The organism is Variovorax sp. OV084, from assembly GCF_900111625.1.
Lineage (GTDB): Bacteria > Pseudomonadota > Gammaproteobacteria > Burkholderiales > Burkholderiaceae_C > Variovorax.
On record NZ_FOII01000005.1, the window covers coordinates 228,279 to 281,681 of the forward strand.

61 protein-coding genes (2 of these 61 running past the window's edge) are annotated in these 53,403 nt (G+C 66.7%); 23 read left to right on the forward strand and 38 right to left on the reverse strand.

Translation table 11 applies throughout. The features are described 5' to 3' along the window. Positions 1 to 60 carry the 5' end (the start) of a diaminopropionate ammonia-lyase gene (locus BMW87_RS16160; RefSeq protein ID WP_093077405.1) on the reverse strand. The gene continues 1,185 nt to the left of window position 1, outside the view, so the window shows 60 of its 1,245 coding nt (coding positions 1-60); its start codon is at positions 58 to 60; its stop codon lies beyond the left edge, outside the window. A gap of 5 nt (positions 61 to 65) precedes the next feature. After that, complete coding sequence (locus tag BMW87_RS16165; protein WP_093077406.1) at positions 66 to 1,253, reverse strand: M20 aminoacylase family protein; 1,188 nt, start codon at positions 1,251 to 1,253, stop codon at positions 66 to 68. 84 nt (positions 1,254 to 1,337) lie between these two features. Here BMW87_RS16165 and BMW87_RS16170 point away from each other — a divergent pair, with 84 nt between their 5' ends. Then, positions 1,338 to 1,808, forward strand: coding sequence for an Lrp/AsnC family transcriptional regulator (locus BMW87_RS16170; RefSeq protein ID WP_093077408.1), 471 nt, complete (start codon positions 1,338 to 1,340; stop codon positions 1,806 to 1,808). Here BMW87_RS16170 and BMW87_RS16175 read toward each other — a convergent pair. The 6 genes from BMW87_RS16175 to BMW87_RS16200 all read right to left on the reverse strand — a co-directional run bounded on the left by BMW87_RS16175 (position 1,777) and on the right by BMW87_RS16200 (position 6,058). Then, complete coding sequence (locus BMW87_RS16175) at positions 1,777 to 2,280, reverse strand: hypothetical protein (protein ID WP_093077409.1); 504 nt, start codon at positions 2,278 to 2,280, stop codon at positions 1,777 to 1,779. The two genes, BMW87_RS16170 and BMW87_RS16175, sit on opposite strands and share 32 nt — an antisense overlap. Before the next feature lie 87 nt (positions 2,281 to 2,367). Beyond that, complete coding sequence (locus tag BMW87_RS16180) at positions 2,368 to 3,045, reverse strand: YceH family protein (RefSeq protein ID WP_093077411.1); 678 nt, start codon at positions 3,043 to 3,045, stop codon at positions 2,368 to 2,370. A gap of 47 nt (positions 3,046 to 3,092) precedes the next feature. Continuing rightward, positions 3,093 to 3,791 (reverse strand): phosphodiester glycosidase family protein, encoded by a 699-nt coding sequence (locus BMW87_RS16185; RefSeq protein WP_093077412.1) that lies wholly within the window; start codon positions 3,789 to 3,791, stop codon positions 3,093 to 3,095. A gap of 25 nt (positions 3,792 to 3,816) precedes the next feature. Then, entirely contained in the window at positions 3,817 to 4,851 is a 1,035-nt protein-coding gene (locus BMW87_RS16190) for an isocitrate/isopropylmalate dehydrogenase family protein (protein ID WP_093077414.1), read from the reverse strand. A gap of 74 nt (positions 4,852 to 4,925) precedes the next feature. Further along, on the reverse strand, positions 4,926 to 5,348 hold the full coding sequence (locus BMW87_RS16195; protein ID WP_093077415.1) for a hypothetical protein: 423 nt from the start codon (positions 5,346 to 5,348) through the stop codon (positions 4,926 to 4,928). A 32-nt stretch (positions 5,349 to 5,380) separates the two neighbouring features. Further along, on the reverse strand, positions 5,381 to 6,058 hold the full coding sequence (locus BMW87_RS16200) for an LbetaH domain-containing protein (RefSeq protein WP_256216797.1): 678 nt from the start codon (positions 6,056 to 6,058) through the stop codon (positions 5,381 to 5,383). Positions 6,059 to 6,118: 60 nt separating this feature from the next. Here BMW87_RS16200 and metG point away from each other — a divergent pair, with 60 nt between their 5' ends. Next, positions 6,119 to 8,209, forward strand: a complete 2,091-nt coding sequence (metG, locus tag BMW87_RS16205; RefSeq protein ID WP_093077417.1) for a methionine--tRNA ligase — start codon at positions 6,119 to 6,121, stop codon at positions 8,207 to 8,209. A 48-nt stretch (positions 8,210 to 8,257) separates the two neighbouring features. Here the strand turns inward: metG and BMW87_RS16210 are convergent, their stop codons facing one another. After that, complete coding sequence (locus tag BMW87_RS16210) at positions 8,258 to 8,929, reverse strand: GntR family transcriptional regulator (protein WP_093077418.1); 672 nt, start codon at positions 8,927 to 8,929, stop codon at positions 8,258 to 8,260. Positions 8,930 to 8,987: 58 nt separating this feature from the next. On the opposite strand from BMW87_RS16210, the gene BMW87_RS16215 reads away from it, so the two are divergent. Genes BMW87_RS16215 through BMW87_RS16225 form a run of 3 tightly spaced genes read left to right on the forward strand, consistent with a single transcriptional unit; the run spans position 8,988 to position 11,957 of the window. Beyond that, positions 8,988 to 9,743 carry an enoyl-CoA hydratase/isomerase family protein gene (locus BMW87_RS16215; protein WP_093077420.1) on the forward strand — a complete coding sequence of 252 codons (756 nt, stop codon included), beginning with the start codon at positions 8,988 to 8,990 and terminating at the stop codon, positions 9,741 to 9,743. Between the two features lie 49 nt (positions 9,744 to 9,792). Further along, entirely contained in the window at positions 9,793 to 10,767 is a 975-nt protein-coding gene (locus BMW87_RS16220; RefSeq protein WP_093058033.1) for a Bug family tripartite tricarboxylate transporter substrate binding protein, read from the forward strand. Further along, positions 10,764 to 11,957: a CaiB/BaiF CoA transferase family protein gene (locus BMW87_RS16225; protein WP_256216799.1), complete on the forward strand. Its 1,194-nt coding sequence runs from the start codon at positions 10,764 to 10,766 to the stop codon at positions 11,955 to 11,957. The genes BMW87_RS16220 and BMW87_RS16225 overlap by 4 nt, the downstream gene beginning before the upstream one ends. A 27-nt stretch (positions 11,958 to 11,984) precedes the next feature. Here BMW87_RS16225 and BMW87_RS16230 read toward each other — a convergent pair whose 3' ends face one another. Then, positions 11,985 to 13,703, reverse strand: a complete 1,719-nt coding sequence (locus BMW87_RS16230) for an enoyl-CoA hydratase-related protein (RefSeq protein WP_093077421.1) — start codon at positions 13,701 to 13,703, stop codon at positions 11,985 to 11,987. Positions 13,704 to 13,861: 158 nt separating this feature from the next. Here BMW87_RS16230 and BMW87_RS16235 point away from each other — a divergent pair, with 158 nt between their 5' ends. Next, a complete protein-coding gene (locus tag BMW87_RS16235) occupies positions 13,862 to 15,541 on the forward strand; it encodes a SulP family inorganic anion transporter (RefSeq protein ID WP_093058035.1) in 1,680 nt (559 codons plus the stop codon). 12 nt (positions 15,542 to 15,553) lie between these two features. On the opposite strand, the gene BMW87_RS16240 is transcribed toward BMW87_RS16235, so the two are convergent. Then, the gene (locus tag BMW87_RS16240; protein WP_093077423.1) at positions 15,554 to 16,030 is read right to left on the reverse strand and encodes an outer membrane protein assembly factor BamE; all 477 of its coding nucleotides are present in this window, start codon (positions 16,028 to 16,030) and stop codon (positions 15,554 to 15,556) included. Between the two features lie 69 nt (positions 16,031 to 16,099). Here BMW87_RS16240 and BMW87_RS16245 point away from each other — a divergent pair, with 69 nt between their 5' ends. The 7 genes from BMW87_RS16245 to BMW87_RS16275 all read left to right on the forward strand — a co-directional run bounded on the left by BMW87_RS16245 (position 16,100) and on the right by BMW87_RS16275 (position 21,694). Further along, positions 16,100 to 16,306 (forward strand): DUF3460 family protein, encoded by a 207-nt coding sequence (locus tag BMW87_RS16245; RefSeq protein WP_093058036.1) that lies wholly within the window; start codon positions 16,100 to 16,102, stop codon positions 16,304 to 16,306. An 89-nt stretch (positions 16,307 to 16,395) separates the two neighbouring features. Further along, positions 16,396 to 17,232: a segregation and condensation protein A gene (locus BMW87_RS16250; RefSeq protein ID WP_093058037.1), complete on the forward strand. Its 837-nt coding sequence runs from the start codon at positions 16,396 to 16,398 to the stop codon at positions 17,230 to 17,232. A gap of 33 nt (positions 17,233 to 17,265) precedes the next feature. After that, on the forward strand, positions 17,266 to 18,840 hold the full coding sequence (nadB, locus tag BMW87_RS16255; RefSeq protein ID WP_177192796.1) for an L-aspartate oxidase: 1,575 nt from the start codon (positions 17,266 to 17,268) through the stop codon (positions 18,838 to 18,840). Positions 18,841 to 18,908: 68 nt separating this feature from the next. After that, on the forward strand, positions 18,909 to 19,805 hold the full coding sequence (gene panB / locus BMW87_RS16260) for a 3-methyl-2-oxobutanoate hydroxymethyltransferase (protein ID WP_093077426.1): 897 nt from the start codon (positions 18,909 to 18,911) through the stop codon (positions 19,803 to 19,805). Positions 19,806 to 19,819: 14 nt separating this feature from the next. Further along, the gene (panC, locus tag BMW87_RS16265) at positions 19,820 to 20,659 is read left to right on the forward strand and encodes a pantoate--beta-alanine ligase (protein WP_093077427.1); all 840 of its coding nucleotides are present in this window, start codon (positions 19,820 to 19,822) and stop codon (positions 20,657 to 20,659) included. Beyond that, on the forward strand, positions 20,656 to 21,294 hold the full coding sequence (queE, locus tag BMW87_RS16270; protein WP_093058041.1) for a 7-carboxy-7-deazaguanine synthase: 639 nt from the start codon (positions 20,656 to 20,658) through the stop codon (positions 21,292 to 21,294). Before panC ends, queE begins: the two co-directional genes overlap by 4 nt. Before the next feature lie 37 nt (positions 21,295 to 21,331). Next, positions 21,332 to 21,694 (forward strand): 6-carboxytetrahydropterin synthase, encoded by a 363-nt coding sequence (locus BMW87_RS16275; protein WP_093077429.1) that lies wholly within the window; start codon positions 21,332 to 21,334, stop codon positions 21,692 to 21,694. A 33-nt stretch (positions 21,695 to 21,727) separates the two neighbouring features. Here BMW87_RS16275 and nadA read toward each other — a convergent pair whose 3' ends face one another. The 6 genes from nadA to BMW87_RS16305 all read right to left on the reverse strand — a co-directional run bounded on the left by nadA (position 21,728) and on the right by BMW87_RS16305 (position 26,090). Further along, positions 21,728 to 22,846: a quinolinate synthase NadA gene (gene nadA / locus BMW87_RS16280; RefSeq protein WP_093058043.1), complete on the reverse strand. Its 1,119-nt coding sequence runs from the start codon at positions 22,844 to 22,846 to the stop codon at positions 21,728 to 21,730. Positions 22,847 to 22,853: 7 nt separating this feature from the next. Then, on the reverse strand, positions 22,854 to 23,732 hold the full coding sequence (gene nadC, locus BMW87_RS16285) for a carboxylating nicotinate-nucleotide diphosphorylase (protein ID WP_093077430.1): 879 nt from the start codon (positions 23,730 to 23,732) through the stop codon (positions 22,854 to 22,856). 25 nt (positions 23,733 to 23,757) lie between these two features. Next, on the reverse strand, positions 23,758 to 24,798 hold the full coding sequence (locus tag BMW87_RS16290) for an NAD(P)H-dependent glycerol-3-phosphate dehydrogenase (RefSeq protein ID WP_093058045.1): 1,041 nt from the start codon (positions 24,796 to 24,798) through the stop codon (positions 23,758 to 23,760). A gap of 34 nt (positions 24,799 to 24,832) precedes the next feature. Beyond that, positions 24,833 to 25,297 (reverse strand): protein-export chaperone SecB, encoded by a 465-nt coding sequence (gene secB, locus BMW87_RS16295; protein ID WP_093058046.1) that lies wholly within the window; start codon positions 25,295 to 25,297, stop codon positions 24,833 to 24,835. Between the two features lie 127 nt (positions 25,298 to 25,424). After that, positions 25,425 to 25,685 carry a glutaredoxin 3 gene (gene grxC, locus BMW87_RS16300; RefSeq protein WP_093058047.1) on the reverse strand — a complete coding sequence of 87 codons (261 nt, stop codon included), beginning with the start codon at positions 25,683 to 25,685 and terminating at the stop codon, positions 25,425 to 25,427. A gap of 21 nt (positions 25,686 to 25,706) precedes the next feature. Then, on the reverse strand, positions 25,707 to 26,090 hold the full coding sequence (locus tag BMW87_RS16305; protein ID WP_371127403.1) for a rhodanese-like domain-containing protein: 384 nt from the start codon (positions 26,088 to 26,090) through the stop codon (positions 25,707 to 25,709). A 105-nt stretch (positions 26,091 to 26,195) separates the two neighbouring features. Here BMW87_RS16305 and gpmA point away from each other — a divergent pair, with 105 nt between their 5' ends. From gpmA to BMW87_RS16320, 3 genes are all read left to right on the forward strand, one after another. Further along, positions 26,196 to 26,939 (forward strand): 2,3-diphosphoglycerate-dependent phosphoglycerate mutase, encoded by a 744-nt coding sequence (gpmA, locus tag BMW87_RS16310; RefSeq protein ID WP_093058049.1) that lies wholly within the window; start codon positions 26,196 to 26,198, stop codon positions 26,937 to 26,939. Between the two features lie 125 nt (positions 26,940 to 27,064). After that, complete coding sequence (locus BMW87_RS16315) at positions 27,065 to 28,507, forward strand: S41 family peptidase (protein ID WP_093058069.1); 1,443 nt, start codon at positions 27,065 to 27,067, stop codon at positions 28,505 to 28,507. 13 nt (positions 28,508 to 28,520) lie between these two features. Continuing rightward, positions 28,521 to 29,285, forward strand: a complete 765-nt coding sequence (locus BMW87_RS16320) for a HesA/MoeB/ThiF family protein (RefSeq protein WP_093077432.1) — start codon at positions 28,521 to 28,523, stop codon at positions 29,283 to 29,285. Here BMW87_RS16320 and BMW87_RS16325 read toward each other — a convergent pair. Further along, positions 29,282 to 31,300: an AsmA family protein gene (locus BMW87_RS16325; RefSeq protein WP_093077433.1), complete on the reverse strand. Its 2,019-nt coding sequence runs from the start codon at positions 31,298 to 31,300 to the stop codon at positions 29,282 to 29,284. The genes BMW87_RS16320 and BMW87_RS16325 overlap by 4 nt on opposite strands. A gap of 247 nt (positions 31,301 to 31,547) precedes the next feature. Between BMW87_RS16325 and BMW87_RS16330 the strand changes: the two genes are divergently transcribed. Next, positions 31,548 to 31,961 carry a response regulator gene (locus BMW87_RS16330; RefSeq protein WP_093077435.1) on the forward strand — a complete coding sequence of 138 codons (414 nt, stop codon included), beginning with the start codon at positions 31,548 to 31,550 and terminating at the stop codon, positions 31,959 to 31,961. 52 nt (positions 31,962 to 32,013) lie between these two features. Here BMW87_RS16330 and BMW87_RS16335 read toward each other — a convergent pair whose 3' ends face one another. Next, positions 32,014 to 32,646, reverse strand: a complete 633-nt coding sequence (locus BMW87_RS16335; protein WP_007837167.1) for a response regulator — start codon at positions 32,644 to 32,646, stop codon at positions 32,014 to 32,016. 131 nt (positions 32,647 to 32,777) lie between these two features. Between BMW87_RS16335 and BMW87_RS16340 the strand changes: the two genes are divergently transcribed. From BMW87_RS16340 to BMW87_RS16365, 6 genes are all read left to right on the forward strand, one after another. After that, positions 32,778 to 34,097, forward strand: a complete 1,320-nt coding sequence (locus BMW87_RS16340) for a CHASE3 domain-containing protein (protein WP_093077436.1) — start codon at positions 32,778 to 32,780, stop codon at positions 34,095 to 34,097. Positions 34,098 to 34,296: 199 nt separating this feature from the next. Further along, positions 34,297 to 34,461 carry a DUF1328 domain-containing protein gene (locus BMW87_RS16345; RefSeq protein ID WP_007837165.1) on the forward strand — a complete coding sequence of 55 codons (165 nt, stop codon included), beginning with the start codon at positions 34,297 to 34,299 and terminating at the stop codon, positions 34,459 to 34,461. Positions 34,462 to 34,514: 53 nt separating this feature from the next. Further along, entirely contained in the window at positions 34,515 to 34,892 is a 378-nt protein-coding gene (locus BMW87_RS16350) for a hypothetical protein (RefSeq protein ID WP_093058053.1), read from the forward strand. A 41-nt stretch (positions 34,893 to 34,933) separates the two neighbouring features. Further along, positions 34,934 to 35,317, forward strand: coding sequence for a phage holin family protein (locus tag BMW87_RS16355; RefSeq protein ID WP_093058054.1), 384 nt, complete (start codon positions 34,934 to 34,936; stop codon positions 35,315 to 35,317). Continuing rightward, the gene (locus BMW87_RS16360; protein ID WP_093077438.1) at positions 35,304 to 35,810 is read left to right on the forward strand and encodes a hypothetical protein; all 507 of its coding nucleotides are present in this window, start codon (positions 35,304 to 35,306) and stop codon (positions 35,808 to 35,810) included. Before BMW87_RS16355 ends, BMW87_RS16360 begins: the two co-directional genes overlap by 14 nt. Further along, the gene (locus BMW87_RS16365; protein WP_093058056.1) at positions 35,807 to 36,361 is read left to right on the forward strand and encodes a ferritin-like domain-containing protein; all 555 of its coding nucleotides are present in this window, start codon (positions 35,807 to 35,809) and stop codon (positions 36,359 to 36,361) included. Before BMW87_RS16360 ends, BMW87_RS16365 begins: the two co-directional genes overlap by 4 nt. 98 nt (positions 36,362 to 36,459) lie before the next feature. Here BMW87_RS16365 and BMW87_RS16370 read toward each other — a convergent pair whose 3' ends face one another. The 19 genes from BMW87_RS16370 to BMW87_RS16460 form a co-directional block, all read right to left on the reverse strand. Continuing rightward, positions 36,460 to 36,978, reverse strand: a complete 519-nt coding sequence (locus BMW87_RS16370) for a BON domain-containing protein (protein ID WP_093057488.1) — start codon at positions 36,976 to 36,978, stop codon at positions 36,460 to 36,462. Between the two features lie 65 nt (positions 36,979 to 37,043). After that, positions 37,044 to 37,241 (reverse strand): CsbD family protein, encoded by a 198-nt coding sequence (locus BMW87_RS16375; protein WP_093057487.1) that lies wholly within the window; start codon positions 37,239 to 37,241, stop codon positions 37,044 to 37,046. Between the two features lie 125 nt (positions 37,242 to 37,366). Next, complete coding sequence (locus BMW87_RS16380) at positions 37,367 to 38,191, reverse strand: DUF429 domain-containing protein (protein ID WP_093077439.1); 825 nt, start codon at positions 38,189 to 38,191, stop codon at positions 37,367 to 37,369. Positions 38,192 to 38,195: 4 nt separating this feature from the next. After that, entirely contained in the window at positions 38,196 to 39,077 is an 882-nt protein-coding gene (locus BMW87_RS16385) for an EamA family transporter (protein ID WP_093077441.1), read from the reverse strand. Between the two features lie 10 nt (positions 39,078 to 39,087). After that, positions 39,088 to 39,510, reverse strand: coding sequence for a BLUF domain-containing protein (locus BMW87_RS16390; protein ID WP_093057484.1), 423 nt, complete (start codon positions 39,508 to 39,510; stop codon positions 39,088 to 39,090). Between the two features lie 3 nt (positions 39,511 to 39,513). Further along, on the reverse strand, positions 39,514 to 40,245 hold the full coding sequence (gene folE, locus BMW87_RS16395) for a GTP cyclohydrolase I (protein ID WP_093077442.1): 732 nt from the start codon (positions 40,243 to 40,245) through the stop codon (positions 39,514 to 39,516). Between the two features lie 73 nt (positions 40,246 to 40,318). After that, the gene (locus BMW87_RS16400; RefSeq protein WP_093077444.1) at positions 40,319 to 41,083 is read right to left on the reverse strand and encodes an endonuclease/exonuclease/phosphatase family protein; all 765 of its coding nucleotides are present in this window, start codon (positions 41,081 to 41,083) and stop codon (positions 40,319 to 40,321) included. Beyond that, positions 41,080 to 41,556 (reverse strand): dihydroneopterin triphosphate diphosphatase, encoded by a 477-nt coding sequence (gene nudB / locus BMW87_RS16405; protein ID WP_093077445.1) that lies wholly within the window; start codon positions 41,554 to 41,556, stop codon positions 41,080 to 41,082. Before nudB ends, BMW87_RS16400 begins: the two co-directional genes overlap by 4 nt. 15 nt (positions 41,557 to 41,571) lie before the next feature. Then, positions 41,572 to 43,377, reverse strand: coding sequence for an aspartate--tRNA ligase (gene aspS / locus BMW87_RS16410; protein WP_093057480.1), 1,806 nt, complete (start codon positions 43,375 to 43,377; stop codon positions 41,572 to 41,574). A gap of 38 nt (positions 43,378 to 43,415) precedes the next feature. After that, a complete protein-coding gene (locus BMW87_RS16415) occupies positions 43,416 to 44,048 on the reverse strand; it encodes a DUF502 domain-containing protein (RefSeq protein ID WP_093057479.1) in 633 nt (210 codons plus the stop codon). Positions 44,049 to 44,057: 9 nt separating this feature from the next. Further along, on the reverse strand, positions 44,058 to 44,393 hold the full coding sequence (locus tag BMW87_RS16420) for an FmdB family zinc ribbon protein (RefSeq protein ID WP_093077447.1): 336 nt from the start codon (positions 44,391 to 44,393) through the stop codon (positions 44,058 to 44,060). A 102-nt stretch (positions 44,394 to 44,495) separates the two neighbouring features. Continuing rightward, on the reverse strand, positions 44,496 to 45,944 hold the full coding sequence (locus BMW87_RS16425; RefSeq protein ID WP_093077449.1) for a high affinity choline transporter 1: 1,449 nt from the start codon (positions 45,942 to 45,944) through the stop codon (positions 44,496 to 44,498). Between the two features lie 13 nt (positions 45,945 to 45,957). Then, complete coding sequence (gene ubiB / locus BMW87_RS16430) at positions 45,958 to 47,523, reverse strand: ubiquinone biosynthesis regulatory protein kinase UbiB (protein ID WP_093077450.1); 1,566 nt, start codon at positions 47,521 to 47,523, stop codon at positions 45,958 to 45,960. Beyond that, complete coding sequence (locus tag BMW87_RS16435) at positions 47,520 to 48,089, reverse strand: ubiquinone biosynthesis accessory factor UbiJ (RefSeq protein ID WP_093057475.1); 570 nt, start codon at positions 48,087 to 48,089, stop codon at positions 47,520 to 47,522. The genes ubiB and BMW87_RS16435 overlap by 4 nt, the downstream gene beginning before the upstream one ends. A gap of 160 nt (positions 48,090 to 48,249) precedes the next feature. Continuing rightward, positions 48,250 to 49,272 (reverse strand): Tim44 domain-containing protein, encoded by a 1,023-nt coding sequence (locus tag BMW87_RS16440; protein ID WP_093057474.1) that lies wholly within the window; start codon positions 49,270 to 49,272, stop codon positions 48,250 to 48,252. 32 nt (positions 49,273 to 49,304) lie between these two features. Next, entirely contained in the window at positions 49,305 to 50,036 is a 732-nt protein-coding gene (gene ubiE, locus BMW87_RS16445; RefSeq protein WP_093057473.1) for a bifunctional demethylmenaquinone methyltransferase/2-methoxy-6-polyprenyl-1,4-benzoquinol methylase UbiE, read from the reverse strand. Positions 50,037 to 50,184: 148 nt separating this feature from the next. Continuing rightward, positions 50,185 to 50,598, reverse strand: a complete 414-nt coding sequence (locus BMW87_RS16450; protein WP_093077452.1) for a gamma-butyrobetaine hydroxylase family protein — start codon at positions 50,596 to 50,598, stop codon at positions 50,185 to 50,187. Further along, positions 50,598 to 51,038, reverse strand: a complete 441-nt coding sequence (locus BMW87_RS16455) for an HIT family protein (protein WP_093077454.1) — start codon at positions 51,036 to 51,038, stop codon at positions 50,598 to 50,600. Before BMW87_RS16455 ends, BMW87_RS16450 begins: the two co-directional genes overlap by 1 nt. Further along, positions 51,035 to 53,403 carry the 3' portion of a DUF3683 domain-containing protein gene (locus BMW87_RS16460; protein WP_093077613.1) on the reverse strand. It continues 1,510 nt past the right edge of the window, so the window shows 2,369 of its 3,879 coding nt (coding positions 1,511-3,879); its start codon lies beyond the right edge, outside the window; it ends in the stop codon at positions 51,035 to 51,037. The genes BMW87_RS16455 and BMW87_RS16460 overlap by 4 nt, the downstream gene beginning before the upstream one ends.

Below are 53,403 nucleotides of genomic sequence, written 5' to 3' on the forward strand. Positions count from 1 at the left end.
CATCTCGCTCAACGATTCGTCATAAGCGCTACGCCGCGCCTGGGGGTTGGTGAACAGCATGCCGGTCAGTCTCTTGTTTCGTTGTGCCGGGGAAGGCGCAGGCGGACGATCTCAGCGAAATAGCGGGCGCCCGTTGCGAGTACCTCGTCGTTGAAGTCGTAGCTTCCGTTGTGCAGCGGCGTGCCGCCCGGCTCGCCTTCGGCGCCGTTGCCCAGGAACACGAAGGCGCCGGGCACGACTTTCAGGAACGCGCCGAAGTCTTCCGAAATCATCATCGGCGCCACGTTGGCATCGACGTTCCCGGCGCCCACGATGGCCGTGGCGGCGGCAACCGCCGTGGGCACGCATTCGGCCCAGTTCACGGTGGGCGCGAACTCGTGCGTGTAGCTGAAATCGCATTCGGCACCATGCATGCGGCAGATGCCCTCGCTGATCTCGCGCATGCGCTTGGCCAGCATCTGCTGCACCGCCGGGTCGTAGCTGCGCGTGTCGCCCTTGATAACGACGTTCGACGGAATTGCATTGCGGATGCCGTCGGTGATGAACTCGGTGCACGAAACCACCGCCTGCGCGCCCGGGTCGAGCGTGCGCGAAACGATGCTCTGCAGCGCCAGCACGATCTGCGCACCGATGACGATCGGGTCAATGCCCATGTGCGGCCGCGCGGCATGCGTGCCGCGGCCCTTCACGTGGATCACGAAGTTGTCTTCGCTCGCCATGAGGCCGCCCGTGCGCGTGGCGATGGTGCCGGCGCGCATGCCGGGCATGTTGTGCAGGCCGTAGATCTCGTCGACCGGAAAGCGATCGAACAGGCCGTCGTCCATCATCGCCTTCGCGCCGCGGCCGTGCTCCTCTGCCGGCTGGAAGATGAAGCGCACGGTGCCGTCGAAGTCCTGCCGTTCGCGCAGCAACTGCGCCGCGCCGAGGATGATCGACATGTGGCCGTCGTGGCCGCAGGCGTGCATCTTGCCGGGCGTGCCGGATGCGTACGCGCGGTCGGTGGGCAGCTCGGTGATGTTGAGCGCGTCCATCTCGGCGCGCAGGCCGATCACGCCCTTGCCGCTGCCCACCTTCAGGTTGGCCACGAGGCCGGTGCCGCCGATGCCGGTATGCACCTCGAGGCCCAGCGCCCTCAGCACCCGAGTGACGAAGGCCGAGGTTTTCGCTTCCTCGAAGCCGGTTTCGGGAATGGCGTGCAGTTGCCGCCGCCAGCCGGTGAGCGTTTCGCGCAGGGGTGCATCGGTGAGGTTCATGGCGAGATGCTATTGACAATGCGGCGGTATGGGCGCGCAAAATCATCGCCTTCGACGCAACGTTTTTGCGTCACTTCCCATTTCATGACGCCGCTCGACACCCTCGACCTTCGCCTGCTGGAGCTGATCCAGGCGGACAGCCGCATGCCGCAGAGCGAACTGGGCGAGCGCGTGCACCTGTCGACCGCAGCCGTCAACCGGCGGCTCAAGCGCATGCGCGACGAGGGCGTGATCCAGCGCTACGGCGCGGTGCTGTCGCCCGCCGCGCTGGGCCACCCGCTGACCATCGTGGCGGAGGTGGAAACGGAGAGCGAGCAGATCGAACTGCTCGACGCAATGAAGCAGAGCTTCAGGGACTGCCCGCAGGTACAGCAGTGCTACTACGTAACGGGCGAGTGGGACTTCATCCTCGTCTTCGTGGTGCGCGACATGGCGCAATACACGGCGCTGACGCGGCAGCTTTTCTTCCAGAGCAACAACGTGAAGCGCTTTCGCACGCTGGTCACGATGGATGCGGTGAAGCTCAGCCTTGATGTGCCTGTTGCCTCGGGCTGATCGCAATCCTTGCCGGCATCAGCATCGACCGCAACAGCAGCGCCATCACGCAGACGATGGGGCCCAGCGCCAGCAGCCGGCCCGGCTCGAACGCCAGCCCAGCCGCCGCGCCGACCGCGCAGCCGATCTTGATCCAGCGCGAGACCGCATCCCAACCACGCCGATGCGTCACGGCAAACCCGATCAGCGCGGCCCAGCCGAACAGCCCGCCGAACACAGAGAAGACCCAGCTGAGCAGGTAATACGCCGTGTCCATGTCCCGGAACGCGAGTGCCGTGCCCAGGCCCTCCCAGGTATGGCGATAGCCCTCGAAAAAGAAGAAGCCGGTGGTTGACGCGGCCCACCAGAAAAACGCGTAGAGGCTCGCGACGCCCGCCAGGAGGGCAAGACACGCAAGCGCGCGCCGGGTGATGTCGTCGAAGGGCATGTGGTCGCGCCACGCTGCGGTGTGTCCGATGGGTCCGTTGTCCATGGCCGGTGCTCCATTGATGTGTGCAATGGGGGCCGAAGTTAGACACCGAATGTGCGGGCCGCGTGAAGCCCGCGTGAAGTGGTGCGATCATCCCTCTTCGGAAATTCCCAGCTCCGAACACACGCGCCCCAGCAGCGCCTTCAACGACGCTACCTCGGCTTCGAGCCGCGCCACATTGGCCTTCAGCGCCGCGACCTCGCCCAGCGACACATCGTGCGCGGCATAAGGCACATCGGAGGGCCCAGCCACCTCTTCCGCCGGCGCACCGCTCAGCAGATGCGCCCAGCGGCTCTCGCGCGCACCGGGCAAGCGCGCCAGCTTCGCCACCAGCGCACCGGCCGGTCGTTCCGCGAGCTCATTCAAAAAGCCTTCGACCGACGAGATGTCGGCGAAGTTGTGCATGCGGTCGCAGGCGATGCGCAATTCGCCCGCCGTCTGCGGCCCGCGCAGCATCAGCACGGTGAGCAGGATGACCGACTGCGACGGGATGCGCAGCACGCGGTCGATGTTGTGCTCGTAGCGGAAGGCGCGCCCGCCGCTGGTTTCCGCGACAAGGCTGTAGCCCTTCAGGCTGTCGATGGCGGCCTGCACCTGCGACTCGGCGAGTTCGAGCACGGGGTTTCGGCTGGTCTTCTGGTTGCAGCCCGACACCAGCGAATTGAGCGTGAGCGGGTAGCTGTCGGGCACGGTGCGCTGCTTTTCGGCCAGCACGCCGAGGACACGGGTTTCGAGAAGGGACAGAACGGGCAGCGGTGTGGTGGACATGGCTCGGGGATCGATGATGAAACGCAGAAGGCAGGCAGGCGCCGCACTCAGGGCGACGCGACGCCAAGGATAGGCCCCAGCTCCCGCACGAAGTCGCTTCTGTGCAGCGCCGTCGAATGCAGTGCCGAAACCGTGCCGTCGAGATACAGCGCGTCCCGGCAGTGGAGCACATCGCGGAAGTAGAGCGCGAACTCGTAGAAATTCACCGGCGTCTCGCTGATGACGAAGATCGCCGTGTGACCGATCACACCGACGCCGTTGCGGATCTTGCGCGAATCGGAATGGGGAATGAAAGCGGGGTGCACAACGCCGCGGCGCAGCAGCAGCGGGCCCGACTGCGTGGCGAGGCGTACGCCCTGCGCCAGCGCCGGGTATTCCGACGACTCGACCACGCGCGGCCCCATGTCCGACACGAGGAACACACCGTTGGGCTTGAGGAAGAAATTGCCGGCACCGTCGGCCAGGTTGAGCGGTGCCTCTTCGCGGCCATTGCGCACCAGCAAACCGACCGGGGAAAAGTCCTCGTGATACATGCCGGCGTTCACCGCGAAGCCCAGTTGGCGGTGACGCTCCTTCAGCCAGGCATCGAGCCGGTCGAAACGCTTGAACGGCACGCCCGCGTCGTCGCGCAGGAACAGTTCGAGCCGCTCGGTACGCAGGTCGACCTTCACCACGGTGAAGCGCGGGTCGGCCGCAGCGAAGCCTGCGAACAGCAGAGCCCCCAGGAGCAGCAGAAGCCTTCTCATGCAGCGCCCGCGAGCCCCGCTCCGGTCAACCGCCGTTGATGCGGCTGACCAGCGCCTTCGTGAACGCCACCGTGCCCGCCGTGCCGCCGAGGTCGCCCGTGCGCACCTTGTCGATGTTCAGCGTCTCGTCGATGGCCGTGCGCAGGCGCGTGGCCAGTTCGGGCAGCTTCACATGGTCGAGCATCAGCGCGGCCGCCAGCAGCAGTGCGGTGGGGTTGGCGATGCCCTTGCCGGCGATGTCGGGCGCGGAGCCGTGCACCGCCTCGAAGATCGCGGCGTCGGCGCCGATGTTGGCGCCGGGCGCCATGCCCAGGCCGCCGACCAGGCCGGCCACGAGGTCGGACAGGATGTCGCCGAACAGGTTGGTGGTGACCAGCATGTCGAACTGCCAGGGGTTGAGCACCAGCTTCATCGCGCAGGCGTCGATGATGACCGTGTCGAGTTCGAACTTGCCCTTGTACTTCTTCTCGTAGAGGTCCAGGCCGGTCTCCAGGAAGATGCCCGTGAGCGCCTTCATGATGTTGGCCTTGTGCACGATCGTGACCTTCTTGCGGCCCGTGGCCACTGCCGTCTCGAAGGCGTATTCGAGCAGGCGGCGGCTGCCCTGGCGGGTGTTGATGCCGGTGGCCATGGCCACGGCATGCGGGTCTCCGTCGATAGGCACGTAGTGCTCGTGGCCGATGTAGAGGCCTTCGAGGTTCTCGCGCACGACGACCAGGTCGATCTTGTCGAAGCGGCCGCCGGGGATGATGGTGCGCGCGGGGCGCAGGTTGGCGTACAGCTGGAATTCCTCGCGCAGCCGCACGTTCGACGAGCGGTAGCCACCGCCCGAAGGGGTTTCGAGCGGGCCCTTCAGGGCTAGGCGGGTGCGGCGGATGCTGTCCAGCGTGGCTTGCGGCAGCGGATCGCCCGACGCCTTGACGCCGCCCAGGCCGGCGATCTGCGTGTCCCAGGTGAAGGGTGCCTTCAGCGCATCGAGCGCGGCCAGCGTGGCGTCGACGATTTCGGGGCCGATGCCGTCGCCGGGGATCAGGGTTGCGGGAATGGAGGGGGTGGTCATCGGCTGCGTCTCGCTTTCTGTATCGGGGGCTGGAGCATACGTCGCGCGCGAGACAGTGCCGAGCGCCCCCACGCTCAAGGCACCTTCTGCTTGAGGTGTTTGTGGTACGCGAAGGTGCCGATGACGCCCTGTACGTAGAAATAGAGGAAGAGCAGCGAAGTGAACACGTTGCCACCGCTGATACCGCCGATGCGCATCATCAGGAACTTGGAATAGATGAAGTAGAGCAGCATCAGTACCGCGCAAACACGGCTCTTCCTGTAGATCCCGAAGGACAGCCCCAGGATCACCGCGACGTCCAGCAGTTGCGCGAGACCGAAGCCGAGCAGGCTCGTCCCCGAAACCGCGATCAGGACGAAGATGAGCGTCACCGCCGCCGAAACCAGGCCGGCGCCCCAGGCAAGACGGATCTTCTTGCGTATGGCATCTGGCACTTGCGGCGCGACGACAGGCATCAGCACTTCCGCGGTCGGTGGGGCAAAGCGATCGTCAGACATGGTCTTCTTCCTCCCTGTTTGTCGCCTCGACTTTATCGGCCGGGCAATTCCTCGTCCACCAGCGTCATGCGGTCCACGACGCGGCCCGGCACAAGCAGGGCACCGGGCGCGATCACCGCATTGGCGCCGATGCGCGCCCCATCTCCGACGAGCGCACCGAACTTGTCGCAGCCCGTGCCTTGCAGCGAGCCGCCCTCGCCGCTTCGCACGAGGATCTGCTTGTCGGCACGCTCGTTGCGGTGGTTGCAGATGATGCTGCCGGCTTCCATGTTGACGCCCGCGCCGATCACCGAGTCGCCGACGAAGTTGAAGTGCGCGAGCGCCGTGCCCTCGAACACGAAGGACGATTTCAGCTCCACGCCCGGCCCGATGGTGCAGCGGGCGTCGACCCAGTTGCCGCCCCGCAGGTAGGCGCCGGCGGCCACGAAGCAGTCCGCCCCGAGGATCAGCGGGCCCTTGAGCACCGCGCCCGGCTCGACCCGGGCGCTGCGGTGAACGGCGACTTCGCCCTCGACGACGTAGTCGCCGGCGGGTAGCCCGGCCAGTAACCGGCGCACGATTTCAGGAGTGCGCGGCGGCAGTTCCCAGGGCAGCGAGGCTGCCCATGGCGCCAGGGGCGAACCGGCGAATCCGGCGATATAGGCGGCGAGATCGATGGCATGCGTCATGGGGTCGATGCTGCCATCGAACACCTCCCGGGACGCCGCCACCTAAAATGCCCGGTTCCCGTCAGTCAGTCCAGTCAGCCACTCCCGAAAGCGCCCTTCCCGATGTCCGCCCCGCGCAAGCTCTTCGTCACCACCGCCCTGCCGTATGCCAACGGCAAGTTCCATATCGGCCACATGATGGAGTACATCCAGGCCGACATCTGGGTGCGGAACCAGCGAATGAATGGCGCCGACGTCAACTTCGTCTGCGCCGACGACGCGCACGGCGCGGCCATCACCATCGCGGCCGACAAGGCCGGCGTGACGCCGCAGGCCTTCGTGGCCGAGATCGCCGCGGGCCGCAAGCCGTATCTCGACGGCTACTACATCTCCTTCGACAACTGGCACTCGACCGATGCGCCCGAGAACCACCAGCTGGCGCAGGACATCTACCGCGACCTGCGCGCCAACGGCCTGATTGCCACCAAGAGCGTCGAGCAGTTCTACGACCCCGCAAAGGGCATGTTCCTGGCCGACCGCTTCATCAAGGGCGAGTGCCCCAACTGCCATTCGAAGGACCAGTACGGCGACAACTGCGAGGTGTGCGGCGCCGTGTACGCGCCCACCGAGCTGATCAACCCCTACTCGGCCCTGTCGGGTGCAAAGCCCGAACTGCGCAGCTCGGAGCACTTCTTCTTCAAGCTCTCCGACCCACGCTGCGAGGCCTACCTGAAGGAATGGACCGCCGCCGCGGGCCACGTGCAGCCCGAGGTGCAGAACAAGATCCGCGAATGGCTCTACAAGGACGACGAAGGCAAGGGCGGCCTCGGCGACTGGGACATCAGCCGCGACGCGCCCTACTTCGGCATCGAGATTCCCGATGCGCCGGGCAAGTACTTCTACGTGTGGCTCGATGCGCCCGTGGGCTACCTGGCTTCGCTGAAGAACCTGCTCGACAAGCGCTGCATCGAACTCGGCGGCGACGGCATCTCGTACACCGAGTACATGGCCGACCCCGACCTGGAGCAGGTGCACTTCATCGGCAAGGACATCATCACCTTCCACACGTTGTTCTGGCCCGCGATGCTGCACTTCAGCGGCCGCAAGGCGCCCGACGCCGTCTACGTGCACGGCCACCTCACGGTGAGCGGCGAGAAGATGAGCAAGAGCCGCGGCACCGGCATCGACCCGCTCAAGTACCTGTCGATCGGACTCGATCCCGAATGGCTGCGCTACTACATCGCCGCCAAGCTCAACGGCCGCAACGAGGACATCGACTTCAATCCCGAGGACTTCGTCGCGCGCGTCAACAGCGACCTCGTGGGCAAGTACATCAACATCGCGAGCCGCGCCGCTGGCTTCATCGGCAAGCGCTTCGGCGGCAAGCTGGGCGAGGTGTCGGCCGACGGCGACGCACTGCTGTTCGCGCTGCGCGATGCAGCGCCGCAGCTGCACTCTCTGTACGACGGCCGCGACTACGCCCGCGCGCTGCGCGAGGTGATGGCGCTGGCCGACAAGGTGAACGAATACGTCGACCAGAACAAGCCCTGGGAACTGGCCAAGAAGGAAGGCGCCGAGGCGCGGCTGCACGACGTGTGCACCGTGTGCATCGAGGCCTTCCGCCTGCTCACGCTGTACCTGAAGCCGGTGCTGCCGGCGCTGGCTGTGAACGTCGAAGCCTTCCTGAAGATTTCGCCGCTGGTCTGGGCGGACGCGGCGCAGTCACTGCCCGCGGGCCACGCCATCGGCGAGTACAAGCACCTGATGCAGCGTGCCGATGCCAAGCTGGTCGACAAGCTGTTCGACGCGCCCGAGCCCGCACCGGCCGTCGCCGTGGCAGAAGAATCGCTGCCGGGCGGCGAAGCCATCGCGCCCACCATCACCATCGACGACTTCGCGAAGATCGACCTGCGCATCGCGAAGATCGTGGCCTGCGAGAAGGTCGAGGGCTCGACCAAGCTGCTGCGCCTGACGCTCGACGCGGGCGAGGGAAAGACCCGCAACGTGTTCAGCGGCATCGCATCGGCCTACCAGCCCGAGCAACTCGTGGGCAAGCTCACGGTGCTGGTCGCCAACCTCGCGCCGCGCAAGATGAAGTTCGGCGTCAGCGAAGGCATGGTTCTGGCTGCGAGCCATGGCGACGAAAAGGCCCACCCGGGCATCCATGTGCTCGAGCCGTGGCCGGGCGCGACGCCGGGCATGCGCGTTCGCTGAAAGAGAAGAAGAAAAAGAAAAACAGGTCCGGCCGGGCGACTGGCCGGGCTAGCCGAACTTGTTGTTCAGCACGAGGTCGGCAAACACCTTGCCGCCCACCGAGATGTGGTCGCGCATCGCCTCCGCGGCGTTGTCCGCGTGGCCCTTCAGGATCCACTCCACCACCCGTTCGTGCTCCCGCTGTGAAGCGGCCAGGCGCCCGGGTTTCTCGAACATCCGCCCCCTGTAAGCCGCGATGCGCAGGCGCACCGTCTGCGCCTGCTCGACGATGAACGGATTGCCGCTGGCACGGTAGATCACGTCGTGCAGCACGGCGTTGGCCTGCTGGTAGGCCAACGCGTCGTTCGCCTCCGCCTGCGCGGCGGTGCCGGCCAGCGCGCGCAGCAACTCGTCGCGCAACGCCGGGCCGATGCGCAACGCCGCCAGCCGCGCCAGCACGCCTTCAAGCTCGCCCAGCGCTTCCATCATCGCGACCAGTTCGTTCGCCCGCAGCTGGCGCACGTAGATGCCGGTGCGCGGAACGATGTCGACCAGGCCGCGCGCACTCAGCAGCAGCAGCGCCTCGCGCACCGGCGTGCGCGAGGTGTTGAAGCTCAGCGCCAGCGCCTTTTCGTCGATGGGCGTGCCGGGCGACAGCGTGCCTTGCTGGATGTCTTTTTCGAGCCGGCCACGGATCTGGTCCTGCAGGCTGGGGGGGTCGAGGGTTTTCGCGGGTTGCATGGGAATCGCGATATTAGCTAACCTTGCAGATATATCAATTCAGTCATTTGGTACATCAATGCTCCCAACACTCCACATCGAAGGCCCGGTCGCCTTCCTGACGCTGCGCCGCCCGCAGGCCGCGAACAAGCTCGTGCCGGAGGACCTGCCCGAGCTGGTTCGCCTCGTGGAGACGGTGAATCGCTCACCTGAAGTGCTGGTGCTGGTCCTCCGGTCCGAGGGCAAGTATTTTTGCAGCGGCTACGATATATCAGAGGTGGCCTCCAGCAGCCAGACCGAGGGGCGCAGCTTCGGGGACATGGTCGATGCGCTCGAAAACTGCCGCGCCGTCACCATCGCGGCGGTGCATGGCGGCGTCTTCGGCGGCGCCACCGACCTGGTGCTGGCCTGCGACTTCCGCGTGGGCGTGCGCGGCGCCGAGATGTTCATGCCCGCCGCCCGGCTCGGCCTGCACTACTACCAGAGCGGCATGGAGCGCTATGTGTCGCGGCTCGGGCTGGACACGGCCAAGCGGCTCTTTTTGACCGCCGAAAAGCTCGACGGCCCCGCCATGCGCGACTGCGGCTTTCTCACGCAACTGGTCGACGACGCACAGGCGCTCGGCGCCGAAGTACTGCGCCTGCGCACCACGCTCGCCGGCATGGCGCCGCTGGCGCTGCTCGGCATGAAGAAGCACCTGAACCAGATTGCGCGCGGCAGTGCCGACGCCGCTTCGATCCAGCGCGAAGTGCAGCGCACCGTCGCTTCCGAAGACCTGGCCGAGGGCGGCCGTGCCTGGCGCGAGAAGCGCCTGCCGGTCTTCAAGGGCCGCTGACCGGGCGCCGCCCTCCCCATCGATACGACAAGAAACCGGAGACAAAGACATGAAGCAACAACTTCGCGCCATTTCATTCGCCGCCGCGGCGCTGCTGGCTTCGGCCGGCGCCCTGGCGGACAGCTACCCCACGCGGCCGATCACGCTGGTGGTGGGCTTTCCCGCCGGCGGCGGGGCCGACACGGTGGCACGCATCGTCAGCGACAAGATGGCCAAGCTGCTGGGGCAGCCGGTGATCATCGACAACAAGCCCGGCGCGGGCACCACCATCGCGTCGGACCAGGTGGCGCGCGCGGCGCCCGACGGCTACACGCTGCTGCTGGGCAGCGCCAACCTATACGGCAGCGACAAGCTGCTCTACAAAGCCGTGAAGTACGACGGCGCGAAGAGCTTCGTGCCCATCTCGCGCTGGAGCTCGGCCCCGATGCTGCTCGCCGTCAACAAGGACGTGAGCGCAAAGACCGTGCAGGCACTGATTGCCGAAGCGCGGCAGAACCCGGGCAAGCTGGCCTATTCGTCGTCGGGCACCGGCGTGGTGACCCACCTTGCGGGCCTGTCGTTCGAAAAGGCGGCCGGCGTGACGATGCTGCATGTGCCCTACAAGGGCGGCGCCCCGTCGATCCAGGCAGTTGCCGCGGGTGATGTGCAACTGACCTTCGGCACGCCGCCATCGGTATTGCCGATGGCCCAGGGCCAGAAGCTGCGCGTGCTGGCCGTGACCTCAGGCCAGCGCTCGCCGCTCTTTCCCGATGTGCCGAGCATTGCCGAGGCCGGCGTGAAGGGCTACGACTACACCTTCTGGTTCGGCCTGTTCGCACCGGCCGGCCTGCCGCCTGAAATGGCGCAGAAGCTGTTCGACGCCAGCGTGGCGGCACTGAACGACCCCGACGTGAAGGCGCGGATGGAAAAGTCGGGCAACGAATCGGCGCCATCGAAATCGCTCGCCGAGTTCCGCAGTTGGGCCACGGCCGAAGGCGCGAAATCGAAGGAACTCACCGAGCGCTCGGGCGCGACCGTCGAATGATGCCGGGCACTTCTTCCAACGCGTCCGCAGCCACAGCCGCAGCCACGGCGGGCCCGCTGCACGGCTTTACCGTCATCGACCTGACGCGCGTGCTCGCGGGCCCGTACTGCACGCTGCTGCTTGCCGACCTGGGCGCGCGCGTCATCAAGGTGGAGCAGCCGGGGCTGGGCGACGATGCCCGCCAGATCGGCCCGTTCGTCGAGGGCGACTCGGCCTACTTCATGTCGGTCAACCGCAACAAGGAGTCGATTGCGCTGGACCTGAAGGCGCCGGCCGACCGGGCGGTTTTCGAGTCGTTGCTGGCCACGGCCGACGTGCTGGTCGAAAACTTCCGACCCGGCACGATGGAAAAGCTGGGCTACGACTGGCCGACGCTGCATGCGCGCTTTCCGAAACTGGTGTTCACCTCGGTCTCGGGCTTCGGACAGACGGGGCCTTACAGCAGGCGCCCCGCCTACGACATGGTGGTGCAGGCGATGGGCGGAATCATGAGCCTGACCGGCCACCCCGGCGCGCCGCCGACGCGCGTGGGCGTCTCGATCGGCGACCTGGGCGCGGGCCTGTATGCGGCCATCGGCACGCAGGCCGCATTGCTGCAGCGCGGGCGCACCGGCCTGGGAGACAGGGTCGACGTGGCGATGCTCGACTGCCAGGTCGCGCTGCTCGAGAACGCGATCTCGCGCATGGAGGCCGATGGCCGCGCGCCGGGGCCCATCGGCTCGCGGCACCCGTCGATCACGCCCTTCGACGTGTTCCGTGCTTCCGACGGCTGGTTCGTGATCGCGGCGGGCAACGACGCGCTGTTCCAGCGCCTGTGCACGGTGCTGGAATTGCCGGCACTGCGGGACGACGAGCGCTTTGCCACCAACCCCGGGCGCTGCCAGCACCACGAGGTGCTGAAGCAGTTGCTCGAAGAGCGCCTGGCGTCGGCGACTTGCGCGCACTGGCAGGCGCTGCTGATGCAGCACAACATTCCCACGGGCGGCTACAACGACGTGGCCGCGGTGGTGAACGACCCGCAGGTGCAGGCGCGCGAGATGCTGGTGCAGGTGCGCACGCAGAGCGGCCGGCCGCTCACGGTGGCGGGCAACCCGGTGCACGTGGGTGGCCACCGCACGCAGGTGCTGCGGCAGCCGCCACGGCTGGACCAGGACCGCGAAGCGATTCTTGCGGAGCTGGCGCAACCCTGACGACGGAAGGCCGCGGCCTGCGCCCGCTCAGTCCGCGGCGAGCCCCAATCGGGCGACATGCGGCGGCGTGTGCAGCGCCTTCTCCTTGCGCACGAACGCGGACCGCAATGCGCGGTGCGGCTCGCTGGCATCGAAGAAATTGCGGCGCATGTGCGCCAGTTCTTCATCGCGGTACTGCTGCAGCAGCTTTGCGGCTTCGTCTTGCGCGCGCGCCGCCTGCTTCTTCGCGATGCGCGCGGCCAGGTCCGGCGAGGCGGCCAGTTGCGCGGCCAGCCGCGTCACTTCATCGCCCAACTCTTCCGGCGCGGCCTGCAGCACGCGCTCGGCCATGCCGAGTTCGACGGCGCGCCTGGCGCTCACGGGCAGGGCCGATTGGGTCAAACGCTGCGCCTCGGCGGCGCCGACGCGGCGCGGCAGGGTGTAAGTCCAGTATTCGGAGCCGTGCAGGCCCATCAGCGTGTAGTGCGGGTTGAGCACGGCGCCGTCGCGGCACCACACTTCGTCGGCCGCCAGCGCGAGCATCACGCCGCCAGCCGCCGCATTGCCGCCGAGTGCCGACACGGTGAGTCGGTCGGTGGTGCTCAGCACCGCCTCGACCAGGTCGTTCATCGCGTGGATGTTGGCCCACGACTCCTCGGCCGGGTCGTCGGCCGCCTCGATCACGTTGAGGTGGATGCCGTTGGAGAAAAAATCGCGCAGGCCGCCGAGCAGCAGCACCGAGGTCGGACGGGTGCAGGCGAAGCGATAGGCCTGCAGCAGCCGGCGGCACTGCACGGTGCTCATCGCGCCGCCTGGGAATGAAAAGTTCAGCACGCCGACCGCGCCATGCTCGCTGTAGCGGATGTCGGACCAGGTGCGGCGTCCGGCCGGCAACTGCAGCGGTGCTGGCACCTCCGGCACTTCGAAGGGCAGCAGCTCGCCGAGCGCCTGCACGGCCGGAAGCTTGTAGCTGGGCAGCCGTGAGCCGGGCTCGCGCCAGGGGCGCAGTTGCGCGATCCATACCGCACCGTCGACAGTGGCTCGGCAGACGGCACCGGCGCGGGTGGCGATCAGCTCGCCGGGCGTGTTGCCGCGCAGCTCGTCTTCGGGATGGCCGCCGTGCAGGTACCACTGCGCGCCCAGCAGTTCATCGAGCACGCCGGGCTGCGAATCGGCCGCTCGCAACTGGCGCAGCACAAACTCGGTCGTGTCGGTCGCCCAGTCGATGCGGCGCTGCGCCTGCTTCATGAAGGGCCGCCAGCCGGCGGCAAGGGCTGCGGTCTTCTGCTTCTGGGGCTTGTACTTGCCCGAGGCGAAGCGCTCCACCGCCAGCAGCACCGCATCGAGCGCGGCGTCGGCCACCTCGCCGCGGTAGAGGTCGCTCTTGCCGGCCAGCGGCGGCACCTTCAGCGGCGACCATGCCCAGACATCGCCCGCATCCATTTCGGCCACGGCCTCGAGCACGGTGACGCCCCAGCTTTCGACGCCGCCCTGCAGCGTCCAGTCGAGCGACGAGGGCCCCCGGTCGCCCGGCGGGCCGGGATGCACGATCAGGCAGGTGTGGGCGGTCCAGATGTCCTGGGGAATGGCGGTGGTCAGCATCGGCGCCACGATGAGCTGGGGCGAATGCAACCGCACGGCTTCGCGCAGGGCCTCGTCATTGCCGAGGGCCAGCTCCACCCCGACGGTGTGGCCGCGATCCTGGAGTTCGGCGAGAACCCGTTGCGTCAGGCTGTTGAACGCGCTTGCGACAAGCAGGATGTGCATCGGACGAACCTCGGTAATTTCGGTGACCAAATGTCAATGAATGTCAAAAATGTATCGGGATCCTTTGTTCCGGATAAGTTGAGCGAAAGTTCGCATCGGCATGACTCACCCGTCTGCGGCCTGCCGCACGGCAGGGGGCAGTCCACAATGAGCGACTCATGCATTCCCCGCTGAACCTCACCCGCTTCCGCCCACGCCTGATGGACGCGCTCGCGGGATACGACCGCGAGCGCTTCTTCAAGGACCTGGGCGCGGGCGCCACGGTCGGCATCGTCGCGCTGCCGCTGGCCATGGCCTTTGCCATCGCCTCGGGGCTCAAGCCCGAGGCGGGCATCTGGACGGCGATCATCGCGGGCTTCCTGATCTCGCTGCTGGGCGGCTCGGCGGTGCAGATCGGCGGGCCGGCGGGGGCGTTCATCGTGATCGTCTACGGCATCGTCGAGCGCTACGGCGTGGCGAACCTGCTGATTGCCACCGCGTGCGCGGGCGTGCTGCTGTTCATGGCGGGGCTGTTCGGGCTGGGGCGGCTGGTGCGCTTCGTGCCGCTGTCGATCGTGGTGGGCTTCACCAATGGCATCGCGGTGCTGATCCTGCTGTCGCAGTTGAAAGATCTGCTCGGGCTGACGGTGGCGAAGATGCCGGCCGACGTGTTCTCGCAGCTGCATGCAATGGCATTGCAGATCGGCACCTTCAACCCCTATGCGTTCGCGCTCGGCATTGCCTGCGTGGCGGGGCTGCTGCTGTGGCCGCTATTGCTGAGCAGTGACTCGAAGGTGGGCACCGCGGTGCTGCGCGTCGCTGGCCGGGTGGCGCGCACGCGCGCCGTGCAGGTGGGCGCGCGCATGCCGGGGCCCATCGTGGCGCTGGTCACGCTCACGCTGGTGTCATGGGGCTTCGAGCTGCCGGTGGAAACCATCGGCACGCGCTTCGGCGGCATTCCCGAAGGCGTGCCGGCCTTCGCGCTGCCCGATTTTTCGTGGGAGACGGTGAAGCAGCTCGTGACGCCCACGCTGACCATCGCGCTGCTCGGCGCCATCGAATCGCTGCTGTGCGCGCGCGTGTCCGATCAGCTCAGCGGCCAGCCGCGCCACGACCCCAACCAGGAGCTGATGGCACAGGGCATCGCGAACATCGTCACGCCCTTCTTCGGCGGCATGCCGGCCACCGGCACCATCGCGCGCACGGTCACCAACATCCGCTCGGGCGGCACCTCGCCGATCGCGGGCATCGTGCATGCGATCACGCTGCTGGCGGTGGTGCTGCTGGCGGCGCCGCTGGCGCGCCACGTGCCGCTCGCGGTGCTGGCAGGCATCCTGGTGTTCGTGGGCCTGAACATGGGCGAATGGCGCGAGTTCACGCCCACGCAGCTGCGGCATTTCAGCCGGCACTACCGGCTGCTGATGCTGGGCACCTTCTTCCTCACGGTGGTATTCGACCTGACGGTGGCGGTGCAGGTGGGCATCGTGCTGGCCTGCGCCCTCTTCATCCGGCGCATGAACGGGCTGTTCAGCGTCGAACTGGTCACGCTGCAGCCGCCGGTGCTTACTTACAGCCTGTACGGCGCGCTGTTCTTCGGCGCGGCGGCCAAGCTCGACGAGGCGGTGAATGCCGCCGAGCGCGCGCCGCGCGGCATGACGGTGGTGCTGGACGCCACGCACCTGATCTACATCGACGCCACCGGTGTCGATGCGCTGCGGCAGCTGCACCGGGCGGTGCTGGCGCGCGACGGATTGTTGCGCATCGAGTCGTTGCAGCCGCAACCGCTCGAGGTGCTGGTGCGTTCGGGCTTTGCCGAGGAATTGACGACGGGCCAGCCCGGCGCGTCGCATGGCGCATAGCCGCCATGGAGACTACGGGGCTTCGGTACCCCGGTCAGGCGAAGAGCCGCTGCGCACCACGCGCTGGTCGTCGTTCAGCGTGGCGATGAAGACCATGGCCGAGTTCGGCGGCTGCACCCAGCGCCATTCCCATTCGGTCTCGCGCTTGAGCGCATAGGGCGTGACCTTGGCGGGCTTGCCCAGCATCTTGCGCAGGTCTTCCATCATCATGCCGGGCTGCACCTTGGCGAAGTTCTCGGGCGTGAGCACCTGGCGCAGCGCGCTCATCTTGCCGTCGGCACCGATGGTGATCATGTAGTTCTTCTGGCCCGCCGGCTGGCGGTTGTACTCGAACACCCGGCCACCGCCTGGGGCGTCCCAGACGTTCTCGGGTTGGCCGAAACGGGCGCGTACGTCGGCCTCGGTGGACACGCCCTCTTCAAGCTCGGAGATGTTCTTCGAGTCGCATCCCACGAGAGCCATCACCGCCGCCAGAAACCCTGTTGCCATGCCGATCTGCCATCCTCGCCGTTGCTTCATGCCGTCCCCGGTAAAATTCGCGTTATAAAGGTCCAGTCTATGTCCATCTTCCGCCGCCCCCACTACACCTCCGAGATCACGAACTTCATCGAGGAGATGAAGGAAAAGAAGCCAACGCTGGAAGCCGAACAGCGCGCCGGCCGCGCCCTCCTCTGGGACAAGCACCTCGACCGCAGCCTGCTGGAGGAGTACAGCGAAGCCCGCGTTCCGATGCAGCCGTACGTCTACCAGACCCAGGCCAAGTAATTCCCCGATGCCGATTTCCCGATGCCGAATTGGCAGCACGCTCCCGTCCGCATTGCGCTGGTCGCTATTGAAACGATAGCAATGACCCGATGAAGAGCGACGAGGACAACGGCACGCTGGTGGTCGACATGCCCGACGTGGTCGACCAGGTCGCGCTCGCGAGGCTCTATGGCGAGCCGCTGTTCGCGATGCCGAAGGACCTGTACATCCCGCCCGAGGCGCTGCAGGTGTTCCTGGAGGCCTTCGAAGGCCCGCTGGACTTGCTGCTCTACCTGATCCGCAAGCAGAACTTCAACATCCTCGACATCCCGATGGCGGGGCTCACGCGGCAGTACCTGAGCTACGTCGACGAGATTCGCCAGACCAACCTCGAACTCGCGGCCGAGTACCTGCTGATGGCCGCGATGCTGATCGAGATCAAGTCGCGCATGCTGCTGCCGCCCAAGAAGGTGGCCGACGGCGAAGAGGCCGAAGATCCGCGCGCCGAGCTCGTGCGCCGCCTGCTCGAATACGAGCAGACCAAGCTGCAGGCCGCCGCCCTCAGCGCCACGCCCACGTACGGACGCGACTTCTGGAAGGCGCAGGTCTACATCGAGCAGTCGCTGAAGCCGCGCTTCCCCGACGTGGACGTGGTCGAGCTGCGCGATGCGTGGGCCGACATCATGAAGCGCGCCAAGCTCGTGCAGCACCACAAGATCTCGCGCGAAGAGCTCAACGTGCGCGAGCACATGAGCATCGTGCTGCGCCACCTGCAGGGACAGCGCTTCGTTGAATTCGAGAAGCTGTTCGACGTGTCGCGCGGTACGCCCGTGCTCATCGTCACCTTCATCGCGATGCTGGAGCTCGCGAAGGAAACGCTGATCGAAATCACGCAGGCCGAGGCCTTCGCCCCTATCTACGTCAGATTGGCTTATTCGCCAGCCTGACCCAACCGGTCCCCATATCCAGTGACTTCCGTCGTGCGCGACTTCGACGTCCTCATCGTCGGCAGCGGCCTGGCCGGCCTCTCGGCCGCGCTGCACCTGGCGCCCACGCACCGCGTGGCCGTGCTGACCAAGCGCGCGCTGAACGACGGCTCCAGCGCCTGGGCGCAGGGCGGCATCGCGGCCGTGCTGGCGGCGGGCGACAGCTTCGATGCGCACGTGGAAGACACGCTGGTGGCCGGCGCCGGCCTGTGCGACCCCGAGGCCACGCGCTTCGTGGTCGAGCACGCACCCGAGGCCATCAGTTGGCTGCGCGAGCTGGGCGTGCCCTTTTCCGAGGAAGACGGCGGCCTGCACCTGACGCGCGAAGGCGGCCACAGCCAGCGCCGCATCGTGCACGTGACCGACGCCACCGGCGCGGCAGTGCAGCAGGTGCTGATCGAGCGGGTGCGGCGCACGCCGAACATCACGCTGTTCGAGCACCACACGCTGGTCGACCTGATCACCGGGCCCAAGATCGGGCTCGATGACCCGGCCTGCCTGGGCCTCTACGCGCTGGACGATGAGACCGACGAGGTGCTGGCCTTCCGCGCGCCGCACACCATCCTGGCCACCGGCGGCGCGGGCAAGGTGTACCTGTACACCACCAACCCCGACACCGCCACCGGCGACGGCATTGCCGCCGCGTGGCGCGCGGGCTGCCGGGTGTCGAACATGGAGTTCATCCAGTTCCACCCGACTTGCCTGTATCACCCGCATGCAAAGTCTTTCCTGATCAGCGAAGCGGTGCGCGGCGAAGGCGGGCTGCTCAAGCTTCCCGACGGAACCCGCTTCATGCCGAAGCACGACGAGCGCGCCGAACTCGCGCCGCGCGACGTGGTGGCCCGCGCGATCGACTTCGAGATGAAGAAGCATGGCCTCGACTGCGTGCACCTCGACATCTCGCACCAGCCGGCAGCGTTCCTGAAAGAGCACTTCCCCAACATCCTCGCGCGCTGCCTGGAGCTGGGCATCGACATCACGCGCGAGCCCATTCCGGTGGTGCCGGCCGCGCACTACACCTGCGGCGGCGTGCTCAGCGACCTGAGCGGGCGCACCGACATCCCGGGCCTCTACGCCATCGGCGAGACCGCCTGCACCGGCCTGCACGGCGCCAACCGCCTGGCCAGCAACTCGCTGGTCGAGTGCATGGTGTTCGCGCGCGCCGCGGCCAGCGCCATTGCCGCGGCTCCAGCACGCGAGCGCGCCGAGCTGCCCGCCTGGGACGACAGCCGCGTCACCGACGCCGACGAAGCCGTGGTCATCTCCCACAACTGGGACGAGCTGCGCCGCTTCATGTGGGACTACGTCGGCATCGTGCGCACCAACAAGCGCCTGGAGCGCGCGAGCCATCGCATCGCGCTGCTGCAGGCCGAGATCCAGGAGTTCTATGCGAACTTCCACGTCACGCGCGACCTGCTCGAACTGCGCAACCTGGTGCAGGTGGCCGAGCTGATCGTTCGTTCCGCGCAGGCCCGCCACGAGAGCCGTGGCCTGCATTTCAGCCGCGACTATCCTTCGCTCGCCGAGCCCACCGCACCCACGGTGCTGGTGCCGCCGGACGACCGATAGCCCCACCCGCTTCGTTTTCTTCACTCAAGGATGCCCGGCCACCGACGCCCGCAGGGAGAAACTCAACCATGTCGAACATCACGCCCCCAATCACCGACACGCCGCCCGCTTCGCCCTACGGCACGCTGCCGCCGGCCTCCCCGCCTGCATCGCGCAAGCCCGTGAGCCTGCCGCGCCTGGCCGACATGCATGCGCGCGGCGAGAAGATCGCGATGCTCACAGCCTACGACGCCACCTTCGCTGCCATGGCCGACGCCGCGGGCATCGACTGCCTGCTGGTCGGCGATTCGCTCGGCATGGTCTGCCAGGGCCTGAACAGCACGGTGGGCGTGAGCCTGGACACCATGCGCTATCACACCGACAGCGTCTCGCGCGGCCTGCGCCGCATGCAGGGCACGACCTGGCTGATTGCCGACCTGCCCTTCGGCAGCTACCAGGAATCGCGCGAACAGGCGCTGCGCAGCGCCACGGTGCTGATGCAGGCCGGCGCACACATGGTCAAGCTCGAAGGCGGCGGCTGGACCACCGACACGGTGCGCTTCCTGGTCGAGCGCGGCATCCCGGTGTGCGCCCACCTCGGCCTGACGCCGCAGACGGTGCATGCACTGGGCGGCTACCGCGTGCAGGGCAAGGGCGACGCCGCCGGCGCGCTGCTGAAGCAGCAGGCCCACGCGCTGCAGGACGCGGGCGCCGCAATGCTGGTGCTCGAGATGGTGCCGGCCGCGCTGGCCGCCGAGCTCACGGCCGAGCTGAAGCACTGCGCCACCATCGGCATCGGCGCCGGCAAGGCCACCGCCGGGCAGGTGCTGGTGTTGCACGACATGCTTGGCATCAACCTCGGGAAGATGCCGAAGTTCGTGCGCAACTTCATGGCCGACGCGCCGGGCGTGCTGCCCGCCCTCAAGGCCTACGTGCAGGCCGTCAAGGACGGCAGCTTCCCCGACGACCGACTCCACGCCTGGTAAGGAAGGAAACCCTCATGTACATCGCACACACCATCGCCGAACTTCGCGACCACCTGGCCGCCTTCAAGCGCCCCGCCTTCGTCCCCACCATGGGCAACCTGCACGACGGCCACCTGGCCCTGGTGAAGCAGGCCAAGCCACTGGGCGACGTGACGGTGGCCAGCATCTTCGTGAACCGCCTGCAGTTCCTGCCGCACGAAGACTTCGACACCTACCCGCGCACCTGGGACAGCGACTGCGAAAAGCTGCGCGCTGCCGGCTGCAACGTGCTGTTCGCGCCCGACGAGAAGGCGCTCTACCCCGAGCCGCAGACCTGCAAGGTGCACCCCGACCCGGCGCTGGCCGACATCCTCGAAGGGCATTTCCGCCCCGGCTTTTTCATCGGCGTGTGCACGGTGGTGATGAAGCTCTTCCAGTGCGTGCAGCCGCGCGTGGCCGTGTTCGGCAAGAAGGACTACCAGCAGCTGATGATGATCCGGCACATGGTGCGGCAGTTCGCGCTGCCCATCGAGATCGTGGGCGGCGAGACCTTCCGCGCCGACGACGGCCTCGCGCTGTCGTCGCGCAACGGCTACCTGAGCGAGAGCGAACGCGCCGAGGCCGTGCAGCTGTCGAAGGCGCTGAAGGCAATGGCCGCGGCGGTGCGCGCGGGCGAGCGCGACCTGGCCGCGATGGAAGCGCGGGCCATGCAGATGCTCACGCAACGCGGCTGGCAGCCGGACTATCTTGTGCTGCGGCGCCGCGCCGACCTGCAGGCACCGGCCGCGGGTGAACCGCTCGTGGCGCTGGCTGCTGCACGCCTGGGCAGCACGCGGCTGATCGACAACCTCGAGATCGACACACCGGCCTCATGACTTACAGCGTCAAAGAAATCTTCTACACCCTGCAAGGCGAAGGCGGCCAGGCGGGCATGCCGGCCGTGTTCTGTCGCTTTGCAGGCTGCAACCTCTGGACGGGCCGCGAGGAAGATCGAGCCTCCGCCGTCTGCCGTTTCTGCGACACCGACTTCGTGGGCACCGACGGCACGCTGGGCGGCAAGTTCAAGACCGCCGACCTGCTTGCCGACACCATCGCCGCGCAATGGCCAGCCGCAGATGCCGACCATCGCCTCGTGGTTCTGACCGGCGGCGAGCCGTTGCTGCAGGTAGACGCCGCGCTGGTCGACGCGCTGCACGCGCGGCGCTTCCGCATCGCAGTCGAGAGCAATGGCACGGTCGAGGCACCCGAGGGCATCGACTGGCTGTGCATCAGCCCCAAGGCCGGCGCGACATGGGTGCAGCAGCGCGGCCAGGAGCTGAAGCTGGTGTGGCCGCAGACCGAGTTCGACCTCGACACGATGGCGCGCACGGGCGAGTTCACGCACCGCTTCCTGCAGCCGATGGACGGGCCCGATCGGGTCGCGAACACCGAGCTTTGCATTGCCGAATGCATGAAGCAGCCGGTTTGGCGCCTGAGCGTGCAGACGCACAAGATCACCGGGATCCGCTGAGACTGCGGCCCTTTTTCCTCTGAGTTTCTTTTTGACGATGCGATTCACCATCAGCCAACGCTTTTTCTTCGACGCCGCCCACACACTGAAGCGCGAGATCGAAGTCGAAGGCAGCCGCCGTATCCACGGCCACACGTACCACGCGGAGGTGTGGCTTGCAGGGGAGCGCGATCCAGTGACGGGGATGGTGATCGACCTGGGGTTGCTGCGTCGGCGGCTGGAAGATGTGCGCGAGAAGCTCGACCATCACCTGCTGGATGACGTGCCGGGGCTGCATCCGCCGACGCTGGAGAACCTGTGCGTGTTCATTGCGGATGCGCTGCCGGACTTGCGGCCCTCGCTGGCCCGCGTGCGTGTGTGGCGCGAGGCGCTGGGCGACAGCTGCACCGTGGACTTCTAGGTTCCCCCCAGAGCGGGAAGGAGCAAGACAGGGTCAGGCGGCGCCGATGCCTGCTACCAAGCTGCCGGGCGCCTGCCCGTTCTTCAGCCCGGCAGTAAACGCCAGCATCCGGTCGATCGGCACGCGCGCCCGCAGGCCTAGCGCCGGGTCGACATGGATCTCGCCCGCGCCCGTTTCCAGCGCATTCGCCAGCTCGACCAGCCCGTTCATCGCCATCCACGGGCAATGAGCGCAGCTCTTGCAGGTGCCGCCGTTGCCGGCCGTGGGTGCCTCGATGAAGACCTTGCCGGGGTTCAGCGTGCGCAGCTTGTGCAGCATGCCGCTGTCGGTGGCAACGATGAATTCGCTGGCATCCATGCGCTGTGCCGCGTTCAGGATGGCCGAGGTGGAGCCCACCGCGTCTGCCAGCGCAATCACGTCAGACGGGGACTCGGGGTGCACCAGCACCTTCGCCTTCGGATGCTCCTTCATGAGCAGTTCGAGCTCCAGCGCCTTGAACTCGTCGTGCACGATGCAGGCGCCGTTCCAGCTGACCATGTCCGCGCCGGTCTGGCGCTGGATGTAGTCGCCCAAGTGGCGGTCGGGGCCCCAGAGAATCTTCTGCCCGGCCGCGTGCAGCGCGTTCACCACGTCGAGCGCGCAGCTGGAGGTGACCAGCCAGTCGGCGCGCGCCTTCACGGCCGCGCTGGTGTTGGCATAGACGACCACGGTGCGGTCGGGGTGCTGGTCGCAGAAGGCGCTGAACTGCTCGACCGGGCAGCCCAGGTCGAGCGAGCAGTTCGCGTCGAGGTCGGGCATCAGCACGCGCTTTTCGGGCGAGAGGATCTTCGAGGTCTCGCCCATGAAGCGCACGCCCGACACCACCAGCGTCTGCGCGGCGTGGTCGCGGCCGAAGCGCGCCATTTCGAGCGAATCGCTCACGATGCCGCCGGTTTCCTCGGCAAGGTCCTGCAGGTCGGGGTGCACGTAGAAGTGCGACACCATCACCGCGTTGCGTTCGCGCAGCAGGCGGCGGATGCGCTCCTTCAACGCGATGCGCTCGTCGGGCGAAGGCTCGGCCGGCACTCGGGCCCAGGCATGGCGCGTGTCGCAGACGGCGCCGGCCTTTGCGGCGGGCTGCTCGTAGTCGACGTCGATGACCGGAGACGACATGGGCGGATCAGCCTTCCTGGAAACGCATCGAGTAGTCGATGGCTTTGACATCCTTGGTCAATGCGCCGACCGAAATACGGTCTACACCGGTTTCGGCCAGTGCGCGCAGACCGTCCAGTGTGACGCCGCCGGATATCTCCAGCACGGCCTTGCGGTCTTCGCCGGCTTCGTCGTTGATGCGCACGGCCTCGCGCAGCGTGGGCAGGTCCATGTTGTCGAGCAGCACCATGCGCGCGCCTGCTTCCAGCGCTTCGCGCAGCTGGGTCAGTGTTTCGACCTCGACTTCGACGAAGGCGGCTTGCGAGGCAACCGGTGCCACCGCGCGCAGGGCCGCAGCCACGCCACCGGCCGCGGCGATGTGGTTTTCCTTGATGAGCACCGCGTCGTACAGGCCGATGCGGTGGTTCAGGCCACCGCCGGTGCGCACCGCGTACTTCTGCGCGAGGCGCAGGCCCGGAATGGTCTTGCGGGTGTCGACGATGCGGGCGCGCGTGCCGCGCACGGCGTCGGCGTAGAGGGCGGTCTTGGTGGCGACCGCGCTCAGCAACTGCAGGAAGTTGAGCGAGGTGCGCTCGGCCGTCAGCAGCGCGCGGGCGGCGCCTTCGATTTCGAGCACGGTCTGGTCGGCCGCGCAGCGTTCGCCTTCGGCACACAGCCAGTGGATGCGCACTTGCGGATCGAGCTGCCGCAGCGTGGCCTCGACCCAGGGCGCGCCGCACACGACGGCGGATTCGCGCGCCAGCACACGGGCGCGGGCACGGCGGGCCGGGTCGACCAGCGACGCGGTGAGGTCGCCGTCGGCGACGTCTTCCTGCAATGCGCGGGTGGCATCGGACAGGGCCAGCGCGGCCACGGCCGACGCTGAAAAATCAAAGCGAAGGCTCATGGCTCTTTGTCTCTGCGTTTTTTTATTAAGAAGAATGGCGAGGAGAAGCCGCAGCGCCGGGCGGCACGGATTCCGGCACCGGGTCGCGGCCGGTCAGGGCGGCCACCGCGTCTTGCGGGCTCACGCGGCCGTCGAGCAGCGCGACCACGCCTTCGGCGATCGGCATCTCGATGCCGAGGCCGCGCGCGCGCTGCACCACGGTGCGGGCGCAGTACACGCCTTCGGCCACATGGCCCAGCGAATCGACGGCCTGCGCCAGCGTGCGGCCCTGGGCCAGCAGCAGGCCGACCTTGCGGTTGCGCGACAGGTCGCCGGTGGAGGTCAGCACCAGGTCGCCCAGGCCCGAAAGGCCCATGAAGGTTTCGGCGCGAGCGCCCAGCGCGAGGCCGAAGCGCGTCATTTCTGCGAGGCCCCGGGTGATGAGCGCCGCGCGGGCGTTGAGCCCGAGCGCGAGGCCGTCGCACAGGCCGGTGGCGATGGCCAGCACGTTCTTCACCGCGCCGCCCACTTCCACGCCCACGATGTCCTCGTTGGCGTAGACGCGCAGCGCGGGGCCGTGGAAGGCGTCGACCAGCGTGTCGCGCACGGCGGCATGCGGGCTGGCGGCCACCAGCGCAGTCGGGCGCCCTTCGGCAACCTCCTGCGCGAAGCTGGGGCCGCTGAGCACGCCCGCTCTCAAATCAGGAGCAACCTGCGCCCAGATTTCATGGGCGAGCAGGCCGAAGGATGTGGGTGAGGCGTCAAGTGCGGGCTCAACGCCCTTGCACAGCCACGCCACCGCCGCAGTGGTGCCACGCAGTGCAATGAGCTGTTCACGCAGGGCAGCCATGGGGGTGGCCACGATGACGAGGTCGGCGCCGGCCTGCGCCTGGCCGATGTCGCCCGCGCGCACGGCGAGCGAGGCCGGCAGTGCCAGCCCGGGCAGGTAGCGGGTGTTTTCACGCGCGGCCGACATGGCGTCGGCCTGGGCGGCATCGCGCGCCCAGAGCGTGACCTCGTGGCGAGCCGCCGCGTTGACAGCGACTGCCGTGCCCCAGGCACCGGCGCCATGAACGCAGATCTTCATCGGCGTTGGCGACATCGAGGGCGTTGGGCGCTGTTTACTGCGCCAGGGTCGGCGCAGCCTGGCCAGCGGCCTGCGCCTGCTGCTGCTCGTACATCGCCTGGAAGTTGATTTCAGCCAGGTGCACGGGCGGGAAGCCGCCGCGCTGGATCACGTCGGCCACGTTGCCGCGCAGGTACGGGTAGACGATCTGCGGGCAGGCGATGCCCAGGATGGCGCCCATCTGCTCTTCCGGCAGGTGGCGGATTTCGAAGATGCCGGCCTGCTTGGCTTCGACCAGGAACACGGTCTTGTCGCCGATCTTGGTCTGCACGGTGGCCGACACGGTGATCTCGAAGATGCCGTCGGTCACGGGCTGGGCGTCCACGCCGAGCTGGATGTCGACGGTGGGCTGCTCCTGCTCCAGCAGGATCGCGGGCGAATTGGGTTGTTCGAGCGACAGGTCCTTGAGGTAGACGCGCTGGATCTGGAAAACGGGATCTTGGGCTTGCTGGTCGGCCATGGCTGAACTTTCGAGGATCAAAACAATGCCCGCCGGGGAGAGGTTCCCGCAGCGGGCTGCAGATGGATGAGCGAACGATTATCGCCCGGCGACCGCGCCACTTCCGTGACGCCGGTTGCTTTGTGTTTCAGGCGCTCTGCAGCAGGGGCACGAGGCCGCCGCGGCTGTCGAGGGCCATCAGGTCGTCGCAGCCACCCACGTGGGTGTCGCCGATGAAAATCTGCGGCACCGTGCGGCGCTGGGTGATTTCCATCATGGTGTTGCGGGCCTGGGGGTCGGTGTCGATGCGGATCTCTTCTATCTGCTCGACGCCCTTGGACTTCAGGATTTGCTTCGCACGCGTGCAGTAGGGGCAAACGGCGGTGGTGTACATCTTGACTGCTTGCATACGCTCTATCTCGGGGAGATTTCAGGCCTTTTCAACGGGCAGGTTAGCGTCTTTCCAGGCTTTCAGCCCGCCGGCCACGGCTTGGGCCTGCTCGTAGCCCAGCTTCTTGGCCATGGCCACGGCGCGCTGGGCGCGGGCGCCGGTGGCGCATACCAGCAGCAGCGGCACGGTCTTGTTCTTGACCGCGCCGGTGAGCTTTTCCTCGAGTTGGTTCAGGGGAATGTTCTTGGCGCCGATCATGTGGCCGGTGGCGAATTCTTCCGCCTCGCGCACATCGACAAGCACCGCGCGCTCGCGGTTGATGAGCTGCACGGCACCCTGCGCCGTGAGCGTTCCGCCGCCCGCCCCCCGCACCAGCGGCCAGGCCAGCATGGCTCCCGAGCTGAGCGCGATCAGGATCAGCATCCAGTTCGCGGTGACGAATTCGATCAATTTCACGGGGGTTCCTTGAATGGCAAACCGGGGATTTTAGAATGCGAGGTTTCGCAAGCGCAGCCAAAGGCCTCCCACATGCACAAACTGGTATTGATCCGTCACGGCGAATCCACCTGGAATCTCGAAAATCGCTTCACCGGATGGACCGACGTGGACCTGACCGAGACCGGCGTGGAGCAGGCCAAGCAGGCCGGCCGGCTGCTCAAGGCCGAAGGTTACGACTTCGACGTCGCCTACACGAGCGTGCTCAAGCGCGCCACCCGCACCCTGTGGCACACGCTCGACGAACTCGACCGCACCTGGCTGCCCGTGGTCCATTCCTGGCGCCTGAACGAGCGCCACTACGGCGGCCTGCAAGGCCTGAACAAGGCCGAAACCGCCAAGAAATACGGCGACGAGCAGGTGCTGGTCTGGCGCCGCAGCTACGGCACCCCTCCCCCGCCCCTGGAAGCCGACGACCCGCGCAGCGAGCGCAGCGACGTGCGCTACGCCAAGCTGGCGCCCGAACAGATTCCGCTGACCGAGTGCCTGAAAGACACGGTGGCGCGCGTGCTGCCCTTCTGGAACGAGTCGATGGCGCCTGCCATCCGCACCGGGCGCCGCCTGGTCGTGGCGGCCCATGGCAATTCGATCCGGGCGCTGGTGAAGTACCTCGACGGCATCTCCGACGACGCCATCGTCGGCCTGAACATCCCGAACGGCATTCCGCTGGTCTACGAGCTCGACGACGACCTCAAGCCCCTGCGCCACTACTATCTCGGCGATGCCGCAGCCGCCGAAAAGGCAGCCGCAGCGGTGGCATCGCAAGGCAAGGGCTGAAAAGACCGGTAAAGACCGCCCTGAAAGCCCCTGCCCGGCGCTCCATCCGTGGAACCCCGGCAAACAAATTGCTTCCAAGCTGTGTATATTGATTCGACAGCCGCCGACAAGGACAACCACTCATGATGGGCCAGAAACTGAAGATCACCGGCTGGGTCGCCGCCGGCGCCGTAGCAGGCGTCCTGACCACCGTCTCGTTGCAGACAGTCGCACGCGGTTCGCTTGCGCCACTGCCGCTCGAGGAATTGCAACAGCTCGCTGCCGTCTTCGGCATGGTCAAGAGCGACTACGTCGAGCCGGTCGACGAGAAAAAGCTCATCTCCGACGCCATTTCGGGCATGGTTGCCGGCCTCGACCCGCATTCCCAGTACTTCGACAAGAAGTCCTTCAAGGAATTCAGGGAAGGCACCACCGGCCGCTTCGTCGGCGTGGGCATCGAGATTTCGCAGGAAGACGGCCTCATCAAGGTCGTCTCGCCCATCGAAGGCTCCCCTGCTTTCCGCGCCGGCCTGAAGCCCAATGACCTGATCACCAAGATCGACGACACCGCCGTGCGCGGCCTGTCGCTGAACGAGGCGGTCAAGCGCATGCGCGGTGAAGCCAACACCAAGGTGCTACTGACCATCTTCCGCAAGGACGAGAGCCGCACCTTCCCGGTGACGATCACGCGCGAAGAAATCCGCACGCAGTCGGTCCGCGGCAAGATGATGGAACCCGGCTATGGCTGGATCCGCCTGTCGCAGTTCCAGGAGCGCACCGTCGACGACTTCGTCAAGAAGATCGACGACCTGTACAAGGAAGACCCGAACCTCAAGGGCCTGGTGCTCGACCTGCGCAACGACCCGGGCGGCCTGCTCGACGCGGCGGTGGCTGTGTCGTCGGCCTTCCTGCCCGAGAACGTCACGGTGGTCACCACCGACGGCCAGCTGGCAGAAAGCAAGTCGGTCTACAAGGCGGCGCCGGAGTTCTACCAGCGCCGTTCGGGCAGCGACCCGCTGCGCAGCCTGCCGGCCGCGCTCAAGAGCGTGCCGCTGGTGGTGCTGGTGAACGAAGGCTCGGCCTCGGCCAGCGAAATCGTGGCCGGCGCGTTGCAAGACCACAAGCGCGCCACCATCATGGGCAGCCAGACCTTCGGCAAGGGCTCGGTGCAGACGGTGCGCCCGCTCGGCCCCGACACCGGCCTGAAGATCACCACGGCGCGCTACTACACGCCGAGCGGCACCTCGATCCAGGCCAAGGGCATCGTGCCCAACGTACTGATCGACGAAAGCGCCGAAGGCAGCCCGTTTGCTGCCCTGCGCATGCGCGAGGCCGACCTCGAGAAGCATCTGGCCAGCGGTCAGGGCCCCGAAGTCAAGGACCCGGAACGCGAAAAGGCCCGCGACGAAGCCCGCAAGCGCCTCGAGGAAGAAGCCAAGAAGCCGCCGCAGGACCGCAAGGTGCCCGAGTTCGGCACCGACAAGGACTTCCCGCTGGTGCAGGCGCTCAACCGCCTGAAGGGCCAGCCGGTGCTGGTCAGCAAGACGCAGATCATCGTCGACAACAAGGAAGAGAAGAAAGAGAACTGAGAGCCGGTGGCGCATGGAAGATAGCCAGCTGCTGCGCTATTCGCGCCACATCCTTCTCGAGGAGTTCGGCATCGACGGGCAAGAGCGCGTCAGTGCCGGACGGGTTCTCGTCATAGGCGCCGGCGGACTGGGTTCGCCGGTGGCCCTGTACCTTGCGGCAGCGGGGGTCGGCCACATCGTGCTGGTCGACGACGACGAGGTCGATCTCACCAATCTCCAGCGCCAGGTCGCCCACACCCACGCGCGTGTGGGCCTCGCCAAGGTCGAATCCGCCGCGCAGGCCATGCGCGACATCAACCCCGACATCGCCATCGAAACCCACGCCCTGCGCGCCGACGAGGCGCTGCTGTCGCGCCTGGTCGCGCAGGCCGACGTGGTGGTCGACTGTTGCGACAACTTCGCCACCCGGCAGGCCGTCAACCGCGCCTGCGTGGCTCACGCCAAGCCGCTGGTAGCGGGCGCGGCGATCCGTTTCGATGGCCAGCTGAGCGTCTACGACACCCGCGACGCCGCCTCACCCTGCTATGCCTGCCTGTTCCCGCCCGATGCGGATTTCGAGGAAACGCGCTGTGCGGTGCTCGGAGTGTTCGGCCCCGTGGTCGGAACCATCGGCACGCTGCAGGCCAGCGAGGCGCTGAAGCTGCTGGCCGGCATCGGCCCGTCGCTGGCGGGCAAGCTGTTGATGTTCGACGGGCGCAGCACCTCTTTCGACACGCTGCGCGTGGCGCGCGACCCGCACTGCAGCGTCTGCGCGCAGCGCCCCGCCCTTCCCCTCTAAGGCTGCTTTGCCCCTTTAGCGCGGGCAGCGCCGTTGGCGGCCGCCCCGGCCGTGGGCTTGTTGGCCTGCGCCAGCACGCCCTTGCAATCGGAATCCACGCCCGGGCCGGGCTCGATGGTCGCGGCCAGCGCCAGCAGCGGATTGATGGCGCCCAGCGCCAGCGCAGCCAGCCCGCGCCCCGCCAGGGGAACGACCTCCACACCGCCCTTCGGATCGCCAAAGGTGCCGCTCACCACCAACGGCGTACGAATCGACAGGATGCTCTTGCTCTTGGGCTCCGGCCGGACCACGAAATCGAGCCCCTCGGTCGCCAGGTTGGCCTGGCCGGTGGCAATGAACACGGCGTTGGTCGTGTCTACCACCAGCGTGCGCCCGGTCATCAGCCCCTTGTTCACGTCGAAGGCCAGGGCCGCGCAGCGCAGCTCGACGTTGCGATCGCCGCGCAGCATGAACTTGATGATGTCGCCGCCCACCAACGTCGCGAACACCGGCAGCAGGTTGCCGAACTGGCCGCGTCCCGAAATGACCGCCACGTCGCCCGACACGCCCCCCAGCCAGTTGGCCACGGTGCTGCCCGAGCCCGACAGGTTGATGCGCCCGTCCAGACGGCCCACGCTGTTGCCCGTGGTCTCGAGCTTGGGGAACAGGCGGGCCAGCTGCATCGCCCGCACGTCGAGCGAGGCGCGGATGTCCGCCGGGTTCTTCGAGGCGTCGATGCGGATCGCACCGCTCAGTTTGCCGCCGGCCACGCCCAGGTCGAGCGGGTCGAGCGTGAGCACACCGTTGGCCAGCTTGACCTGCACGCTGCCGCTGTCCAGCGGAACGTCGCGCACATTCCGGATGCGGTCTGCCGTGTATTTCACGTCAGCGTTCATGGCGCGCAGGCGCTCGAAGTCGAGCGGCGCCGTGGGCAGCACCTTGCCGCCAGGGCGCTTGACCTGCGTGATGGTTGGCGGCGGAGCCACGCCTTCCACGGCGGCGGCAGTGCGCGCCGTGGGCGGCAGGCCGATCAGCGGGCCGAGGTCGTCCATGTCCATCACGCGTGAGCGCAGGTCGCCCGCCAGATGTGGCAGCTGGCCGGCCTGGTCGAAGCGCATGTCGCCGGCGATGTCGGACAGGCCCAGCCTGCCCTTGAGGCCGGTGGCTTGCCACAGCTTGCCGCGCTTGCCCAGGCTGCCGCTCAGGGCGTAGGGCGAGGTCTGCGGCAGCGCGATGCCCAGCAGCGGGAACAGGGCGCCCAGCGTCTGGCCCTTGATTTCGAACTTCGCGTCGATGCCGTCGAGCCCCGACAGCTCGGCCACCGTGCCGGCCGCCTTCAGCTGGGTCTGCCCGGCAGCCGCGTTGATCTCCATCGGAAACGGCGGCGCACCCGCGGCGTTGATCTGCAGCACGCTGCCGGTGCGTCCGCTGGCGGTCAGCGGCTGCCCCTTGTAGCGGCCCTTGATGCGGTAGCTGAGCGGCATCTCGCCGCGGCTGCTGTCGTAGCTCAGGTCGGCGTGCAGATCGACCCCCAGGTGCTTGGCCAGGAAGTCGACCGCGCCGGTGTCGACCTGCATCAGGCCGATGCTGGGCACGGTGCCGCCATCGGAGGTGTCCTTGCCGAGCGCCCAGGTGCGGCGCCCGTCCGCCTCCATCTGCAGGCCCAGCGTGGGCGAGAAAAGCGCGAGCCGCGGAATGACGATCTTGCTGGCGATCAGCGGCCAGATGCGGATGTCGAACTCGGCGCGATCCGCCTTGACCAGATAAGGGTCGCGCGCCCACGAGGGGTTGGCGAACTCGATGCCGTCGAACTTGACCGTGGCCTGTCGCCAGCCAAGGCCCACGTCGAGCCGGCGCGTGATCTCGAACTTGCGCCCGGTCTTCTCGCTGACATAGCGGTTGACCGGCTCGCGCAGCATGTCCCAGGGAAAGAAGGCAAGCCCGACGACCAGCGCCGCGAACAGCAGCACGACGCCGGCCACCAGCTTCTGCCAGAGCGGTCGGTTGCGCAGGATGTTCGTTGCGTTCGTTGCCATGGGTCCTTGTAACTCGAATGATCGCGCCGCCCGGGTCGGCGATGGGCCGCAGAAACCGTGAGGCATTGCCTACGAATGCACCTTGCAGGCTTCGACGGATGCACGCGTCGGACCTCGCCTACAAGAGCCACGCGCCGAAGCTTGCATGATCTGCCGCCGCAACGCCTCAAAGTCCACGCTGGCAGGCATTTGCACCAGAGAGGCGCTGCAAATGCGTCTGCCAACCTCAGAGGAAGCGCGGTTCGGCATGGATTCCAGATTGCAGACCTACGTCGTCGAAGACAACCTCACGATCCGTGAAAACCTCATTGGCACGCTGGAAGAACTCACCTCCACCACGGTCGTCGGCTTTGCCGAAACCGAAAGCGGCGCACGCGCATGGCTGCTCGGCCACGATGGCGAGTGGGACCTCGTCATCGTCGATCTCTTTCTCAAGCAGGGCAGCGGTCTGGGCGTGCTCCAGGCCTGCCAGTCGCGCAAGCCGCTGCAGAAGGTGGTGGTGCTCAGCAACTATGCGACGCCCGACATCCGGCGGCGCTGCGCCGAGTTCGGGGTCGACGCGGTGTTCGACAAGTCGAACGAAATCGACGCGCTGGTCGACTTCTGCATCGTGCAGGCCAAGGCCTTGCACCCCGCGCCCGGGGCTCCCGAGGCGGGTTGAGGAAGAAGCCGCGTTGAGCCCCCTCCCCACTCTTTCCGCTCCCTGGCCGATCTCAGTCGATCAGCTTGTTCTTCAGCGCGTAGTAGGTGAGATCGCTGTTGGAGGAGAGGTTCATCTTCTCCATCAGGCGCGTGCGGTAGGTGCTCACGGTCTTCACCGACAACGACAGCGTCTTGGCGATGTCGCCGGCGGTCTCGCCCTTGGCGAGCTTCAGGAACACCTGGAACTCGCGCTCCGAGAGCTGCTCGTGCGGCGCGGCGTCGTCCTTGCGGTCGAGCTGGCGGGCCAGCAGTTCAGCCACGGCGGGCGTGATGTAGCGACGGCCCAGCGAGATGGTGCGGATGGCGTTGACGATCTCGATGGGATCGCACTCCTTGTTGAGGTAGCCGCTCGCGCCCTGGCGGATCAGGTTCATCGCGTAGTGCTCTTCGGGGTATCCGCTCAATATGAGGATGCCCACGTCCGGCGCCTTGGCGCGGATCATGGCGAGCGCATCGATACCGCTTTGACCGGGCATCGAAAGGTCCATGACCAGAACGTCCAGCTCCGTGGTGCGCACCAGCTCGATTGCCTCTCGGCCGCTGGCTGCTTCACCCGCCACGCGCAGGTCCACGTGCTCGGAGAAGAACTGCCGGAGGCCCGATCGCACGATGGCGTGGTCGTCCACAATTCCGATTTTGATCATCTGTTACTTTCTTCGTTGTGTTGCGGACATGCGGGTCGCAACATACCGGGTCCCTGATTGTTATCAATTATTCACGAACTTGCGTAGTACGCAGCCTCGAAAGTTTCATGCACTGGTTAGCCCCTCCAAGAATGGCCGTGAGCCTGCTGCTCGCGGCGCTGGCTGCGCTGGCCCTCGTCGGTATCAACGAGGCCGGCTACCGGCAGTCGAGCCGCGCCCTCGCCGACATCGACGAGGCGCAGCAGATGCGGGGCGCGCTCAACCAGATCCTGCAGAACATGCTGGATGCCGAGACCGGCCAGAGAGGCTACCTGCTGACCGGCGAGGCGAACTACCGAAAACCCTATGACAACGCGGTCAAGCAGGTCGACGGCCAGCTCGCGACCCTTCGCCGGCTGTACGCCGGCCGCCCTGCTGAACTCACCCAGCTGGCCGAGTTGTCGAAGCACGTGCTGCGCAAGGTGGCCGAGATGGACATGAGCGTGCGGCTGCGCCAGGACGGCAAGGAAGACGCCTGGAAGTTCGTCATCACGACAGACGTGGGCCGCGAGGAGATGGACTCCATCCGCGCGACGGCGGGCGAGCTGGTGAAGATCAGCAACGTCACCCTGCACCAGAGCCAGGAGCAGGTGCTGCGCTCGCTGCAGCTGGCGCGCATCGGCACCGCCATCGTGGCGCTGGCCGCGCTGTTCGCCTTCTTCCTGTACCTGCGCCAGACGCATGCGCTGCACTCCATCGGCGAGCGCCAGCAGGAGGCCCTGCAGCGCGAGCGCAATGCGCTGGAAGACGAAGTACGCGAGCGCACCGCCTCGCTGGCCGAACTGGCCACCCACCTGCAGGACGTGCGCGAGACCGAGCGCGGCTATCTCGCGCGCGAGCTGCACGACGAACTGGGCTCTCTGCTCACCGCCGCCAAGCTGGACGTGGCGCGTCTGAAGTCGCGGCTGGCGGACTCGCCCGACGCGATCCAGCGGCTGCAGCACCTGACCGACCTGCTCAACAGCGGCATCGCGCTCAAGCGCCGCATCATCGAGGACCTGCGGCCATCGTCGCTCTCCAACCTGGGGCTGGTCGCCTCGCTGGAGATCCTGGGGCGCGAGTTCGGGGAACGCTCGGGCCTGCAGATCGAGATGGCGCTGGAGCCGGTGACCATGGACGAGTCGCGCCAGCTCACCATCTATCGCATGGTCCAGGAAAGCCTCACCAACATCAGCAAGTACGCCGAGGCCAGCGAAGCCACCATCGTGCTGAAGAACTACGACAACCACGTCATCGTGGAAGTGGCCGACAACGGCAAGGGCTTCGACACGCAGCGCATGCGCCCGTCGACGCATGGCCTCGCGGGCATGCGGCACCGGGTGGAGGCAGCGCGCGGCAAGCTCACGGTCTCCTCGACGCCGGGCAAGGGCACCCGCCTGAGCGCCATGCTCCCCGTCGTCAAGCCGGCCTGAGCTGCCTGCAGGAGCGGCACTTCTGCACGCGCGGGCGCAGAGCGACTCGGCCATCTCCTACGCACCCCGCCCCTGGCCGCTGACAGGTCGGGGGCATGCCCCCACTTAAGGTTGCACCCATGCCATCCGAAGCCTCTGCGCGAGGTTGCGGATGCGATGGTTTTTCATAACGACGAGGCAAGCCTCGAAGGAGTTCCACATGCTGCATTACGCCGTGGTGTTTCTGGTCATCGCCCTGATCGCGGCCCTGTTCGGGTTCGGCGGCATCGCCGCCAGCGCGGTGGGCATTGCCAAGATCCTTTTCGTGATCTTCGCGATCCTCGCGATTGCGAGCTTCCTTGCCGGCTTGCTTCGACGCAAGTAGCGTCGTTACGATCAACAGGCTTGCGCATTTCATTTTTCCGGAAAGGACCTCACATGAACACGACGACCAAGACTCCCTCGCAACTCGCCGACGACGTGCGCCAGACCGCGCGTGAAGCGGTCGAAACCACCCGCGCCTACGCACAGAACGCGGTGAATGCGGCGGGTGAAAAGGTCCGCGACCTGCAACGCGATGCCGAACCGGGTGTCGAGCAGCTCGCAGCCCGCGTGCAGCAAGCCGTTCAGCGCGGCCTGGACGCCGCGTCCACCACCAGCGCGCGTGCGCAGCGCCGCATCGAACAGGCTGCCGACGTCACCGGCCGCTACATCTCCGACCAGCCTGTGCGCTCCGTGCTGCTGGCTGCAGCCGCCGGCGCAGCCATCACGGCACTCATCGTGCTGGCCAGCCGCCGCAGCCGGGACGACTATTGATTCGCCGCTGAATTCCCGTCGCTGCACCGGTTCCCGGCACCATGCTTCATCCGATTTTTTCCACGGTGCTCGGGCATCCGGATCTCGTTGCTGAACATCTCGCCAACTACGCCGCCCTCGTCCGCCAGGAATCCGCGCAGGCGGGGCGCGGCCTCGTCGCCCGGCTCGTGGCGGCCTTGCTGGCGGTGGCCAGCGCCACGCTGGCCCTCGGGCTCATAGGCGTGGCCGTGCTGCTCGGCGTGATGCACGGCAGCTTTCACTGGGTGCTGGTGGCCGTGCCGGCCGTGGCCGTGGTGATCGCGGCCATCTGCGCGTGGTATGCGACACGGCCCGTGCCGGGCCACGGTTTCGACGACCTGCGCTCGCAGCTCGACGCCGACCTGCAGGCCTTGCGCGACACCGGAGCCCGCCATGGCCAGCGCTGAACGTCATCTCCTCACCCCGCAGCAGCGCCTGGCCCTCTCGCGCCGCGCGCTTGTGCGGCAGCTGAACGACGGCGCGGACGCACCCGACAACGACGATCTGGAATACGCGCAGCACGAAGCCTCGGCTGCGCCGCCGGATGACCAGCACCCGCGCAACCCGCGAGGAGAAAGAGGAAGAAGAGAAGGAGGAGGAAGAAACAACGTGTGGCTCGGTGTGGGCCGCAGCGTGGTGGAACGCTGGTGGCGCCGGCACCCCGCGCATGCGGTCGGCCAGCTGGCGCGTCCGCTGCTCGAGCACTACGCGCGCAAGGAGCCGGCCAAGCTGATGGCCGCCGCCGCGGCCACCGGCGCGGTGCTGGTGCTCGTCAGGCCATGGCGACTGCTGTCGGCCACGGCCGTGCTGGCGGCGGTACTGAAGACATCCGACGTGGCTGACCTGGTCAACACGTTGATGCAGAAGACCCCAAGCCCCCCACGAAAGGACCCTCCATGAAAGCCGATGTTTCCTCCAAGACCAACGGACACAAGCACCTGGTGCTCGACCAGGGCGGCCTCGATGCCGCGCGCAAGAGCCTCGACGACGGCGCCGTCACCCCCAGCTACGGCCCCTGGCGCGACGACGTCGTCCAGTTGCTGAACGACGCGCTGGCCACCGAGCTGGTCTGCGTGCTGCGCTACAAGCGCCACTACTTCACCGCCAACGGCGTCGAATCGCCCGCCATCGCCGACGAGTTCCTGGTGCATGCCAACGAAGAGTCGGGCCATGCCGACCGCATTGCCGAGCGCATCGTGCAGCTCGGCGGCGAACCCGACTTCGCGCCCTCGCACCTGCTGGAGCGCAGCCATGCGGCATACGACGAGTCGACCGACCTGCAATCGATGGTGCGCGCCAACCTGATCGCGGAGCGCATCGCAGTGGAGTCGTATCGCCAGATGATCGCGCTGATCGGCGACAAGGACCCGACCACGCGCCGCATGCTCGAAGACATCCTCTCGGACGAGGAAGAGCATGCCGACGAGTTGAAGGACTGGCTCGGTCACTGAACTGAACCAATCAGGGGCTGCGTGCCCCGCCCATGAAAAAGCCCGGTAGAACCGGGCTTTTTCATGGGTGAACGAGTAAAGCTCGCCAGGGCGATCAATCAGCCCTTCACTTCGAGCTGGTTGCTCACCGACGTCACGCCCTGCACGCCCTTGGCGATCTCTTCGGCACGCGCCTTGGCTGCCGCCGTGGGTGCCGGGCCCTTCAGGCTCACCGCGCCGCCCTTGGTGTCGACGTTGATCTTGATCGCGCTCAGGTCCGGATCCTTGGCCAGGCCCGCGGATACGGAAGCCGTGATGGCGGCATCGTTCACCGTCGCGCTCATCGCCGCGCCGGCATCCTTGGCCGCTTCCTTGGCATTGGCCATGCCTTCCTTCACCTCAGCAGTAGTGCTGGACGACTCGACCTTGGCCGTGGCGTCCTTGACGGCCTGGCCGGTCTTGGCGGCCGCGGTATCGGCGGCCTGCTCGGTCTTTGCCACAGCGCTGTCGAGCTTCTCGCCCGCGGTGCGGTTGTCGGATTTGTCGCAGGCGGCCAGCGTCAGCGCTGCGCCGGCCACGAGCACGGCAAGCCACGCGCGCGAATGCGGCATGGCGATGTATTGATTCGATTTGTTCATGGGAATCCTCCAGTCACTCACGGAGATGGAAAAGGGCTGCGGGGTGTGCCCGCCGCCCTGTTCGGTCACAACTTGTCGGCGCCCGACTTGATCGCATCCTTGGCCTTTTCCTTGACGTCGCCGTAGGTCTTCTGCACCTTGCCGGCGGCCTGGTCGGCAATGCCCTCGCCCTCGAGTTTTTCGTTGCCGACGACCTTGCCGGTGACTTCCTTCAGCTTGCCCTTGGCTTCCTCGACGCGGCCTGCCACTTGGTCCTTGTTCATGTCGCTTCCTTCCTGTTCGGGGTAGTGAAAACCGTGGGCCGGAATGACCCACTGATTTCAATCTAGGCCCCGACCGGTGACGGCGAATGCCGACGGAAGCCCGAAGCGTTGTAGGACAACAAGGCTCAGGCGGTGACGATCCATCCTTCAAGCGGGTCGACGCTTTCCGGCAGGCCGTGGCCCGGTCCGGGGCTGTCGGCGCGCTGCAGGCCCCAGGCCGCCTGCAGGAGGCACAGCACTGCGTCGATGTCGTCGCCGCGGGCGTCGGCCAACAGTTCGGCGCGCTGCGGCCTGGTGATGGAGAGCCGCAGGCCGAGGTGGGTTGTCCCGGCCTCGAGCGCGACCAGCAGGTCGGCGCGTGCGGCGTGCCGCTCGGGCGTCTGCTTCTGCAGGTCGTCGCTCTTGTAGCTGCGGCGCCCGATCAGCTCGCGCGCCAGCAGGCCGGGGTAGGCCTCCAGCGCAATACGGTCGGCACCGCTGCCTGCGTGCAGGCCTGGAATGTGCGCACCGGCTGCCAGCAGGCGCGGCACGCCCGCATGAAGCATGTAGGCCACTGGCGGGTTGACCCACTTCATCGAGGGGCTGGAGCCCGCAGGCCCGTCCGTCGCACGGTGCGCGAACTTGCCGCCGACCGGGCGCGCCGCGCAGAACGCAGCGAAGGTCTCGCGGATTTCGGCACGGCTCAGGCTGGCGTAGTGGGCCATCAGCGGCTTCCACTGCGGGGGCCATCGCAGATGCTCGACGAGTTCGCGCGGCAGGCTGAAGGGAAAGTCGAAACCACCGGTCCAGGACGGCGTGGCGCACAGCCATTCGCCCCACGCCTGGAGCGTCGCGAAGCGCTGCAGGCTGGTCAGCCTGACGCGGTCGGCACCGGCCAGTTCTCCGACAGCGATCACGATCGGCTTGCGTGCCGTCGGCGCGCTGGAGAAGTCGCAGCCGAACAGCACCATCGCCTCAGCCCATCGCGAGCGCCACCACCCCGGCAGCGATGAACAGCGCGCCGAGCAGCCGCAGCAGCCGGTCGCCTTCGCGCAGCAGATGGCCGCCGATCAACGCGGCAAACAGCATCGACACCTCGCGCGCCGGCGCGACGTGCGAGATCGGCGCCTGCTGCACCGCGTACAGCACCAGCACATACGACACCGGGCTGACCGCCGCCACCAGCAGCGCGTACTTCCACTGCTCGCGCCACATGCGCGCGGTGGTCGCACGGTCCTTCAGCGCGACAGGCGCCAGCAGCACCATGCGCACGAGATTGCCGAAGTAGTCGAGCAGGATCGGCGACATCGCGAGGAACTTGACCGCGTAGCTGTCGGCCACGGTGTACGCCGCGATGAAGCCGCCGGTCAGCACGCCGTAGCGGATGCCCTTGTGCACGCGCTCGCGCTGCGCCGGGTCATGCGCCTTGCGCCACAGCTTGGGCCCGCCGGCAACGAGGAACACGCCGCCCACCACGCCTGCGATGCCTGCCACGCCAATCAGGCTGATCTTCTCGCCCAGGAAAAGCACCGCCACCAGCGACGACAGCAGCGGCCCCGATCCGCGCGCGAGCGGGTAGACCACCGTGAGGTCCGACTTGCGATAGCCGCGCAGCAGCACGATGAAATAGAAGATGTGCAGCACGCCGCTGAGCACGACGAAGCCCCACTCCGTCAGGCCCCAGCCGGGCACCACGTTCCAGCCCAGCGTGATGCCCACGGGCGCCCAGATGAGCATGTTGAACACGCTGGTCTGGAAGCTGAAGCGCGCATCACCGTTCGCCTTCTTGGCGGCGATGTTCCAGCCTGCGTGAACGATCCCGGCAAGCAGGATCAGCGCGAATGCGGAGAGCGGCACCCCTGCCGGACTAGTGACGGCCGACGATGGCGGCGGTGGCCATCAGCTCTTCGAGCAGCGCCAGCGAAACCTTGCCCGACACCGCGTACGGGTTGAGCTCGGGCTTTTCGGAGTACTTCAGCAGCGTCGATGCGTTGAGCTTCGACAGGTTGACCTGCCCCATCGTCCAGCCGCCGAAGCGGCGCTCGGAAATCTCTTCGTAGTGCAGCAGCACCACGTCCTTGTGGCGCGCATCGCGCTGGATGTGGCCGTAGAGCTCGCTGATGGCCATGCGGCCACCCTCGATGGCTTGCAGGAAGGTGCCGGCACCGTAGCAGAGGATGCCGGTGATGCCGCAGGTCGTGTTGTGCGTGCGCGATTGCGCAAGGATCGCCTCGATGGCCTCGGGGCTGGTGTCGACGGCGCGGCTGGCGTAGAGAAGTCGGACCAGCATGGCTCAGCTCTTTCGGGGAAGGAGAGAAAGGAATTCGCGGCGCAGGCTCGGGTCTTTGAGGAACACGCCGCGCATCACGGAGTTGATCATCTTGCTGTCCATTTCCTTCACGCCGCGCCAGGCCATGCAGAAATGCTCGGCTTCCATGACCAGCGCGAGGCCGTCGGGCTGCGTCTTTTCCTGGATCAGGTCGGCCAGCTGCACCACGGCTTCTTCCTGGATCTGGGGACGGCCCATGACCCACTCGGCCAGGCGCGCGTACTTCGACAGGCCGATCACGTTGGTGTGCTCGTTGGGCATCACGCCGATCCAGAGCTTGCCGATGATCGGGCAGAAGTGATGCGAGCAGGCGCTGCGCACGGTGATCGGGCCGACGATCATCAGCTCGTTCAGATGCTCGGCGTTGGGAAACTCGGTGAGCGAGGGCGGCGCCACGTAGCGGCCGCGGAACACCTCGTTCAGGTACATCTTGGCGACGCGCCGTGCTGTGTTGTCGGTGTTGTGGTCGTTCTCGACGTCGATCACCAGGCTCTGGAGCACGCCCTTCATCTTGACCTCGACCTCGTCGAGCAAGGCCTCCAGCTCGCCGGGCTGGATGAACTCGGCGATGTTGTCATTGGCGTTGAAGCGCTTGCGCGCCGCGGTGAGGCGCTCACGGATCTTCACGGAGACGGGCGTACCCTCGTCATCGTCGTTTCGATCGGGGCGCGGGTCGACGTCGGTTTTCCTCAGCATGGCGGGGATCGTACCAGTGAATGGCTCCAGACATTCGGGCCCGCAACGCCCGTCCCTTCTTGGAGCAATGCTATCAATTGAGGAGCGTGAAATCGGCCACCAGCGGCAGGTGGTCGGACATGCGAGCCCAGATGGGGCCGCGCGGCACCGTGCAGGCCAGCGGCTCCAGCCTGCGTCCGTAGACGAAGTCGAGCTGCGCTACCGGCAGGCGCGAGGGGTACGTGAGCGTGCGCGGACCGCGCAGGTCGCTGGTGTCGCGCAGGCCCATGGCATTCATGGCGTAGCGCATGCGCGCGCCCCAGTCGTTGAAATCGCCGGCCACCACAACGGCCTCGTCGGGCGGCACCTCGCGGTCGATGAACTCGCGCAGGCGCGCAATCTGCCGAACCCGGCTGCCCTTGATGAGCCCGAGGTGCACCACGATGGTGTGCACCCGCCGGCCCTCCACGTCGATCACCACGTGCAGCAGCCCGCGCTGTTCGAAACGGTGGTCGGAAATGTCCTGATGGTTGATTCGCAGCACCGGCCAGCGCGTGAGCAGCGCATTGCCGTGCTCGCCGTGGCGCGTGACGGCATTGGTCTCGTAGACGGCGGTGTAGCCCTCGGGCGCGAGGAAATCGGCCTGCGGCAGCTCGGGCCAGCGCGCGAAACGGGCGGCCGCCTGCCGGTTCATCTTGCGCACTTCCTGCAGGCAGACGATGTCGGCGTCGAGTTGCTCGATGGCGTGGCCGAGGTTGTGGATTTCGAGCCGCCGTGCGGGTCCGATGCCTTGAACACCCTTGTGGATGTTGTAGGTCGCGACCCGGAGGTTCTGCGTTGCTGCTGCCGGCTGGTTCATCGCGCAAATTCTGGCAGCAACAGAATGGCTTCGGCATTCGATGGGGAAAAGCATGCATCCGCCGCTTCGTGGTACGGCAGCCAGCGCCAGTCGGTGTGCTCGCGCGGGTCTAGCGTGGGCGTGATGCGTTCGGGCACGCACAGGCCGAACAGGTGCTCGGTGTTGTGGGTGATACCGGGCGCGTAGCGGGCGCGCCAGCGGGGGTAGATCTCGTAGACGTTGCGCAGCTTCCAGTCGACCAGTTGCGAGGCCAGCGCCGTGCCTTCGCCGCACTGGATGCCGGTTTCCTCGGCCACCTCGCGCGCCGCGGTCAGCGCGAGCGGCTCATCGGCCGCATCCTTGCTGCCCGTGACCGATTGCCAGAAGTCGGTCTCGGCATCCGCACGCCGGATAAGCAGCACATCGAGCGCCGGCGTGTGGATCACGACCAGCACCGACTCCGGGATCTTCCAGGGTCGAGGGCTGGTCGTCATGGGAACCTCAGAGCATCAGGCAGCTTGAGGCGTGTTGCGCAGCTTGATGTGCAACTCGCGCAGTTGCTTCTCGTCGACCGGGCTCGGCGCCTGCGTCAGCAGGTCTTGCGCGCGCTGGGTCTTGGGGAAGGCGATCACGTCGCGGATCGACTCGGCGCCGGTCATGAGCATGACGAGGCGGTCCAGGCCGATGGCGATGCCGCCGTGCGGCGGCGCGCCGTACTGCAGCGCGTCCAGCAGGAAGCCGAACTTGAGCTGCGCGTCTTCGGCGCTGATCTTCAGCGCGCGGAACACCTTGCTCTGCACTTCCTCGCGGTGGATACGCACCGAGCCGCCGCCCATTTCAATGCCGTTGAGCACCATGTCGTAGGCCTTGGCGATGCACTTCTCGGGAGCGGTGTCCATGAGGTCTTCATGGCCGTCCTTCGGCGCGGTGAACGGATGGTGCACGGCGCTCCAGCGCTGGCCTTCCTCGTCGAACTCGAACATCGGGAAGTCCACCACCCACAGCGGCGCCCAGCGGTCGTCGAACAGGCCGGCCTTCTTGCCGAAGGCGCTGTGGCCGATCTTGACGCGCAGTGCGCCGATGGCGTCGTTGACGACCTTTTCCTTGTCGGCGCCGAAGAACAGGATGTCGCCGTTGCGGGCACCCGTGCGGGCGATGATCTCGGCCAGCGTGCTGTCGTCGAGGTTCTTCACGATCGGGCTCTGCAGGCCTTCGCGGCCGGCTTGTGCGTCATTGACCTTGATGTAGGCCAGGCCCTTGGCACCGTAGATCTTGACGAACTCCTGGTACGCGTCGATCTCGCCGCGCGACAGGCCGCCCTCGGCGCCGCCGCCGGGCACGCGCAGCGCCACCACGCGGCCACCGGTCATGGTGGCGGCATTCGAGAACACCTTGAACTCGACGCGCTTCATCAGTTCCGTCAGCTCGGTGAATTCGAGCTTCACGCGCAGGTCGGGCTTGTCCGAGCCGTACTTGAACATTGCGTCGGCATACGTCATGGTCGGGAACACCGGCAGGTCAATGCCCGCGGCGTTGCGGAACACGTTGCGGATCATGCCTTCGAACATCTCGCGGATTTCCTCTTCGGCGAGGAACGAGGTCTCGATGTCGATCTGCGTGAATTCGGGCTGGCGGTCGGCGCGCAGGTCTTCGTCGCGGAAGCACTTCACGATCTGGTAGTAGCGGTCGTAGCCGGCCACCATCAGCAGCTGCTTGAAGAGCTGGGGCGACTGCGGCAGCGCGAAGAAGCTGCCGTCGTGCACGCGGCTGGGCACGAGGTAGTCGCGCGCGCCTTCGGGCGTGGACTTGCCGAGCATCGGCGTCTCGATATCGATGAAGCCGTTGGCATCGAGGAACTTGCGCGTTTCCATCGTCACCTTGTAGCGCAGCATCATGTTGCGCTGCATGGCCGGGCGGCGCAGGTCGAGCACGCGGTGCGTGAGGCGGGTGGTTTCCGACAGGTTGTCGTCGTCCAGCAGGAACGGAGGCGTGACCGAGGGGTTCAGCACCTTCAGTTCGTGGCACAGCACTTCGATCTTGCCGCTCTTGAGCTGGTCGTTGGTCGTGCCTTCGGGACGCGCGCGCACGAGGCCCGTGATCTGCACGCAGAACTCGTTGCGCAGGTTCTCGGCCACGGCGAAGGTGGAGGCGCGATCGGGGTCGCACACCACCTGCACGTAGCCTTCGCGGTCACGCACGTCGATGAAGATCACGCCGCCGTGGTCGCGGCGACGGTTGACCCAGCCGCACAGGGTGACGGTTTGGCCCAGCAGGGCTTCGGTCACGAGACCGCAATAGTGAGTACGCATGGCCATAGGAATCCATTCCGGCGCCTTGTCGGCGCGTTCGTTTTTTATGAGTTGGAAGATTTCACCGCCACCGTGGTGGGGCCGCCTGGAACGACCACCCCCATCGAGACGATGTACTTGAGCGCTTCGTCCACGCTCATCTTCAGTTCGATGCAGTCGCTGCGCTTGAGCATCACGAAGTAGCCGCCCGTGGGGTTGGGCGTGGTCGGCACGTAGACGCTGAGGAATTCCTCTTCGCCGAGGTGTTCAGCGACTTCGTTGCCGGGCGCACCGGTGACGAAGGCGATGGTCCATACACCTTCGCGCGGCCATTGCACCAGCACCGCGGTGCGAAAGGCATTGCCGTTCTCGGAGAACAGCGTGTCCGACACCTGCTTGACGCTGGAGTAGATCGAGCGCACCACCGGAATGCGGCGCACCACGGCGTCGCCCCAGCCGAGCAGGCGCTTGCCGACGAAGTTGCTGGCGGTGGCACCCACCACCAGCAGGATCGCCAGCGTGAGCAGCACGCCCAGGCCGCGCACCTTGTGGTCGCTGAGCCAGACCTGCCATTGCTCAGGCAGCAGCCACAGCGTCTGGTCGAGCGTGCCGATGATCCAGTTCAGCACGCCGAGCGTGATGACCAGCGGCACGATGACCAGCAGGCCGGACAGCAACCATTTGCGCAGGGCGAGCATGGTGATCGATCAGTCGCCGCTCTTGGCGGCAGCAGCCGGCGCGGGGGCCGGTGCCGCGGGCGCCGGAGCGGGGCTCGGCGTGGCGGCGGAAGAGGAAGATTCGGTGGACTTGGCACCGTCGCTCGACACGGGCGCCGTGGCAGGCTCGGCCTTCTTGCCGCCGCCCTCACGGAAATCGGTCACGTACCAGCCCGAGCCCTTGAGCTGGAAGCCGGCGGCCGTGACCTGCTTTTCGAATGCGCTCGCACCGCACGCCGGACACACCGTCAGGGGCGCGTCGGACATCTTTTGCAGGGCGTCTTTGGCAAAGCCGCAGGCGCTGCACTTGTAGGCGTAGATGGGCATGGGAAATGAGGTCAAAAAGCGGCGCAGCTGCCGCTCGCAAAGCCCTCGATTATAGGGGCGCCCCTGCCAAAGGGCGCCCAGCCCGACCGCCGAGCCCGGGCTTCAGGCTGGCTCGGTGGCCAGCGGGCGGTGCGGCGTGTGAGTGTTCGCCAACCATTGCGGCAGGAGCGAGCCGGCCACCATGCCCACGAACGAGCACAGCACGCCCGCCAGCTGGGCCGGGAACGCGCTGCCCCAGGGCATCCAAAGAAACAGCAGCCACACGCCGATGCCCAGGACGATCGAGGCGACTGCCCCCTGGGTGCTGGCGCGGCGCCAGTACAGGCCGCACACCAGCGGCACGAAGGCCCCCACCAGCGGCACCTGGTAGGCACCCGACACCAGTTCGTAGATCGGGGTGCCCTGCATGCGAATGGCGTAGGCCAGCACGGCGGCGCTGAACAGCAGCACCGTGATGCGCATCGTCATGAGGTTCTGGCGGTCGGTGCCGGCCGGGCGGAACTGGCGCCAGATGTTCTCGGTGAAGGTGACGCTGGGCGCCAGCAAGGTGGCCGAGGCGGTCGACTTGATGGCCGACAGCAGCGCACCAAAAAACAGCACCTGCATCACGAACGGCATCTTCTGCAGCACCAGCGTGGGCAGCACCTTCTGCGGATCTTCCTTCAGCAGCGTGGCGGTCTGCTCCGGCATGATCAGCAACGCACTGGCCACCAGGAACATCGGTACGAAGGCGAACAGGATGTATGCCACGCCGCCGATCACCGGGCCGCGCTGGGCCGCCTTGACGCTGTTGGCCGACATCACGCGCTGGAACACGTCCTGCTGCGGAATCGAGCCAAGCATCATCGTGATGGCAGCCGCGAAGAAGAACACCATGTCGTGCCAGCTCGGCTCGGGCCAGAACTTGAAGAGGTCCTTGCTCACGGCAAAGGCCACCACCTTGTCGGCGCCGCCGGCCATGTTGCCCGCGAACACCGCGATGACGGCCAGGCCAGCCACCAGGATGATCATCTGCATGAAGTCGGTCACCGCCACCGACCACATGCCGCCGAACAGCGTGTAAGCCAGGATCGAGACCACCCCGATCACCATGCCCACCGGGATGCTGATGGCGTCGCCCGACAGCAGGTTGAACACCAGCCCCAGCGCCGTGACCTGCGCCGACACCCAGCCCAGGTAGCTCAGCATGATGATCAGCGAGCAGGCCACCTCCACAGTACGGCCGTAGCGCTCGCGGTAGTAGTCACTGATGGTCAGCAGTGTCATGCGGTAGAGCTTGCCCGCGAAGAACAGGCCCACCAGGATCAGGCAGGTGCCCGCGCCGAATGGGTCCTCGACCACGCCGTTGAGCCCGCCCTCGATGAACTTGGCCGGGATGCCGAGCACCGTTTCGGAGCCGAACCAGGTCGCGAAGGTGGTCGTGACGATCATGAAGAGCGGCAGGTGCCGCCCGGCGATGGCGAAGTCGGTGGTGTTTTTCACCCGCTTGGCGGCATAGAGGCCGATTGCGATGGTGACCAGTAGATAGACGATGACCAGCGTCAACAACACGGCGGAAACTCCTCTAGAACAAGCGCACGCGCACCAGCAGTTGCATGGCGAGCAACCCCAATACAAAACCTATGCCACCGTAGACGATGGTCTGGAGCAACCGGTTGGTGCGCTTCTGCTCGGCCAGCAGTTCGAGCAGCTCGCGGCGGTTGTCGGACGGGCGATTTTCCAGGAAATCGTGCAGCAATCGAGGAAGCTGGGGCAGCAGCTTGGCGTATCGCGGCGCCTCGGCCTTGAGCTGCTGCAGCAGCTTCTTGGGGCCGATCTGGTCGACCATCCACTTCTCGAGGAAAGGCTTGGCTGTGGCCCAGAGGTCGAGTTCTGGGTCGATGTTGCGGCCCAGGCCCTCGATGTTGAGCAGCGTCTTCTGCAGCAGCACCAGCTGCGGCTGGATCTCGACGTGGAAGCGGCGCGAGGTCTGGAACAGGCGCATCAGCACCATGCCCAGCGAAATCTCTTTCAGCGGCCGGTCGAAGTACGGCTCGCAGACGGTGCGGATGGCGCCCTCCAGCTCGTCGATGCGGGTGCCCACCGGCACCCAGCCGCTTTCGAGGTGCAGTTCGGCCACGCGCTTGTAGTCACGCCGGAAGAAGGCCACGAAGTTCTGCGCGAGGTATTCCTTGTCCGACTCGGTCAGCGTGCCGATGATCCCGAAGTCCAGCGAGATGTAGCGCCCGAAGGTCTCGGGCTCCAGGCTCACCTGGATGTTGCCGGGGTGCATGTCGGCGTGGAAAAAGCCATCGCGGAACACCTGCGTGAAGAAGATCGTGACGCCGTCGCGCGCCAGCTTGGGAATGTCGACGCCGGCCGCGCGCAAGCGGTCCATCTGCGCGATGGGCACACCCTTCATGCGCTCCATCACGATGACCTCGGGATGGCAGAAGTCCCAGAACATCTCGGGGATCAGCACCAGGTCGAGCTCGGCCATGTTGCGGCGCAGCTGGGCGGCGTTGGCGGCCTCGCGCACGAGGTCGAGCTCGTCGTGCAGGTACTTGTCGAACTCGCCGACCACCTCGCGCGGCTTCAAGCGCTTGCCGTCGGCCGAGAGGTTCTCGAGCCAGCCGGCCATCATGGCCATCAGCGCCAGGTCTTTCTCGATCACGCCGCGCATGTTGGGGCGCAGCACCTTGACCGCCACTTCGCGCACATCGCCCTGGTTGGTGCGGATGGTCGCGAAATGCACCTGCGCGATCGACGCGCTGGCAATGGGCGTTTCGTCGAACTGCACGAACACGTCGCCCACCGGGCGGCGGAATGCGCGTTCGATGGTGGCAATGGCCACCGCTGACGGGAACGGCGGCACGCGGTCCTGCAAAAAGGCCAGCTCGTCGGCGATGTCGGGCGGCAGCAGGTCGCGCCGGGTCGACAGCACCTGGCCGAACTTCACGAAGATGGGGCCGAGGCGCTCGAGCGCCTCGCGCAGCCGCTGGCCGCGCGGCGCGTCGAGGTTGCGCCCGATGGAAACGACGCGCGCCACAACGAGCAGCCAGGGCTTCCTGAAGCTCGTGAGCACGAGCTCGTCGAGGCCGTAGCGCAGCGCGACCCAGACGATGAACAGTCCGCGGTAGAAGCGCCTCATTCGGCCGTGCTCGCCGAGCCGGCCGTCGAGCCGCCAGCCTTGGCCGTGCGGTCGCCGACGAACTGGCGCAGCGCGCCCACGACACGCCGCACGCCGTTGCCCAGAGTGTGCGCAGGCACGTCGCCGATCACGCGGGCAAGGTCGTCCTCGACGTCCCAGCGCACATGGTCGACCAGCCAGTTGACCTCGGCCGCCAGTTGTACGTCGCCGATGATCTGCACGGCCGGCTTGTCGCCGCGCAGCGTGGCGCGGGCGATGTCGAAGGGGGAATCGTCGGTGACGGTGAGCGTAAGCTCGGGCACCGAACCGGCAGGGGCCAGGTCGAGCAGGCCGGCCGGCGTGGCCACCAGTTCCATGGTCACGAAGCGCCACTGGAAGCGCACCACCCGCCCCTGCTGGCGCAGCAGCCGCTGCTGGGCCTCGGGCTCCTGCTGCAGCACATGGTTCAGGAACAGGACCGCGCGGTGCTGGATCTCGTGAACGGCCCAGTCCGGCGGCTGCAGGCGCTCGCCGATGCGGTTGAAGAGGTCGCCGAGAAAAGAAAATGGGGACGATGGTGTGGCCATGTCCCCATTATCCCGTCACTGTCGCGCCCCGCGACTCATGGACCGCATGCCCTTTTCCAGAAACACCGCAGAACCGGCTTTGCCGGGCTGCTGGTGTTGCCCCCGGCAGGGGGTAGGAGAAGCGACACGAAGCGAGCGAACCCTGGGGGCGAGCCTTTATTTACTGCAGTGCTTGCACGCCAGCCACCAGCCAGCCGCTGTTGCCGCTGGTCGGCTTGGTCATGTTCCACACTTCGCGGAACGGACCCGGGCCGGCCGAGGCGTCTTCGCGGATCATGCCGGAGAACTCCACGCTGGCCATGTAGGCGTCGGGCAGCTCTTCGATGCCCAGCAGCTTGGCGTCGAGCATCACGACTTCGGTCTTGTTCGAGGCACCGCCGGTGTGGCTGGCCCGGTCGGCCAGCTGCGCGCGGATCTCGTCGACCATGCCGTCGGTCATCATCGAACGCAGCATCGACACGTCGGCGCGGTCCCATGCGTCCTGCAGCGTCACGAAGTTGCGCTTGGCTGCGCCGAGGAAGCCGTCGATGTCGAAGCCCGCGGGAATGCCCCAGGACTGCGAACCGGCGAGCGCCGAACCGATCATGCTGCCACCGGCCGCGGCGCCCGCTGCCGAGAGGCTGCTGCCATGCGGTGCGTCGTTCGAAGGCGTGGCGTCGAAGGCCGCTGCATTGCGCTCCCACGGACGTGCCGAGGCATCGTTACCCACGTTGGCCGGGCTGTACTGCACCGGTGCGCTGGCATTGGCGGGGCTGCCGCCTGCGCCCTGGAACGCGAAGCCGCCCTGGCGATTGCCGGCAGGTTGCGAGCGCGACTTGATCATGCGCCACACCACCACGCCGGCCAGCACGAGCAGGCCGATCAGCAGGATGTTGCCGAAGCCGGCACCGAGGCCGAGCGAGCTTGCGAGCCATGCGAGGCCAAGGCCAGCGGCCAGACCGCCGAGCATCGCGCCCCACGGACGTTTCGGTGCAGCGGCGGCGGGTGCGGGCGTTGCGGGCTTCGCCGCCGCCGCGTTGGTCGCACTCTGCTGCGAAGGCGCGCTGGGCGATGCGGACTCGCGCTGCGTCACGTTGGACGACTGGCGCCCCACCGACTTGCCACCGCCCATGCGGGCAGCCTCGGCCTGGACACTGCCCAGCACCAATGCAGCTGCCAAAAACAAAGAACCCAAACTCTTCATGTCGTCTCCTCTTGAGCGAAAGATTCGCTTCATCAACATTTGATTCCAACATGGAGGGCGGCGATGCCACCCGTCATGTTGTGATAGTCCACATGTCCGAAACCGCCCTCTTTCATGAGGGTCTTGAGCTCCTCTTGCGAGGGGTGCATCCGGATCGATTCGGCGAGATAGCGATAGCTCGCGTCGTCGCCGGCCACGAGCTTGCCCAGGCGGGGCAGCACGTTGAAGGAGTACCAGTCGTAGGCCTTTGCGAGCGGCTTCGCGACCTTCGAGAATTCGAGCACCAGCAGCTTGCCGCGCGGCTTGATCACGCGGTTCATTTCCTTGAGCGCGATGTCCTTGTGCGTCATGTTGCGCAGGCCGAAGGCCACCGTGACAACGTCGAAGTGGTTGTCCGGAAAAGGCAGCTTCTCGGCGTCGCAGACCATGGTGGGCAGCACCACGCCGGCATCGAGCAGGCGGTCTCGACCAGTGCGCAGCATGGCCTCGTTGATGTCGGTGTGAACCACTTGCCCGCTGGCACCGACCTTCTTTGCGAAGGCCAGCGCGAGGTCGCCGGTGCCGCCCGCGATGTCGAGCACGCGCGAGCCTTCGCCCACGTTCGCGACCATCACGGTGTACGCCTTCCAGGCGCGGTGCAGGCCGGCCGACATCAGGTCGTTCATGACGTCGTAGCGCGAGGCAACTGAATCGAAGACACCGCGAACGCGGCGGGCCTTCTCGCTTTCGTCGACTGTTTCGAAGCCGAAGTGTGTGGTACTCATGCAACCGATGTTAGGCCGGAAGCCTTCACATCAAGCCGACGACCCCGCGCGCACGGCGGGCATTTGTTGCTTTTTTCGTCCCGCCCTTCCTGGGGGTAGGGCTATCTTTTCAATAGCGCGGCGCGGATTTTCAGGCGAATTCGCGCGCTCAGTGGCTGCCGCAGGCGTGGCCGCTCTTGTCGATCATCGGCGTGTCGCGGTCGACGCCAGCCTCGAGCAGGCGGCGCTCGTAGGTGGCCCACAGCTCGGCCTGCCTCTCGCCCAGTTCGTAGAGCAGGTCCCACGAGTAGATGCCCGTGTTGTGGCCGTCGCTGAAGGTCGGCTGCACGGCGTAGTTGCCGACCGCTTCGAGGTCGACGAGTTCGACCTCGCGCTTGCCCGTCTGCAGAATTTCCTGGCCCGGGCCATGGCCTTGCACCTCGGCCGACGGCGAGTAGATGCGCATCAGCTCGAAAGGGATTCGAAAGGTTGCGCCATCGGAGAAGCCCACTTCGAGCACGCGCGACTGGCCGTGCACGGTGATCGATTGCGGCGTCGGTGCGCCCGGTTTCAAGCCTGCCATCAGAAACTCCTGTTGCCCAAGCGTTCGATCATCGCAGCCTCGAGGGCTGGCAGGCGCGCGGCGATATCCGCTTCCTGCGCCGCATTGCGTTCGCGCTGCACCGGCGCCCACACCGAGCCCGGGAAATGGCTGTCGTCGGCGAAGCGCGCGATCACGTGCCAGTGCAGATGCGCCACCATGTTGCCAAGCGCGGCGAGATTGATTTTCGTTGGCTTCAGGTGCTCGCGCAGGCACTGCTCGACGACCGCCACTGCTTCCATGCACAGCGTGCGATTTGCGGCATCGAGGTCGGAAAACTCCGCCGCATGGTCACGCCACACCACGCGATAGAAAGCCGGAAAGCCCGCCTCTTCCGCATGGATGACGCGCAGCTTCGCGCCCTCGAACACGAGGCGGCCACCCGGCCCCTCGCACAGCACGCAGCCCTGTACCCTCGTCACACCAGCACCCGCTCGATCCCGCCCTGATTGGCTGCGGCAACATAGGTCGGCATCCAGTCGGCACCGAGGATCTTGTTGGCCATCTCGACCACGATGTAGTCGGCTTCGAGCAGGCCGTTGTTCAGGTCGTTGCCGTAGCGCGAGAGGCCTTGCAGGCAGCTCGGGCAACTGGTGAGGATCTTCACGTTGTCCTGTGCGCCGACCTTGCCGGAGTCGCGCAGCGCGGCTTCACCCTTCTTCAGCTCTTCTTCCTTGCGGAAGCGGATCTGCGTCGAGATGTCGGGCCGCGACACGCCCAGCGTGCCCGATTCGCCGCAACAGCGGTCGTTCTTGAGCACGTTGTCGCCGACCAGCGCCTTCACGGTCTTCATCGGGTCCTGCAGCTTCATCGGCGAATGGCAGGGGTCGTGGTACAGGTAGCCGCCACCGCCCGCATCGGCCAGGGTGATGCCCTTTTCGAGCAGGTACTCGTGGATGTCGATGATCCGGCAGCCCGGGAAGATCTTGTCGAACTGGTAGCCCTGCAGCTGGTCGTAGCAGGTGCCGCAACTCACCACCACCGTCTTGATGTCAAGGTAGTTGAGCGTGTTGGCCACGCGATGGAAGAGCACGCGGTTGTCCGTGATCATCTTCTCGGCCTTGTCGAACTGGCCGCTGCCGCGCTGCGGATAGCCGCAGCACAGGTAGCCCGGCGGCAGCACTGTCTGCACGCCCGCGTGCCAGAGCATCGCCTGCGTGGCGAGGCCGACCTGCGAGAACAGCCGTTCTGAACCGCAGCCCGGAAAGTAGAAGACGGCCTCTGTCTCGGAGGTGGTCGCCTTCGGGTTGCGGATGATCGGCACGTAGTCGGCATCCTCGATGTCGAGCAGCGCGCGCGCCGTCTTCTTCGGCAGGTTGCCCGGCATCTTCTTGTTGATGAAGTGGATCACCTGCTCCTTGATCGGCGCCGGACCCAGCGTGGCTGGCGGTGCCGCCGTCTGCTTCTTCGCGAGGCCGCGCAGCAGGTCGTTGGCCATGCGCTGCGCCTTGAAGCCGATGCCCACCATGCCCGCTCGCACCGCCTTGATGGTCTGCGGATTGGTCGCGTTGAGGAAGAACATCGCAGCAGCGTTGCCAGGACGGAAACTCTTCTGGCCCATCTTGCGCAGCAGGTTGCGCATGTTCATCGACACGTCGCCGAAGTCGATCTTCACGGGGCACGGCGTGAGGCACTTGTGGCACACGGTGCAGTGGTCGGCCACGTCCTCGAACTCTTCCCAGTGCTTGATGCTGATGCCGCGCCGGGTCTGCTCCTCGTAGAGGAAGGCCTCCACCAGCAGCGAGGTCGCGAGGATCTTGTTGCGCGGGCTGTACAGCAGGTTGGCACGCGGCACGTGCGTGGCGCACACAGGCTTGCACTTGCCGCAGCGCAGGCAGTCCTTCACGCTGTCGGCAATGGCGCCGATGTCGCTCTGCTGCATGATCAGCGACTCATGGCCCATGAGGCCGAAGCTCGGCGTGTAGGCGTTGGTCAGGTCGGCGTGCAGCGTCTGCGCCTCGCCGGCAGGCGCGCGCAGCAGCTTGCCCTTGTTGAAGCGGCCTTCGGGGTCGACCCTGGCCTTGTATTCGGTGAACGGGCGCAGTTCTTCGTCGCTCAGGAATTCGAGCTTGGTGATGCCGATGCCGTGCTCGCCCGAGATCACGCCGTCGAGGCTGCGCGCCAGCGCCATGATGCGCACCACCGCGGCATGCGCGGTCTGCAGCATGTCGTAGTTGTCGCTGTTGACGGGGATGTTGGTGTGCACGTTGCCGTCGCCCGCGTGCATGTGCAGCGCGACCCACACGCGGCCCTTGAGCACTCGCTTGTGGATGGCCGTGCACTCGGCCAGGATCGGCGCGAACTCGGCGCCCGAGAAAATCTCCTGCAGCGGCTGGCGCAGTTGCGTCTTCCAGCTCGCACGCAGGCTGTGGTCCTGCAGTTGCGGGAACAGCGCATCGACGTTCTGCAGCCAGCCGGCCCAGAGCGTGCGCACTTCCTGCACCAGCGCCACGGCCTGTGCCACGCGGTCTTCGAGCAGCTCGGCCGCCGGAATCTCGTGCGCATCGTCGGTCTTGCCCAGCGGCAGGTTGCCGCGCATGAGAAAGGCTTCGAGCTCGTCGGTGAGCGCGAGCTTGTTCTGCAGCGACAGCTCGATGTTGATGCGCTCGATGCCGTCGCTGTACTCGGCCATGCGCGGCAGCGGAATCACCACGTCTTCGTTGATCTTGAAGGCGTTGGTGTGCTTGCTGATGGCGGCCGTGCGCTTGCGGTCGAGCCAGAACTTCTTGCGCGCCTCGGGGCTGATGGCGATGAAGCCTTCGCCGCTGCGCGAGTTGGCGATGCGCA

What these genes read in the sequence shown, in the direction of transcription:
- BMW87_RS16225 (WP_256216799.1), top strand. Translation starts at nt 10,764, where the DNA reads ATGATGCCGGGCACTTCTTCCAACGCGTCCGCAGCCACAGCCGCAGCC.
- BMW87_RS16220 (WP_093058033.1), top strand. Translation starts at nt 9,793, where the DNA reads ATGAAGCAACAACTTCGCGCCATTTCATTCGCCGCCGCGGCGCTGCTG.
- BMW87_RS16350 (WP_093058053.1), top strand. Translation starts at nt 34,515, where the DNA reads ATGAACACGACGACCAAGACTCCCTCGCAACTCGCCGACGACGTGCGC.
- BMW87_RS16175 (WP_093077409.1), bottom strand. Translation starts at nt 2,280, where the DNA reads ATGGACAACGGACCCATCGGACACACCGCAGCGTGGCGCGACCACATG.
- nadA (WP_093058043.1), bottom strand. Translation starts at nt 22,846, where the DNA reads ATGTCGTCTCCGGTCATCGACGTCGACTACGAGCAGCCCGCCGCAAAG.
- BMW87_RS16210 (WP_093077418.1), bottom strand. Translation starts at nt 8,929, where the DNA reads ATGCAACCCGCGAAAACCCTCGACCCCCCCAGCCTGCAGGACCAGATC.
- BMW87_RS16170 (WP_093077408.1), top strand. Translation starts at nt 1,338, where the DNA reads ATGACGCCGCTCGACACCCTCGACCTTCGCCTGCTGGAGCTGATCCAG.
- BMW87_RS16320 (WP_093077432.1), top strand. Translation starts at nt 28,521, where the DNA reads ATGGAAGATAGCCAGCTGCTGCGCTATTCGCGCCACATCCTTCTCGAG.
- BMW87_RS16245 (WP_093058036.1), top strand. Translation starts at nt 16,100, where the DNA reads ATGTCCATCTTCCGCCGCCCCCACTACACCTCCGAGATCACGAACTTC.
- BMW87_RS16440 (WP_093057474.1), bottom strand. Translation starts at nt 49,272, where the DNA reads ATGAAGAGTTTGGGTTCTTTGTTTTTGGCAGCTGCATTGGTGCTGGGC.
- BMW87_RS16180 (WP_093077411.1), bottom strand. Translation starts at nt 3,045, where the DNA reads ATGTCCACCACACCGCTGCCCGTTCTGTCCCTTCTCGAAACCCGTGTC.
- BMW87_RS16335 (WP_007837167.1), bottom strand. Translation starts at nt 32,646, where the DNA reads ATGATCAAAATCGGAATTGTGGACGACCACGCCATCGTGCGATCGGGC.
- BMW87_RS16325 (WP_093077433.1), bottom strand. Translation starts at nt 31,300, where the DNA reads ATGGCAACGAACGCAACGAACATCCTGCGCAACCGACCGCTCTGGCAG.
- BMW87_RS16240 (WP_093077423.1), bottom strand. Translation starts at nt 16,030, where the DNA reads ATGGCAACAGGGTTTCTGGCGGCGGTGATGGCTCTCGTGGGATGCGAC.
- BMW87_RS16380 (WP_093077439.1), bottom strand. Translation starts at nt 38,191, where the DNA reads ATGGTGCTGTTCGGCTGCGACTTCTCCAGCGCGCCGACGGCACGCAAG.
- queE (WP_093058041.1), top strand. Translation starts at nt 20,656, where the DNA reads ATGACTTACAGCGTCAAAGAAATCTTCTACACCCTGCAAGGCGAAGGC.
- BMW87_RS16355 (WP_093058054.1), top strand. Translation starts at nt 34,934, where the DNA reads ATGCTTCATCCGATTTTTTCCACGGTGCTCGGGCATCCGGATCTCGTT.
- BMW87_RS16235 (WP_093058035.1), top strand. Translation starts at nt 13,862, where the DNA reads ATGCATTCCCCGCTGAACCTCACCCGCTTCCGCCCACGCCTGATGGAC.
- panB (WP_093077426.1), top strand. Translation starts at nt 18,909, where the DNA reads ATGTCGAACATCACGCCCCCAATCACCGACACGCCGCCCGCTTCGCCC.
- grxC (WP_093058047.1), bottom strand. Translation starts at nt 25,685, where the DNA reads ATGCAAGCAGTCAAGATGTACACCACCGCCGTTTGCCCCTACTGCACG.
- BMW87_RS16275 (WP_093077429.1), top strand. Translation starts at nt 21,332, where the DNA reads ATGCGATTCACCATCAGCCAACGCTTTTTCTTCGACGCCGCCCACACA.
- BMW87_RS16340 (WP_093077436.1), top strand. Translation starts at nt 32,778, where the DNA reads ATGGCCGTGAGCCTGCTGCTCGCGGCGCTGGCTGCGCTGGCCCTCGTC.
- BMW87_RS16450 (WP_093077452.1), bottom strand. Translation starts at nt 50,598, where the DNA reads ATGGCAGGCTTGAAACCGGGCGCACCGACGCCGCAATCGATCACCGTG.
- BMW87_RS16415 (WP_093057479.1), bottom strand. Translation starts at nt 44,048, where the DNA reads ATGCTCGCCCTGCGCAAATGGTTGCTGTCCGGCCTGCTGGTCATCGTG.
- BMW87_RS16185 (WP_093077412.1), bottom strand. Translation starts at nt 3,791, where the DNA reads ATGAGAAGGCTTCTGCTGCTCCTGGGGGCTCTGCTGTTCGCAGGCTTC.
- BMW87_RS16360 (WP_093077438.1), top strand. Translation starts at nt 35,304, where the DNA reads ATGGCCAGCGCTGAACGTCATCTCCTCACCCCGCAGCAGCGCCTGGCC.
- BMW87_RS16315 (WP_093058069.1), top strand. Translation starts at nt 27,065, where the DNA reads ATGGGCCAGAAACTGAAGATCACCGGCTGGGTCGCCGCCGGCGCCGTA.
- BMW87_RS16365 (WP_093058056.1), top strand. Translation starts at nt 35,807, where the DNA reads ATGAAAGCCGATGTTTCCTCCAAGACCAACGGACACAAGCACCTGGTG.
- BMW87_RS16400 (WP_093077444.1), bottom strand. Translation starts at nt 41,083, where the DNA reads ATGAACCAGCCGGCAGCAGCAACGCAGAACCTCCGGGTCGCGACCTAC.
- nudB (WP_093077445.1), bottom strand. Translation starts at nt 41,556, where the DNA reads ATGACGACCAGCCCTCGACCCTGGAAGATCCCGGAGTCGGTGCTGGTC.
- panC (WP_093077427.1), top strand. Translation starts at nt 19,820, where the DNA reads ATGTACATCGCACACACCATCGCCGAACTTCGCGACCACCTGGCCGCC.
- ubiB (WP_093077450.1), bottom strand. Translation starts at nt 47,523, where the DNA reads ATGAGGCGCTTCTACCGCGGACTGTTCATCGTCTGGGTCGCGCTGCGC.
- BMW87_RS16390 (WP_093057484.1), bottom strand. Translation starts at nt 39,510, where the DNA reads ATGCTGGTCCGACTTCTCTACGCCAGCCGCGCCGTCGACACCAGCCCC.
- BMW87_RS16290 (WP_093058045.1), bottom strand. Translation starts at nt 24,798, where the DNA reads ATGAAGATCTGCGTTCATGGCGCCGGTGCCTGGGGCACGGCAGTCGCT.
- ubiE (WP_093057473.1), bottom strand. Translation starts at nt 50,036, where the DNA reads ATGAGTACCACACACTTCGGCTTCGAAACAGTCGACGAAAGCGAGAAG.
- BMW87_RS16305 (WP_371127403.1), bottom strand. Translation starts at nt 26,090, where the DNA reads ATGCTGATCCTGATCGCGCTCAGCTCGGGAGCCATGCTGGCCTGGCCG.
- BMW87_RS16345 (WP_007837165.1), top strand. Translation starts at nt 34,297, where the DNA reads ATGCTGCATTACGCCGTGGTGTTTCTGGTCATCGCCCTGATCGCGGCC.
- BMW87_RS16420 (WP_093077447.1), bottom strand. Translation starts at nt 44,393, where the DNA reads ATGCCCATCTACGCCTACAAGTGCAGCGCCTGCGGCTTTGCCAAAGAC.
- BMW87_RS16165 (WP_093077406.1), bottom strand. Translation starts at nt 1,253, where the DNA reads ATGAACCTCACCGATGCACCCCTGCGCGAAACGCTCACCGGCTGGCGG.
- secB (WP_093058046.1), bottom strand. Translation starts at nt 25,297, where the DNA reads ATGGCCGACCAGCAAGCCCAAGATCCCGTTTTCCAGATCCAGCGCGTC.
- aspS (WP_093057480.1), bottom strand. Translation starts at nt 43,377, where the DNA reads ATGGCCATGCGTACTCACTATTGCGGTCTCGTGACCGAAGCCCTGCTG.
- BMW87_RS16435 (WP_093057475.1), bottom strand. Translation starts at nt 48,089, where the DNA reads ATGGCCACACCATCGTCCCCATTTTCTTTTCTCGGCGACCTCTTCAAC.
- folE (WP_093077442.1), bottom strand. Translation starts at nt 40,245, where the DNA reads ATGCTGAGGAAAACCGACGTCGACCCGCGCCCCGATCGAAACGACGAT.
- BMW87_RS16230 (WP_093077421.1), bottom strand. Translation starts at nt 13,703, where the DNA reads ATGCACATCCTGCTTGTCGCAAGCGCGTTCAACAGCCTGACGCAACGG.
- BMW87_RS16370 (WP_093057488.1), bottom strand. Translation starts at nt 36,978, where the DNA reads ATGAACAAATCGAATCAATACATCGCCATGCCGCATTCGCGCGCGTGG.
- BMW87_RS16375 (WP_093057487.1), bottom strand. Translation starts at nt 37,241, where the DNA reads ATGAACAAGGACCAAGTGGCAGGCCGCGTCGAGGAAGCCAAGGGCAAG.
- BMW87_RS16190 (WP_093077414.1), bottom strand. Translation starts at nt 4,851, where the DNA reads ATGACCACCCCCTCCATTCCCGCAACCCTGATCCCCGGCGACGGCATC.
- metG (WP_093077417.1), top strand. Translation starts at nt 6,119, where the DNA reads ATGTCCGCCCCGCGCAAGCTCTTCGTCACCACCGCCCTGCCGTATGCC.
- BMW87_RS16215 (WP_093077420.1), top strand. Translation starts at nt 8,988, where the DNA reads ATGCTCCCAACACTCCACATCGAAGGCCCGGTCGCCTTCCTGACGCTG.
- BMW87_RS16250 (WP_093058037.1), top strand. Translation starts at nt 16,396, where the DNA reads ATGAAGAGCGACGAGGACAACGGCACGCTGGTGGTCGACATGCCCGAC.
- BMW87_RS16330 (WP_093077435.1), top strand. Translation starts at nt 31,548, where the DNA reads ATGGATTCCAGATTGCAGACCTACGTCGTCGAAGACAACCTCACGATC.
- gpmA (WP_093058049.1), top strand. Translation starts at nt 26,196, where the DNA reads ATGCACAAACTGGTATTGATCCGTCACGGCGAATCCACCTGGAATCTC.
- BMW87_RS16195 (WP_093077415.1), bottom strand. Translation starts at nt 5,348, where the DNA reads ATGTCTGACGATCGCTTTGCCCCACCGACCGCGGAAGTGCTGATGCCT.
- nadC (WP_093077430.1), bottom strand. Translation starts at nt 23,732, where the DNA reads ATGAGCCTTCGCTTTGATTTTTCAGCGTCGGCCGTGGCCGCGCTGGCC.